Source organism: Pseudomonas fildesensis (assembly GCF_001050345.1).
GTDB lineage: Bacteria > Pseudomonadota > Gammaproteobacteria > Pseudomonadales > Pseudomonadaceae > Aquipseudomonas > Aquipseudomonas fildesensis.
This window is the reverse complement of the sequence record NZ_LFMW01000012.1, coordinates 340,469-398,139: the sequence shown is the minus strand read 5'-3', so window position 1 is coordinate 398,139 and position 57,671 is coordinate 340,469. Positions and strand designations below refer to the sequence as shown.

Below are 57,671 nucleotides of genomic sequence, written 5' to 3'. Positions count from 1 at the left end.
GGCTCATAGCTGAGTAGTTTTCAGCTTCAAGCTTCAAGCCACAAGAGGTTATTCCAGCTTTTACTTGTAGCTTGCAGCTTGATACTTGCAGCTTGATACTTGCAGCTCCGATCTTCAGATCGGACATGTCACGCCCGTGCCGCCAATCCCGCAATAGCCCTGCGGATTTTTCGCCAGGTACTGCTGGTGATACGCCTCGGCGAAGAACACCGTCGGTGCTTCTTCGATTTCCGTGGTGATAGTGCCCACACCGGCCTTGGTCAATTCTCCCTGATACGCCTCGGCACTGGCCTGCGCCGCCGCCAATTGCTCAGGCGTAGTGGCATAGATCACCGAACGGTACTGGCTGCCGATGTCGTTGCCCTGGCGCATGCCCTGGGTCGGGTTGTGCAGTTCCCAGAACATCTTCAACAGGTCTTCGTATTTGACCTTGTCCTGGTCATACACCACCAGCACCACTTCGCTGTGGCCGGTCAGGCCCGAGCAGACTTCTTCATAGGTCGGGTTCGGCGTGTAGCCGCCGGCGTAGCCGACCACGGTGCTGACTACGCCGTCGCGCTGCCAGAACTTGCGCTCTGCACCCCAGAAACAACCCAGGCCGAAGATCGCGAAGCCGACGTCGTCGACGAACGGCCCCAGCAGTGGGTTGCCGTTGACGAAGTGCGTCTCTGGCAGGCTCATCGGTGTTTCACGGCCAGGCAAAGCTTGTTCTGCAGTAGGAAGCACGTTTTTGTTCACCAGGATTTCCGAGCGCAAGACCATGATCAGTCCTCTCGTAAGGTTGAATTAACAGTAAAGAGTCAGACAGCCAGTGTGCCCGAGTGTTACAGCGCTGTCAGGCGATTGGCCCGCGAGGATAGCGTTTAAGCATCGTAAGCAGCTCTGAACCGGGGATCGGCCGGTCGAACAGGTAGCCCTGGCCGACGTCGCAGCGATGCCTGCGCAGGAACGCCAACTGCTCGGTAGTTTCAATGCCTTCGGCCACGACCTTGAGCTTGAGGTTGTGGGCCATGGCGATCACCGCCGAGGTGATTTCCATGTCGTCCTGGTTGTCCGGGATTTCGTGGATAAAGCTGCGATCGATCTTAATGATGTCGATGGGGAATTTTTTCAAGTAGCTCAGCGACGAATAACCGGTGCCGAAGTCGTCCATGGCCAGGGTCAGGCCGAAGCTTTTCAACTGGTCCAGTTGCAGGCGTGTGTCCTCGGTGGCTTCCAGCAGCAGGCCTTCGGTCAGCTCCAGCTCCAGCAGGTGGGCCGGCAGCTCTTCTTCCTTGAGGATGGCGGCAATCGAAGCCACCAGGTCCGGGTCGGAGAACTGTTTGGGCGACAAGTTGATCGCCACCTGCAAATCGCCCAGGCCGCCGGCACTCAGGCGTTTGCTCATGCGGCAGGCCTGGCGGGCGATCCATTTACCGATCGGGATGATCAGCCCGGTCTCTTCGGCCACGCTGATGAACTGGTCGGGGCGGATCATGCCCTTTTCCGGGTGGTTCCAGCGCAGCAGCGCTTCCATGCCCAGCAAGCGGCCGCTACGCAGGCACAGCTTGGGCTGGTAGAACACGTCCAGCTCGTTCTGGGTCAGGGCGCGGCGCAGGTTGTTTTCCACGAACAGCTTGTAACTGGCTTCGGCGTTGAGTGCTTCGGTAAACACTTGCACCTGGTGTTTGCCGTTAGCCTTGGCCTTGTGCAGGGCCAAGCCGGCGTTACGCATCAGGGTTTGCGGGTCGCGCCCGTGCAGCGGCGCACAGGCCAGGCCTACGGAGCCGGTGACGCTGATCAGTTGGTTGTCGACGAACATCGGCTTGTCGAGCGTCGCCAGCAACTGGCTGGCGACCTGCTGGCCGGTTTCCAGGTCGGTGTCGTCGAGCAGCACTGCAAATTCGTTGCTGGCAAAGCGCGCCAGGCTGCCGCTGGTACTGAGGCTGTTGCGCAGGCGGCGGGCCAGGCTGATCAGCAGCTTGTCGCCGGTCTGGTGGCCGAGGCTGTCGTTGATCCGCTTGAAGTTGTCGATGTCCACCAGCAGCAGGCTGATCGGGCTGTCGCTGTCGCGGGCGAAGCGTTCATCGAGGTTGCGGATAAACGCCGGACGGTTGCCCAGGTTGGTCAGGTTGTCGGTGTAGGCCAGGCGCTCGATGCGCTGCTGGGCCAGCTTGGTCTGGGTGATGTCTTCGTAGATGCCAATGTAGTGGGTTAGCTCACGGTTATCGCCGTATACCTTGGAGATCGACAACTGGCCCCAGTAGGGTTCCAGGTTTTTGCGACGGCTCTTGAACTCGCCCTGCCAGCTGTTGCTCTTGGCCAGGCTCGACGGAGCGTCGAACAGCAACTCGCTGAGGTTCTCCAGCGCTGGCAATTGCGCCAGGCGGTGGCCGTGGACTTCTTCGGTGCTGTACTGGGTGATCGCGGTAAAGCTGGGGTTGACGTACTCCACCACGCCGTCGCAATTGACCAGCAGAAAGGCGTTGGCGCTTTGCTCCACCGCGCGCTGGAACAGGTGCAGGGCGCTGGTGGCAGTGCGGCGGTTGTGATTGTTGATGACCTGGGCGAACTGGTCCGCCAGCTCGCCGGCAAAGGCGATCTCGTCGGACTGCCAGGCGCGCGGGCTGCCGCTCTGTTCCAGGCACAACACGCCGACCACCTGGCCGTCGACACGGATGCTCGCGTCGAGCATGGCGTAGACGTCCTTGGCTCGCAGAGCCTCGGCCATTTCCCGGGTGCGCGGGTCGCGCATCGCGTGGGTGGCGTCGATGGCCCGGCTGGTCTGCAGGGCTTCCAGGTAATCCGGAAAGCCGCTGGCATCAATCGGCTCGGGCAAATGGTGCTGCTGATCGGCGCGGTGGTACGCCGAGATCGGTACCAGGCGCTGGCCTTCGAGGTTCCAGAGGCTGGCGCAATCGATCTGGTAGATATCGCAGGCGCTGCGGGTGATTAGCTCAGCCGCTTCCTGCAACGAGTTATTCGTGGTGTAGCGCTGGCGGGCCAGCAGCAGGATCAGCTCTTGCTGAGCACGCACCCGCTCCAGGTGCTGCAACTGTTCCTGTTGCGCGCGCTGGTTGAGTTCCAGCGCAATCTGCAGACGGCTGTTCTGGCTTTCCAGGTCTGCCGTTGGGGCAGTGGAGGGCGCTTCGTCGAACAGGCCGTCGACCACCATCAGGTAGCCGCGCAGCAGGTGTCGATTGTGCTGCTTATAGGCTTCGCCCATTTCCAGCAGGCTCAGGGGGCCGTCGTTGGTGTGCAGGGTGTAGCGCACCAGGTAGTGGGGGCTCTGGGTCATTTGTTGCTGGATAGCGTCATGCAGTTGATAGCGCGCCTGCGGCTCCATCAGGCTGGCGTAGGGCGAACCGATCAGGGCGCACAGCTCAACTGCCGGCAGGCCGAATTGGCGCTCGCAATTGGGGTCGAGGTACAGCAGGGCCCAGCTTGCCTCATTTAGCCGCTCGAAACGCAGCATACCGAGGCGCGAAGGCACCGGTAATTGCGTCACTACCTCGGCCGCCATACGGGCGACATCGGGTTGGCTTTTCATGGGGGGAAGCTCACTTGAAAAAACGCACTCGGCGCCGGGCTCACGCCCTCTTTGCTGTTGCCTGCGGCAAGGTTGCATCATGCAGCACAGGCTGACAAGAGAGGATGAAGGCTAAGTGCTATATGTGTGTTATCGGCTGCGTGGGTGATTTCTGCAATCGGGGTGATGGAAGGTGTACAAGCCTGTTCTTGTTGTCCAAGTTCTTGTCCAAATGGCAGGCAAAAAAAGCCCCGCCAAGTGGCGGGGTTGAGGTACGAGCGTGGCGCTCGGAAATCTTTTCAACCAGGCCTCCCCGATGAGAGGGAGGCCTGTTAAGGCTTACAGCAAGATGGTACGGATGTCGTTCAGCAGTTGGCTCAGGCGCTGTGTGAAGCGTGCAGCAGCGGCGCCGTTGATCACACGGTGATCGTAGGACAACGACAGTGGCAGCATCAGCTTTGGCTGGAACGCTTTACCGTCCCACACAGGCTGGATAGTGGCCTTGGAGACACCCAGGATCGCCACTTCCGGCGCGTTGACGATTGGCGTGAAGCCAGTGCCGCCAATGTGACCGAGGCTGGAGATAGTGAAGCAGGCGCCTTGCATGTCGTCTGCGGTCAGCTTCTTGTCACGGGCCTTGGCAGCCAGCGCAGCAGCTTCGGCAGCCAGTTGCAGCAGGCTCTTCTGGTCGACGTTCTTGATGACCGGTACCAGCAGGCCGTCTGGAGTATCAACCGCAAAGCCGATGTTCACGTACTTCTTGCGAATGATCGCCTTGCCGCTTGGCGCCAGCGAACTGTTGAAGTCCGGCAGCTCCTTGAGCAAGTGCGCGCAGGCCTTGAGCAGCAGTGGCAATACGGTCAGCTTGACGCCAGCCTTCTCGGCCACGGCTTTCTGCGCTACGCGGAAAGCTTCCAGGTCGGTGATGTCGGCCTGGTCGAACTGAGTCACGTGCGGAATGTTCAGCCAGCTGCGGTGCAGGCTCGACGCGCCGATTTGCATCAGGCGAGTCATCGGCACTTCTTCGGTCTCGCCGAAGCGGCTGAAGTCCACGACCGGGATCGGCGGAATGCCGGAACCACCGGTAGCAGCGCCTGCAGCTGGGGCTTCCTTGGCTTTCTGCATCATGGATTTGACGTAAACCTGAACGTCTTCCTTCAGCACGCGGCCGTGAGGGCCGGTGGCCGATACGGCGTTCAGCTCGACGCCGAATTCACGGGCCAACTGACGCACGGCTGGGCCGGCGTGAACCTTGGCACCGCTTGGCGCAGGTACGGCAGCAGCAGGGGCCGGTGCGGCCTCGGCTTTGGCCGCCGGTGCAGGAGCGGCAGCAGCAGGTGCGGCCTCAGCCTTGGCAGCTGGAGCGGCGGCCGGTGCTGGAGCAGCAGCAGGTGCAGCGCCTTGTACTTTCAGCTTAAGGATGAAGTCACCGGTGCCGACTTCGTCTTCCAGCTTGACCGCAATGCTTTCCACGACGCCGGCAGCCGGCGACGGGATTTCCATGGAGGCCTTGTCGGACTCCAGGGTGATCAGCGACTGGTCGGCTTCGACGGTATCGCCGACCTTGACCAGCAGCTCGATGATCTTGGCCTTGCCCGACGAACCGATGTCCGGAACATGAATGTCCTGGACGGTAGCGGCAGCAGCAGCAGCAGGTGCAGGTGCAGGTGCAGCTGCCGGGGCCGCTGGGGCCTCGGCAGCAGCGGCAGGCTTTTCAGCGGCAGCAGCAGGAGCGGCTGGCGCAGGGGCCGCATCAGCGGCACCCTCGATTTCCAGTTCCAGCAGTTCGTCGCCTTCTTTCAGGCGGTCGCCCAGCTTCACTTTCAGGCTTTTGACCACGCCGGCCTTGGGAGCAGGGATTTCCATGCTCGCCTTGTCCGATTCCAGGGTCAGGATGCTCTGGTCGGCTTCGACTTTGTCGCCGACCTTCACAAACAGCTCGATTACTTCACCTTCACCGCTGCCGATGTCAGGTACGCGAATGAGTTCGCTCACAAAAAGTCTCCTCAGCAGTCCAGTGGGTTGCGTTTTTCCGGGTTGATCCCGAACTTGACGATAGCGTCAGCCACCACCTTAGGTTCGATCTCACCACGGTCAGCCAAGGCTTCCAGGGCTGCCAACACCACGAAGTGACGGTCGACTTCGAAGAAGTGACGCAGCTTCTTGCGGCTGTCACTGCGGCCGAAACCGTCGGTGCCCAAGACTTTGAATTCCTTGGACGGGACCCACTGGCGAATTTGTTCAGCAAACAGCTTCATGTAGTCGGTGGAGGCGATAACCGGACCTTTACGGCCAGCCAGGCACTCTTCGACGTAGCTCAGTGCAGGCTTCTGGCCTGGGTGCAGGCGGTTGTTGCGCTCTACGGCCAGGCCGTCGCGACGCAGTTCGTTGAAGCTGGTCACGCTCCATACGTCAGCGCCGACGTTGAACTCGTCACGCAGGATCTTCGCCGCTTCACGCACTTCACGCAGGATGGTACCGGAGCCCATCAGTTGCACGTGGTGCGCCGCTTCCTTGGTGTCTTCTTCGAGCAGGTACATGCCCTTGATGATGCCTTCCTCGACACCGGCCGGCATGGCTGGCTGCTGGTAGGACTCGTTCATCACGGTGATGTAGTAGAAAACGTCCTGCTGCTGTTCGGTCATCTTCTTCATGCCGTCCTGGATGATCACCGCCAGCTCGTAGCCGTAGGTTGGATCAAAGGTGCGGCAGTTCGGGATGGTGGCAGCCAGGATGTGGCTGTGACCGTCTTCGTGTTGCAAGCCTTCGCCGTTCAGCGTGGTCCGGCCAGCGGTGCCGCCGATCAGGAAGCCACGGGTACGGCTGTCGCCTGCTGCCCAAGCCAGGTCGCCGATACGCTGGAAACCGAACATCGAGTAGAAGATGTAGAACGGCAGCATCGGCTGGTTGTGGCTGGAGTACGAAGTACCGGCAGCGATGAAGGAGCTCATGGCGCCTGCTTCGTTGATGCCTTCTTCGAGGATCTGGCCCTTCTTGTCTTCCTTGTAGAACATCACCTGGTCTTTATCGACTGGCTCGTAGAGCTGGCCGACGGAGGAGTAGATGCCCAACTGACGGAACATGCCTTCCATACCGAAGGTACGGGCTTCGTCCGGGATGATCGGGACGATACGCGAGCCGATTTCCTTGTCCTTGACCAACTGAGCGAGGATCCGCACGAAGGCCATGGTGGTGGAGATTTCACGGTCGCCCGAGCCGTCCAGGATAGCCTTGAGGGTATCCAGTGGTGGCGTCGGGATGTCGAAGCTCTTGGCACGGCGCTGTGGCACGAAACCGCCGAGTGCAGTGCGACGCTCGCTGAGGTAGCGGGCTTCGGCGCTGTTTGGCTCCGGCTTGAAGAACGGCAGGTTTTCCAGTTCTTCGTCTTTCACTGGAATGTCGAAGCGGTCGCGGAACAACTTCAGGCTGTCGACATCGACTTTCTTGGTGTTGTGCGCAGTGTTTTTCGCTTCGCCGGCACCAGTGCCATAACCTTTAATGGTCTTGGCCAGGATGACGGTCGGTTGTTCTTTGTGGTTGACCGCTTCGTGGTACGCCGCGTAGACCTTGTACGGGTCGTGGCCGCCACGGTTGAGTTTCCAGATCTCGTCGTCGGACAGGTCTGCAACCATTGCCTTGAGTTCAGGCGTGTTGAAGAAGTGTTCACGTACGAACGCGCCGTCTTTGGCCTTGTAGTTCTGGTACTCGCCGTCGATGACTGCGTCCATGCGACGTTGCAGGATACCGTCGACGTCCTTGGCCAGCAGTGGGTCCCAGAAACGGCCCCAAATGACTTTGGTCACGTTCCACTGGGCGCCGCGGAACACGCCTTCGAGTTCCTGGATGATCTTGCCGTTGCCGCGAACCGGGCCGTCGAGGCGCTGCAGGTTGCAGTTGATGACGAAGATCAGGTTGTCGAGCTTCTCGCGGCCGGCCAGGGAGATGGCGCCCAGGGATTCCGGCTCGTCACACTCGCCGTCACCCAGGAAACACCAGACTTTTTGCTTGCCTTCCGGAATGAAGCCACGGGCTTCCAGGTACTTCATGAAGCGTGCCTGGTAGATCGCCTGGATCGGGCCCAGACCCATGGATACAGTCGGGAACTGCCAGAAATCAGGCATCAGCCAAGGGTGCGGGTAGGACGAGAGGCCGCCACCGTCGACTTCCTGGCGGAAGTTGTTCATCTGGTCTTCGGTGATGCGACCTTCCATGAACGCACGGGCGTAGACGCCTGGCGAGGTGTGGCCCTGGAAGTAGATCAGGTCGCCGCCGTGTTCTTCGGTCGGGGCCTGGAAGAAGTAGTTGAAGCCGATGTCATACAGGGTTGCGCTGGAAGCGAAGCTGGAGATGTGACCGCCCAGGTCAGAATCTTTCAAGTTCGTGCGCATTACCATCGCCATGGCGTTCCAACGTACCAGCGAGCGAATGCGGCGTTCCATGAACAGGTCGCCAGGCATGCGTGCTTCGTGGGTAACGGGGATGGTGTTGCGGTACGGCGTAGTGATGGCGTAGGGCAGTTGCGAGCCGCTGCGGGTCGCGAGTTCGCCCATACGGGTCATCAGGTAGTGAGCACGGTCTTCGCCTTCTTTGTCGAGAACCGATTCCAGGGCGTCCAGCCATTCCTGGGTTTCGACGGGATCGAGGTCTTGCATGGCTTGCTCCAGGGCGGAAAGGCTACCAGAATCGGTTGCCTGAAGTTTGCGACTGGCCTTGTGGGCAGACGACATAAATTCTTGGATGGCCGAAGGTTGCTTCGGCGTCCTGTAGTTTTACTACAAATCGTCGGCCATTTCAGCCTTTCGAATGTATATACGAGTAGTAAAACTACACAAGACTGAGCGTATGGCCCGGTCTGGCTGGTGAGCATAATCGTTATTGTTGATCTTTTGCGAACAAGAAAAGGTAGAAGTTTAATGTTCCCTGCCAAAATTAAAGAAATTTCAGCTATTTCTAACTTTTGTTCGACAGTCCTTCACCGGGCGTGGTGCCTGCGTTCACAACAACACACCCTTTACGCGCCGATCAAGGATAGACCATGAGCCTTCCAACGCTGGCCCAACTGCCAGCCATTCTGTTGCCATTTGCCCAGCGGGCCGAGCAGTCATTTCGTGACGCAGTGGCCGCGCTGGACGACGATCATGGACTGTGTGCGTGGACGCCGCAACGGTGGGCCGACTTCGCCCGCGTGTGCGCCGCCAGTGATTTCGTCATTGAACAGAGCGTTCGTGACCCTTTGATGTTGCTCGAGCTGGTGGCCTGGGGCGAGCTGGACCGTGGCTTTGCGCCGGGCGAGCTGTGCGGGCAGATTGCCGGTGCCGTGCAACAGGCCGAAACAGAAGATGAGCTGGGCCGTATGCTGCGTCGCCAGCGTACGCGCCAGCAAGTGCGCATCATCTGGCGCGACCTGACCCGCCAGGCCGACTTGGTGCAAACCTGCCGCGACCTCTCCGACATGGCTGACGCCAGCATCGACCAGGCGTACCAATGGCTGTACCAGCGTCACTGCGCGCAATTCGGCACGCCAACCGGCCGACGCAGCGGCGAGCCGCAGCACATGGTCATCCTCGGCATGGGCAAGCTCGGCGCCGTGGAGCTGAACCTGTCGTCCGACATCGACCTGATCTTCGCTTACCCCGAGGGCGGCGAAACGGTGGGCGTGAAGCGCTCCCTGGATAACCAGGAGTTTTTCATCCGTCTTGGTCAAAAATTGATCAAGGCCCTCGACCCGATGACCGTCGACGGTTTTGTCTTCCGTGTCGACATGCGCCTGCGCCCCTACGGTTCGGCCGGCGCGCTGGTGCTCAGCTTCAACGCGTTGGAGCAGTACTATCAGGACCAGGGCCGCGACTGGGAACGCTACGCCATGATCAAGGCGCGCGTGGTGGCCGGCGATCAGGTCGCCGGTGCGCAATTGCTCGATATGCTGCGCCCGTTCGTTTACCGCCGTTACCTGGACTTCTCCGCCATCGAAGCGCTGCGCACCATGAAGCAGCTGATCCAGCAGGAAGTGCGGCGCAAGGGCATGGCCGAAAACATCAAGCTCGGCTCGGGCGGCATCCGCGAAGTGGAATTTATCGCCCAGGCGTTCCAGCTGATCCACGGTGGTCGCGACCTCAGCCTGCAACAGCGGCCGCTGCTCAAGGTGCTCGGCACCCTGGAGGGCCAGGGTTACCTGCCGCCGGCGGTGATCGCCGAGTTGCGCAACGGCTACGAATTCCTGCGTTACACCGAACACGCGATCCAGGCGATCGCCGATCGCCAGACGCAAATGCTCCCGGACACCCCGGAAGACCAGGCGCGCATTGCCTTTATGCTCGGTTTCGCCGACTGGGCCGCGTTCCATGAGCGCTTGATGTACTGGCGTGGGCGTGTGGACTGGCACTTCCGCCAGGTGATCGCCGATCCGGACGAAGAAGAAGGAGAAGAAAGCGAGTTGGTCGTGGGCGGTGAGTGGTTGCCGCTGTGGGAAGAATCCCAGGACGAAGAGGCCGCCTGTCGCCAGTTGGCCGAAGGCGGCTTCAGCGACGCGCCGAAGGCCCTCAAGGCCCTGGCCGGCCTGCGTGGCAGCCCGCAATTGCGCGCCATGCAGCGCCTGGGGCGTGAGCGGCTGGATGCGTTTATCCCCCGTCTGTTGGCCCAGGCTGTCGAACACGCCAATCCCGACCTGGTACTCGAACGTGTATTGCCCTTGGTCGAAGCCGTCGCCCGCCGCTCTGCGTACCTGGTGCTGCTCACGGAAAACCCCGACGCACTGCGCCGCCTGCTGACCCTGTGCGCCGCCAGCCCGTGGATCGCCGAACAGATCACCCGCTTCCCGCTGTTGCTGGATGAACTACTCAACGAAGGCCGCCTGTTCAAGCCACCGTTGGCGCCGGAACTCGCCGCCGAGCTGCGCGAGCGCCTCACGCGCATCCCCGAGGACGACCTTGAGCAGCAGATGGAAGCCCTGCGCCACTTCAAGCTGGCCCACCGCCTGCGCGTGGCCGCCTCGGAAATCGCCGGCAGCCTGCCGTTGATGAAAGTCAGCGACTACCTGACCTGGCTCGCCGAGGCCATTCTCGAACAAGTGCTGGCCCTGGCCTGGCGCCAGACGGTCGCGCGCCACGGTTCGCCGCAACGGCTGGACGGCACCCTGTGCGACCCTGGTTTCATCATTGTCGGTTATGGGAAAGTCGGCGGGATCGAACTCGGGCATGGTTCGGACCTGGATTTGGTGTTTATCCACGATGGCGACCCGCAAGCCGAAACCGATGGCGCCAAACCGATTGACGGCGCGCAGTTCTTCACACGCCTGGGCCAGCGGATCATTCACCTGCTGACCACCCAGACCAACTCCGGGCAGTTGTATGAAGTGGATATGCGCCTGCGACCTTCCGGCGCATCCGGTTTGCTGGTGAGTTCGCTGGGGGCGTTCGCGCGTTATCAGGAAAATGAAGCCTGGACCTGGGAGCATCAGGCGCTGATACGGGCGCGGGTGCTGGTGGGCAGCCAGGACGTGGGGCCGGCCTTCGAGCAGGTGCGGGCCCGTGTGCTGGGGCGTGAGCGGGACTTGGCGAAGCTGCGCCAGGAGGTCAGCGAGATGCGCGCCAAGATGCGCGACAACCTGGGGACCAAGTCGACGGCGGCCGGTACCGGCGCGAATGCCTTCGAGGCCACGGCGGCGTTCGACCTCAAGCAGGACGCCGGAGGTATCGTCGATATTGAATTTATGGTGCAATACGCCGCTTTGGCGTGGTCTGCGCAACATCCATCGTTGCTGCGCTACACCGACAATATTCGCATTCTGGAGGGCCTGGAGCAGGTCGGGCTGATGCCCGCCGCCGATGCTCATTTGCTGCGCGAGGTGTATAAAGCCTACCGTTCCGCCGCTCACCGCCAGGCCTTGCAGAACGAGGCTGGCACGGTTGCCGGGGATCAGTTTGCCGACGAACGGCGGCAGGTGATGCGAATCTGGCAAACGCTGGGTTTAAGCTGATACTCGATTAATTGGGCGATACCAATCTAATGTGGAAACCGGCTTTATGTGGGAGCGGGCTTGCTCTCGATGCAGGCGCTGCGGTACGTCCATCGGACCGCGGTGATGCTATCGCGAGCAAGCCCGCCCCCACAAAAAGTGCGATCCACAGTAATTATCGAGGCGGGGAGGCATAAGCCTCCCCGCATCGTTTGTGGAAACTACATGAATATTCTGATCGTTGGGCCCAGTTGGGTCGGTGACATGGTGATGGCACAGACACTGTTCCAGTGCCTGAAACAGCGTCATCCCGACTGCCAGATCGACGTGCTCGCCCCTGAGTGGAGCCGGCCGATCCTCGAACGCATGCCGCAAGTGCGCAAGGCGTTGAGCTTTCCGCTCGGCCATGGCGCCCTCGAACTGGCGACCCGCCGTCGCATCGGCAAGTCCCTGGCCGGCCAGTATGAGCAGGCAATTTTGTTGCCCAACTCGCTCAAGTCGGCGCTGGTGCCGTATTTTGCCGGCATCCCCAAGCGCACCGGCTGGCGTGGCGAGTTTCGCTACGTGCTGCTCAATGATGTGCGCACGCTGGACAAGGCGCGCTACCCGCTGATGATCGAACGCTTCATGGCCCTGGCCTACGCGCCGGGTGCCGAGTTGCCCAAGCCTTACCCGCGCCCCAGCCTGCAAATTGACCCGGTGACCCGCGACGCGGCCCTGGCCAAGTTCGGCCTGATGCTTGATCGGCCGGTATTGGCACTTTGCCCTGGTGCCGAGTTTGGCGAGTCCAAGCGCTGGCCGTCGGAGCATTACGCCAAAGTGGCCGAGATGAAGATTCGCGAAGGCTGGCAGGTGTGGCTGTTCGGTTCGAAAAACGATCACGCTGTGGGCGAAGATATTCGCCAGCGCCTGATCCCCGGCCTTCGCGAAGAAGCGGTCAACCTCAGTGGCGACACCTCGTTGGCCGAGGCTATCGACCTGCTGTCTTGCGCTGACTCGGTGGTGTCCAACGACTCGGGCCTGATGCACGTCGCCGCCGCGTTGAACCGCCCACTGGTGGCGGTTTACGGCTCTACGTCGCCCGGTTTCACGCCACCGTTGGCCGATAAGGTCGAAGTGGTGCGCCTGGGCCTGGATTGCAGCCCGTGCTTTGACCGCACCTGCCGTTTCGGCCACTACAATTGCCTGCGGCAGTTGCTGCCGCAACCGGTGAGCGATGCCTTGCAGCGGTTGCAGGGCACAGTGGTTGAGGTCCGATAGTTTGCGAGTATTGGTAATCAAGACCTCATCCCTGGGCGACGTGATCCACGCCTTGCCGGCGCTGACCGACGCAGCGCGGGCGATCCCGGGCATTCAATTCGACTGGGTGGTGGAAGAAGGTTTTGCCGAAATCCCGACCTGGCACCCTGCGGTCGACAAGGTGATCCCAGTGGCGATTCGCCGCTGGCGCAAAAATATCTGGCAAACCATCAAGAGCGGCGAATGGCGGCGTTTCAAGCAGCGTATCCAGTCGACCCAATATGACCTGGTGATCGACGCCCAGGGCCTGCTGAAAAGCGCCTGGCTGACCCGCTATGTACGCGCCCCGGTGGCCGGTTTCGACAGGGACTCTGCCCGTGAGCCGATCGCGGCGCGCTTCTACTCGCGGCGCCTGGCAGTCGCCCGTGGGCAGCATGCGGTGGAACGTTTGCGCCAGTTGTTCGCGGTTGCCCTGGGCTACGACCTGCCCAAAGGCTTGGGCGACTACGGCCTGAGCGTCGACAAGTTGCTCGGCCTGCCGCCGAAAAAGCCTTTCGTGCTGCTGCTGCACGGCACCACCTGGGACACCAAGCACTGGCCTGAAGCCTACTGGCGCGAGCTGGCCGAGCGCATGGGCCGCCTGGGCGTGGACGTGAAGTTGCCGTGGGGCAACGCCGCCGAAAAAGCCCGCGCCGAGCGGCTGGCCCAAGGCCTGAAAAACGCCGAAGTACTGCCAAAATTGAACCTGGCCGGCGTAGCCCGTGTGTTGGCCGGCGCCCGCGCCTGTGTGGCGGTGGACACTGGCCTCGGTCACCTGGCCGCTGCGCTGGATGTGCCGACGATTTCCCTGTTTGGCCCCACCAACCCGGGCCTTACCGGTGCCTATGGCAAGGCGCAGATTCATCTGGCCAGTGATTGGCAATGCGCCCCGTGCCTGCAAAAACACTGTACCTATCAACCGACGGCCGACGACCTGCGTCGGTTCGACATCAAGCGCGAGTCGCCCCTGTGCTTCACGCGCTTGAACCCTGAGCGTGTGGCAAGCCGACTGAGCACGTTGTTACTGGCTGAGGAGCTGCACTGATGCAACTGGCTTTTGTTCTGTACAAGTATTTCCCCTTCGGTGGCCTGCAGCGCGACTTCATGCGCATTGCCCTGGAGTGCCAGCAGCGCGGCCACACCATTCGTGTCTACACGCTGATCTGGGAAGGTGACATCCCGCCGGGCTTCGAAGTGCTTGTGGCGCCGGTCAAGGCGTTCTTCAACCATCGGCGCAACGAGAAGCTCAGCGCCTGGATGGAAGCCGACCTGGCCAAGCGCCCGGTGGACCGCTTGATCGGTTTCAACAAAATGCCCGGCCTGGACGTGTACTACGCCGCCGATGGCTGCTTTGAAGACAAGGCGCAAAACCTGCGCCATTCGCTGTACCGCAGTTTTGGCCGCTACCGCCACTTTGCCGAATACGAGCGCGCGGTGTTCGCCAAGGACGCCAAGACCGAAGTCCTGATGATCTCCGAGGTCCAGCAACCGCTGTTCATCAAGCATTACGACACGCCGCTCGAGCGCTTCCACCTGTTGCCGCCGGGCATTGCCCAGGACCGTCGCGCACCGCCGAACGCAGCCGAGATTCGCGAAGACTTCCGCAAGGAATTCAACCTCGGTGATGACGACCTGCTGCTGGTGCAAATCGGCTCGGGCTTCAAGACCAAGGGCGTCGACCGCAGCCTCAAGGCGCTGGCCGCATTGCCCTCGGAACTGCGCAAACGCACACGCCTGTTTGTAATTGGCCAGGACGACCCCAAAGTATTCCAATTGCAGAGTGCGACACTGGGCCTTGGCGACAACGTCCAGTTCCTCAAGGGCCGCAGCGATATCCCGCGTTTCCTGTTGGGCGCCGACCTGTTGATCCACCCGGCGTACAACGAAAACACCGGTACCGTATTGCTCGAAGCCCTGGTGGCCGGGTTGCCGGTGCTGGTCTCGGCCGTGTGTGGTTATGCCCACTACATCGCCGAAGCCGACAGTGGCCTGGTGCTGGATGAGCCGTTTGAACAGACGCAGCTCAACCAGTACCTGGCGCGAATGCTGACCGACTCTGCACAGCGCGCGGCCTGGGGCCGCAACGGGTTGGCCTTTGCCGAGACGGCCGACCTCTATAGCATGCCGCAGCACGCGGCGGATGTGATTCTGGCGGAGCCAAAACCATGAAGTTGATGCTTGCCGAACCGTTCAAGACCCTCTGGGACGGGCGCGATGCGTTCGCCGAAGTCGAGCGTCTGGAAGGCGAGGTGTACCGCGAACTGGAAGCCCGCCGCACCTTGCGCACCGAGGTGGAGGGCCGTGGCTACTTTGTGAAGATCCACCGTGGCGTTGGCTGGGGTGAGATCGTCAAGAATCTGGTCACCGCCAAGCTGCCGGTACTCGGCGCGGGCCAGGAGTGGCAGGCCATCCAGCGCCTGCAGGAAATCGGCGTGCCGACCATGACCGCCGTGGCCTATGGCGAGCGCGGCAGCAACCCGGCCGACCAGCACTCGTTCATCATCACTGAAGAGCTGGCGCCCACCGTCAGCCTTGAAGATTTCAGCATCAATTGGCTCAAGCAGCCGCCCGAGCCACGCCTCAAGCGTGCGCTGATCGCCGAAGTGGCGCGCATGACCGGCATGATGCATCGCGGCGGGGTCAACCACCGCGACTGCTACATCTGCCACTTCCTGCTGCACACCGACACGCCGGTCACGCCCGATCACTTCAAGTTGTCGCTGATCGACCTGCACCGTGCCCAGACCCGCGACAAGACCAGCCATCGCTGGCGCGACAAGGACCTGGCCGCGCTGTACTTCTCGGCGCTGGATATCGGCCTGACCCGTCGCGACAAACTGCGCTTCCTCAAGGGCTACTTCCAGCAGCCGCTGCGCCAGATACTGGCCGAAGAAAACGCCCTGTTGCTGTGGCTTCAAGGCAAGGCCGACAAACTCTATGCACGTAAACAACGCTACGGGGATGCGCTCTGATGGCGGGTTGGATTCTGGAACCTGCCTATGCCGCCCTGGCGGATGATTTTGGAAGCCTTGAGGCGGTATTCGCCTTGCAGGGCGAGCGCCTGACCCGCGACCCGCTGTCGGAAGTGATCCGGGTGGAGCGCGGCGGGGTTAATTATTACGTGAAGCGCTATGTCGGTGCCGGCAAGGGCCTGCGTCGCTACTTGGGTAAGCCTCGGGTCAAATCCGAATGGCAGAACCTCAAGCGTTTCGCGAAGTGGGGCATTCCAACCGCCGACGTGGTGGCCTGGGGCCTGGAACGCAACGGCCTGGCCTACGACCGTGGGGCGATGATCACCCGCGAGCTGGCCCAGACCGAAGATTTGTCGGCGCTGGCCGAGCGCAACGACGCGCGTCTCAAGGACCCGAAATGGGTCGACGCCGTCAGCCGTCAGCTCGCCGAATATACGCGCACGATGCATGACCATCGCTTCACGCATAACGATTTGAAGTGGCGCAACCTGCTGATCGACAACCAGGCGACCCTGTACCTGATCGACTGCCCCAACGGTGATTTTTGGCGCGGTTTCTGGCTCAAGTACCGCATCACCAAGGACCTGGCCTGCCTGGACAAGGTCGCCAAGTATCACCTGTCGGCCACCCAGCGCCTGCGCTTCTACATGCAGTACCGCCAACGCACGCACCTGAGTGCGTCGGACAAACAGCGAATTCGCCATGTGGTGAAGTTTTTCGAGGGACGCGAATGAGTGACTTCCTGGCGGCCGAAGACCGCGCTTTGCTTGAGCGCAACGGCCTCGCGACTTTCGACGCCCTGTGGGCCAAGCGATTGGACGCGGTGGATGAGCCGAATACCAGCCGTGGCGGCTGGAGCAGCGTGTTCCGCCTGGAGCTCGAAGGCCGCGGTTATTACCTCAAGCGCCAGAGCAACTACCTCACGCGTACCTTGCACAGCCCGTTTGGCGAGCCGAGCTTTGCCCGTGAGTTTCGCAATATCAGCCGTTACCGCGCGCTGGGCATTCCGGCCTTGCAGGCGGCGTTTTTCGGCGAGCGCAAGGTTCAGGGCGAACGCCGCGCAATGCTGCTGACCCGTGCCCTCGACGGCTGGAATGACCTGGATTCGTTGCTGGAGCAGTGGTCGCAACTGAGCGATGCCCAGCACCGTGCCATCCTGCAAGCTTGCGGCGAGTTGGCGCGTCGGCTGCACAGCGTGGGCCAGGTGCACGGCTGTTTTTACCCCAAGCATATTTTCTTGCAGGCCATCGGCGACAGTTATGCCGCGCAGTTGATCGACCTGGAGAAAACCCGCCCGTTGTTGTTTGGCTGGCGTGATCGGGTCAAGGACCTTGAACCACTGTTGCGCCGTGCGCCGCAGTGCTCGGATGCGCAGGTGCGCCAACTGCTGGCGGCCTACCTCGCACAGCCTGAGGACAGCGCACTGGTCACCACCTGGCACCAGCGCCTGACCGCACGCCGTAGCCACAAGGAGAGCCGCTGATGCGTTTGTCCGAGCTGAAAAAGGCCGGCCGTTCCCCCAGCTTGCCGCTGACGATCGAACTGGCGGATGCCGCAGGCGCTGGGCAGTTGCAACTGCTTAGCCTGTTGCGCGTGCTGCCGGGCGAGCGCTATGTCGGGGCAGCGGTGTGGCGCGGGCGGCCGGTGTTGGCCAAGTTGTTGGTGGGCGGTAAGGCGGCGCGGCATTTTCAGCGTGAACTCACCGGTGTGCGCCTGCTCGCCGAACAGGGGCTGACCACGCCACTGCTGCTGGCCGACGGGCTGCAGGAAGGCGAGGGCGGCTGGCTGCTGTTCGACTTTGTCGAGGGCGCCGAAAGCCTGGCCGATGCCTGGCAGGCAGTCGAAGGTTTGCCACCGCTGGCGGACGAACAAACCGCCGTGCTCGCCCAAGCGCTGGGTGCGATAGGCCAGATGCACGCCAGAGGGCTATGGCAGGAAGACTTGCACCTGGACAACCTGTTGCGTCAGGGCAGCAGGCTGTACCTGATTGATGGTGCCGGGATCTGCGTCGAACAGGCGGGTAAGCCGCTGTCGCGTAACCGGGTGCTGGAAAACCTCGGGGTGTTTTTCGCCCAGTTGCCGAAAAATCTCGAGCCGTTTACCGAAGAACTGCTGGTGTATTACCTGCTGAGCAACGGCGAGCACGGGTTGCCGCTGGAGGCCCTGGAAAAACAGGTGCGCAAGGTCAGTGCCTGGCGTTTGAAAGACTTCCTCAACAAGGTCGGCCGTGAGTGCACGCTGTTCAGCGTGGTGCGTGGCGCCTTTGGCTTGCGCGCGATTCGTCGCGAGGAAGAGCCCGCGATGCTGCCGGTGCTGGAGCAGGCGGATGCGTTGCTCGACCAGGGCCATCTGTACAAGACCGGTGGTGCGGCCAGTGTGGCCAAGGTCGACGTGGCCGGCCGGCCGCTGGTGATCAAACGCTACAACATCAAGGGCTTTGCCCATTGGCTCAAGCGCTTCTGGCGCCCGAGTCGCGCCTGGCATTCCTGGCGCGAAGGCAATCGCCTGATGTTCCTGGGTATCGCCACGCCCAAGCCGCTGGCCGTGCTGGAAAAGCGCTTTTTGTGGCTGCGCAGCCGGGCTTATCTGGTCACTGAATACCTGCCGGGCCCGGACATCATCGAGCGCTTCGCGCCGTATGTTGAAAGCGGCGACGCGCCTGAAAACGAACTGCTGGCGCTGGATCATCTGTTTGCCGAGCTGATTCGCGAGCGCATCAGCCATGGCGATTTCAAGGGCCATAACCTGTTCTGGCACGCAGACTGCTGGGCGTTAATCGACCTGGATGCGATGTGTCAGCACAACTCCGCTGCCAGCTTCGCCCCGGCATTTGCCAAGGACCGCGCGCGGTTTATGCGTAATTGGCCGCAGAGCAGTGCGCTGTACCAACGGATCGATCAACGCCTGCCCAAGCAGCCAACTTGATCGCTCCCACGCTCTGCGTGGGAATGCCGCCCCGGACGCTCTGCGTCCGACCGCTGGCGAAGCAAGGCTTGAGACTTGCGCAATGGTGACGCGGAGCGTCACAGGATGCATTCCCACGTGGAGCGTGGGAACGATCAAGCGCGGTGAGCCCGAGTTGTAGGCAGCCGCTGATCAGAACTGATACTCGGCGCCCGCACCGGCGTACCACGAACGCCCTGGCGCCGCTTCGTAGTAGCGCCCGTTGCCATCGCCAACGATCACCGAACCGACATACTGGCGGTCCAGCAAGTTGTCCAGGCGCAAGGTCTGGTGGAAGGTCCAGTGCTCGACCTTCTGCTCGAACCGCGCGCGCCAGTTGAACACGCTATAGCCCGGCGCGGCGTGTTGCTGGTTGGTGTCTTCGACGTAGACCTTGCTGCGGTACAGGCCTTCGATGGCGGTGCTGACCCAGTCGCGGGGTTTCCAGTTCAGCTCGGCGAACAGCGTGGTTTGGGGGACGCCGGGGAGGTAGTTGCCTTTGTCGATGGTGTTTGTTCCGCTGGCGAAGTCGCTGTCGTAGGTGGCTTGCAGGCGGGTATAGGCGAGGTTGGTGCTCCACTGTTCGCTGAGCTGGCTTTCGATGCCCAGTTCGAAACCGCGGCGTAGGGTGCGGCCGGCGTTTTGGTAGCTGGTGCGGCCCTCATTGGATTGGCTGATCACCAGTTCATCTTCGGTAGTGATCTGGAACACGGCAGCGTTCACCCGCGTGCTGTTGTTCACCTGCGCTTTCAATCCCACTTCATATTGGGTGCTTTCCGACGGCTTCAGACCGAAGTTGAAGCCTTCGACATTACCGGGTGCGTAAGCCAATTCGCCCTGGGTAGGTGTCTCGAAGCCTTCGCCCGCACTGACGTAGCCGTGTAGTTCGGGGGTGAATGCGTACATCACGCTCATCGACGGGGTATTTTTCTGGTACGTCTTGCTGCCGCTGGCGTCGCCGTTGCTCAGGAATTGGTCGTCGACGTCCATTTCCATGGTGCTGTGTCGAATACCTGCTTGCAGGGTCCAGCGATTGATGGCCCAGTTCGCCTGAATGTAAGGGTCGAGGCTGCGCGCGGTGTCGATTTCATCGCGACGTAGCTGGCCTTTTACGCCCAGGGTGTTGCCGCTGTAGTTCTGGTAGCCGTGGCGGCTGTCTTCGCTCTGGTCGAAATCCACGCCGGTGATGATCATCAGGTCGCCCGGTGCGCTTTCGATGGGCTGCATCCAGCGAGCGCTGCCGCCGTAGAACTTGCGATCAAACTGCACCACACCACCGCCGCGTTCGTTGGGCGGTGTGCCTTTTGGGATCGACAGGTACTGAATCACACTCCGCCGCCCCGTATACGCATTTACCTGCAACGTCGCATCGCCGAAATAGCGCTCGTAATTCATGCCCAATTGCTGATGATCGATACTTTTCCGCGTGTTGTACGTCAGCGCATTGGTGCTCACCGAGCGCGGATCAGCCTTGTAGGCGTCCCAGGTTTGCCCCAGCGGGTCCTGCGTGCCGTTCTGCTCCAGGCTGCTGTAGATCAGCGCCAGTTTGCTGTCGTCATCGGGCTGGAAATTGAGCTTCGCGAAGGTCTGGTCACGGCGGGCGCTGCTGTGGTCGCGGTAGCCGTTGGTGTCCATGCGCGAGGCGTCGAGCACGAAGCCGGCACCGTTCGCCGCGCCTTCGGCGGTCAGGTGGTTCTTGTTCAGGCCGTCGCTGCCTACCAGGGTTTCGGCGCCGATATGCGGCGGGCCTTCGCCATCGCGGGAAAACATCTGGATGACCCCGCCCGCGTTGCTGCCATACAGCGTCGCCGCCGGGCCGCGCAGCACTTCGATTCGTTCGGCGGTGTCGAGGTTGAAGGTGGCCGCCTGGCCTTGGCCGTCCGGCGTGCTGGCCGGGATACCGTCGGCGATCAGCTTGATGCCGCGCACGCCAAACGCCGAACGGGCGCCAAAGCCACGCGACGAAATCTGCAGGTCCTGGGCATAGTTCTGGCGGTTCTGCACCACCAGGCCAGGCACGCGGGACAGCGCCTCGGAGGCGTTGATGCCCAGTTGGCCATCGCTGATCTGCTCACGGCTGATGCCGTCCACCGAGTACGGCAGGTCGAACGTCGGGCTGGCGCTGCGTGAGCCGGTAACTACGCTGGGGTCGAGGATCAACGGGGCGTCATCGGCCAGCGCGGTGGTGCACAGGCCCAGCAGTAACAGGGCAAGGCGGGTGGGTGCGGGTGAGCTCATGGGGATGCCGGGTCCGTGGCGCCACGCGTGGTAAGTGGCGTGGGCGCAAAAAAAACGCCAGTTTAACGGCTCCCTCTGTCTTTTACCGCATTCCTGGGTCGTCAGGCATATGGGACGTTTCCTACGCAATGTTACGTCGCCAGGTGACTGTGGAAACCCGTTTGCGGTGGTAGGTTTTTGGTCCCTTTAAATTATGGAGAGATCTATGGAGCCTAAAATTGCAGGGTTACTGGCATTGGTGGGAGTGTCTTTGATTCTGGCGGGCTGCGGCACGGTGACCACGGTGCTGCGTGAAGACAGCGTCACGATCCAGGCACTCAAAGCGAGAAAAACCTATTGCCAGTCGGTTCCACGCGTTTACAGCGGCGTGGCTTATGACGTGTGCGTGCTGCATGCACCACCGAATTCTGGAAGTGAGCTCTCCTTGAACGATGTCCCATGGCCTTTTCTCGATGTTGCTGTATCCGGGGTCCTGGACACACTCTTCTTGCCTTATACCCTCTACCGGCAAAGTGTCGACGGCAGCATTGAGCTGCGCTAGCCGCTAACCTTGCCACTTGCCGCTAACAGCTCCCCACCGCTTTTAAGCTATAATCCCGCCCTTTAGCTGTTTCTCGCCCAGGCGAGAGGCACACTTTTTTCAGGCGTAACCCGCCTGCATGCAGACTAAAAGAGGCTAGACCCCTGTGGCATTGACGATTCTTGGCCTGTCCGGCGCCCTTAGCCATGATCCTTCCGCAGCCCTGTATATCGACGGCAAGCTGATCGCGGCCGCCGAAGAAGAGCGCTTCGTACGCGACAAACATGCAAAGAACCGCATGCCCTACGAATCGGCGAAGTTCTGCCTGGAACAGGCCGGCATCAAGCCTTCCGACGTTGATGTGGTGGCGATTCCGTTCGCGCCGATCAGCCTGTTCGGCGAAGCCCGCTGGCACTACGCCAAGCGTTACTGGTACGCCCCGGACCGCGCACTCGACGCGATCCTGATGGGCAACCGTCGCTACAAGCGCTATCGCAACAAGATCGTCTGGTGCCTGGAGCAACTGGGCTTCGATCCGAAGAAAATCAAGATCGAGCCGGTTGAACACCACCTGGCCCATGCCTCCAGCGCCTACCACTGCTCCGGCTTCAAGGAGAAAACCGCGATCCTCGGGATCGACGGCAAGGGTGAGTACGCCACCACGTTCTTCGGCTACGGCGAAAACGGCAAGATCCACAAGATCAAGGAGTTCTTCGACCCGGACTCCCTCGGCGGCCTGTACGGCGCGATCACCGAGTTCCTCGGTTTCGAGATGCTCGACGGTGAGTTCAAGGTCATGGGCATGGCGCCGTATGGCGATGCCAGCAAGTACGATTTCTCGCGCCTGGCCTCCTTTGAAAACGGCGAGCTGGTGATCAACACCGACTACGCCAACGTCATCGGCCTGCGCCGCTACAAAGAGAAGGGCAAGGGTTTCTACTTCTCGCCAAAACTGATCGAGTGGCTGGGCCCGAAACGCGAAGGCGACATTGCCGACGAGCCGTACATCCACTACGCGGCCAGCATGCAAGCGCTGTTCGAGAAGCTGGCGCTGCAGATGATCGACCATTACCTGGGCGACATCCTGAAAGACACCGGCAAGCTGGCCTTTGCCGGCGGCTGTGCGCTGAACGTCAAGCTGAACCAGAAGATCATTGCCCGCGACGACGTGAAAGAGCTGTTCGTGCAGCCGGCGTCCGGCGATGCCGGCACCGCTGTCGGCGCTGCGGCCTACGTGTCCCACGCCCGTGGTGTGCCGGTGGAGAAGATGGAACACGTCTATCTCGGCCCGTCCTACAGCAACGAAGACGTGATCGCCGCCTGCGCCAAGCACGAGGCCAAACCGGTCTGGCGCAAGATCGAGAACATGCCCAAGCGCATCGCCAAGATCATGGTCGACGGCAACCCGGTGGCCTGGTTCCAGGGCCGCATGGAGTTTGGCCCGCGCGCCCTCGGCGGTCGTTCGATCATCGGTTGCCCGAGTGCTACCGGCGTGGCTGACCGCATCAACCACCAGATCAAGTTCCGCGAGCGCTGGAGGCCTTTCTGCCCGTCGATGCTCGACACCGTTGCGCCACAGATGATCAAGGTCGATCACCCGGCGCCGTTCATGACCTTCACCTTTGAAGTGTCGGAAGAGTGGAAAACCCGCGTGCCGGAAGTCGTCCATGAAGATGGCACCTCCCGCGCCCAGGTGCTCAAGCGCGAATACAACCCGCGCTACTACGACATGATGAAAGAGCTGGAAGTGCTGACCGGTAACGGCGTGTCGCTGAACACCTCGCTCAACCGTCGTGGCGAGGCGATGATCTGTTCGCCGACCGACGCGCTGAACATGTTCTTCGGCTCTGACCTTGAGTACCTGATCATGGAAGACATCCTGGTCGTCAAGGACGGCGTAGACCCTTATGACGCTGTGGTTTAAATGCTGAACCGCTTCCAGGGCTGGCGTGAACGTGGCTGGACGCCTGTCGAGGCCGAGGTTTACGCCCAGGCCTGGCAGCGGTTTGGCGGCAGCGTGGCGACCCATCCGCTGATCGTCGAGCGGTTGGCCGGCCTGGCGCAGATTCCGGTGCGTTACCTGGGCTGGGAACAGGACGGCGAACTCAAGGGCGCGATTGCCACCTGGGGGCGCGACCTCGCCCTGTCCAAAGACGTGCTCAAGCGCAGCGGCAAGAAAGGCCTGTTTGACCTGGGCAATGCCGAGATCATCCTGCCGATTGCCGCCGACGCGCAGTTGCCGGTGCGCCATCGCGGGCGCTACCTGTCGGCGCTGAACGAAGGGCGCGTCAGCACCCTCAAGCCCCAGGCCGAGCAGTTGGCCATGGCGCGCACCCCCGAAGACCTGTCAAAGAAGTTTCGCTACAACCAGCGCCGCGAATTGCGTTTGCTGGAAGAGGCGGGCGGCGTGGTGCGGGCGGTAAACGAGTTTTCCAGCGCTGAATTGGCGGCGATCTACTGCGATTTGTTTCTACGACGCTGGGGCTTTCCGGCCACCGGCGCCGAGCGTCTGGCCGAGGTGCTGGAGTTGCTCAAGGAATTTTTGATCGGCTCGGTGCTGTTTCTCAACGATGCACCGATTGCGGTGCAGTTGGTGTACCGCGTCGAGGCGCCCGAGTGGGTCAGCATCGAGTACGTCAACGGTGGTGTCGACCCTGAAACTCGTGCATTCAGCCCCGGCAGCGTACTGAGTTTCCTCAATACGCAAAGCGCCTGGGAACAGGCGCGTGCGCAGGATTTACCGCTGCGGTTTTCCTTCGGGCGTGCCGACCGTGAATACAAGGAGCGCTGGTGCAATCCGGTGCCGGTGTTCAGCGTATGAGCCGCAAACAGCAACTGCTCAAGCGTCACCGGCGCAACAAGCGTATTGCGTTGCTGATCGGGGTGCTGGTGTTGATCGCGGCCGGCGTGCTGGTGGCCTGGTGGCTGCCGCTGATCCTCGCGGTGCTGCTGTGGGTGGCCCATGAAGCCTGGTTTGCCGACCACCTGTTCTACTCGCCCAAGGATGACTACCAGTACCGCTTTGCGCCGGGTAGCCAGCGGACCAGCCTGCGCCTGGACGCCGGGCGACTGGTGGCGGATGCGCCGCTGAACCTTTCGGGCGATGAAACGCTGATCGTCGAAGTGCAGCTTAAAAGCAGCTGGCTTGGCCGTTTTCTCGATCCTGCGGTTGAGCTGTCGGGAGGCGAGTCGCCTGACCGTCAGGCGTTTGAGCGCGGCGTCGCAGGCAAGCGCTACTTGAATCTAACGGGTTCGGCGTCGGCGTTGGCCGGCGGTGAGCTGCGCTTGCGCGGTCGTTTTTGCCGCGTGATCGGTCAGCCCGCTTTGTGGGTTTTCCGTCAGCCGGACTTGGCTCGCCAAACGGTGATGGTGATCGCGCCCCATGCCGATGATGCCGAACTGGCTGCGTTTGGCCTGTATGGCCAGGCGAATGAAAGCTGGATCGTGACCCTCACCGCCGGCGAGATCGAGGCCGAGCATTATCAGCAGATGGGTCTGCCCAAGGCTGATGCTGCGCGGATCAAAGGACGCTTGCGCGCCTGGGATAGCATTGCCGTGCCGCGTTGGGCTGGCGTTCCCGAGGCGCAGTGCGTGCAGTTGGGTTACTTCTGCCTGCAACTGCCGGCCATGCAGGCCGCTCCGGATCAACCCCAGGTGTCCCGCGAAGCGCAATTGGAAGATACGCGGCTGTTTCGCCAGTTCAATGCCCTGGCGCTACCTAGCGATGCGGACGGTGCGCCGACCTGGCACAACCTGATCGCCGACCTGCGCGCGGTGCTGCTCACTGCGCGCCCCGAGGTGATTGTGCTGCCGACGCCGGTGCTCGACCCGCACCCGGATCACATCTGCGCCCACGCCGCCGTGGTTGAGGCGCTGCAAGGGCTTGACTGGCAACCGAGCACATTGCTCGGCTATGCCAATCACTTGCATGATAACGACCGCTGGCCCATGGGCGATTCGGGCGCGGGCGTGGCGTTGCCGCCGCAGTTTGCTGCCGCTCAGGTGCTTGAGCCTTATTGCCGCGTGCTGAGCTTGAGCCAGCAGCGGGACAAGGCTATGGCGCTGGGCATGATGCATGACCTGCAGCCCCGCGCGCCGTTCAAGCGGAGGGTGCGTCGCCTGTTGCAGCAACTGCTGGCTGGCCGTGGTCCATCGCCTTACGGCGAGAACGAATTTTTCCGCAAGGCCGTGCGCCGTCACGAGCTGCTTTGGGTGCTGAAGCGGGACTGAGATTGACTTTTTCGTTGGGCTGCCCGCTCGTAGCGGCCCGATTGCCTCATGGAGTGATATGAAGCCTCGTTTCAAGGTTTTGCAGTTGCAGCCGGATTACAACGTCAAGGTCAATGATTTCGCCGACCTCGGCGAGCAGATCGTCAAGTCGTTGCCGGTTGAACGGTTCGAGGTCACGTCGGCCTTCCTCAGTGGCCGCCCGCAACCGGGCCAGCCATTGAGCGTGGCCGATCATTCCAAGTATTTCGAATTTCCCGAGAAGGCCCTTAAAGGCATTCGCCTGGGCGCCATGTGGGCCATCTACCAATATTGCCGCGAGCAGAAGTTCGATGTGGTCATCTGTAACCGCTTCAAGTCGGTGAACATGATGCTGTCGCTCAACCGTTGGTTGAAGATCCCGTTGTGCATCGGCATCTCCCACGGTTTTGGCGAATACGAGCGGGCCTATCGCCGACGCCAGACGCGTAAGCTGGTCAGCCCCGCCTGGCGGTTTGTTGGCGTGTCGGCGGCGGTCCGGGATTACCTGGTCGGTCTCAATTGCGGCTTTACCCGTGAGAACACCACCTTCGTCACCAACGCCATCGATATTCCCCAGGCCGAAGCCCTGCAGCTGCCGCGCGAGCAAGCGCGGCAATCACTGGGATTGCCACTCGATGCGCGGATCATTGGGGCGTTGGGGCGGCTGGTGCCGATCAAGGGCCACACGCACCTGCTGCAGGCTTTTGCCCGCCTCAAGGACAAATACCCGCATGCCCAGCTCGGTATCATCGGCGCTGGCCGTGCCGAAGCCGACTTGCGCGCGGACATCGAGCGCCTCGGCCTCACCGGTCGTGCGCACCTACTGGGTTTTCGTGAGGATGGCCTGCAATACGTACGTGCCTTCGATATCTGGACCATGCCCTCGTTGCTGGAAGGCCTCGGCCTGGCGTTGCTGGAAGGCATGAGCGGGCGCTTGCCGGTGATTGCCTCCAACGGCCCGGCCATGTTGCCGCTGGTGGAAGGGGCGGGCGGCTTGTCCCACGAGCCCGGCAATGTCGAGCAACTGACAGCTGCGCTGGACACTTACCTGGCGATGAGCGACGAACAACTGCGCGCCAAGGGCGAGCAGGTATTCCGCTACCTCGAAGAAAACCACGCCCTGGCCGAATTCCAGCAGAAGTACCTGGACCTGATCGAAACCGGTTTAAAAGAAGTAGGTAGAGCATGACTGCGCAACAACCCCTGGTCTCGGTGATTATCGCGTCCTACAACCACGGCCGATACATCGAAGAAAGCATCCTCAGCGTGCTCGGCCAAACGTACCCCAATATCGAACTGCTGGTGGTGGATGACGGCTCCAAGGACGACAGCGTCGAGCGCATCCTGCGCCTGCAGGCCGAACACGGGTTTGACTTCCAGGTGCAACAGAACCAGGGCCTGACCGCCACCCTCAACGGCGCGGTCGCCCGCGCGAAGGGCAGCCTGATTGCACCATTCGGTTCCGACGACATCATGCTGCCTGACCGCATTGCGACCCAGGTGGCGTACATGGCCGACAAGCCGAAGGTGGGGATTTGCGCCGGCAACATCGAACTGATCGATGGCGACGGCAACCTGCATCCGGAGAAAAAGCAGCGCCGCGACGTGCCGTTCCGTAGCCTGGATTTCGACGATATGTTCATGGACCGCAAGCCCTTCCCGCCGGCGCCGACCATGCTGATTCGCCGGGAGGCGCTGGAGGAAGTCGGTGGCTTCGACCCGCTGATTCCCCTGGAAGATCTGCTGATCCAACTGAAGATCACCGCCGCGGGCTACACCATCGACGCCCTCGGCGTGGTGATGGCGCGCTATCGCCAGCATGCGAGCAACACCTACAAAAACCACCGCTACATGATCCAGAACATCCTCAAGACCTATGCCAAGTTCAGCGAACATCCGGCCTATGACGCGGTTCGCTACAACTTCCTGAACTCGATGTTCCTCAAGACCGCCGACCGTGACCGGCCGCTGGCGCGGGAGATCCTCAAGCAGATCCCGTTGAAGTTCTGGGGGCGCAAGACCTTGCGTGGGCTGGTGCGGTTGTATCTGGCGCCCCTCAGAAGCTGAGGCGGCAGGGGATGTGAAAAAGGCGACTATCAGCAGTGATAGTCGCCTTTTTTGTCAGGCTGCCGGGCGGGCCAGGGTCAGGACTTGCTCGCGGATCTTCGCCGTGGCTGCCTGGCTGGCGACCGAGGCGTAGCCTTTGGCCAAGTGCTCGAAGTGAGTCTCGAACAGCCAGTTGCGGTCCTGCGGGTAGCGTTGCATGTGGCGCAGGTTGCGCTGGCGCAAGGCGTTACGCAGCGGCGATGGGAAGATGCGCAGGTCGGCGATATCGATCAGGCCGAACTCGCCGTCCTCCATCAGCAGCACGTTGCCCAGGTGCAGCGAGCGGAAGTACACACCGCGCTGGTGAAGCTGGGCCATGAACTGGCCGAAGCGTTCGATCAGCGACTCGCGCAGGCTGCTGTCCAGGCTTTGCAGGGCTTGGCGCAGGGTCAGGCCGGGCAGTGGCGAGTAGGTCACGGCGCTGCTGGCGTCGCGCAGGCGATAGAGGGCCAGAATCTCTGGCGTGGGAATGCCCAGGGTGCGTAATCGCTCGGCGTTGCTGGCAAACCGCTCGGAGTACGGGTTGAAGCTGCCCGAGGTGTACCAGCGGCGCGCGCGGAATACCTTGAGGAAGCGGCCGTCTTCCAGGCGCAGGACTTTCGGGCCCAGGCCATCGGCTTCAATCACCTGAGCATTGCTGCACAGCTGATCAAAGGCCTCGGTCTTGAGGGTTTGTACCGGCATGCGCAGCACACTGCGGCGGCGCTGGGCAATGCTCAGGCCGGCGATGATTGCCAGGGGAATCCACAGCAGAAACCAGTGCTCCTTGGGTCGCGACAGAATGCCACCGCCTTCGGTCAGGCCGGCGCCGATGCCGTAGGCCAGCAGGGAAGAAGCGAGGATGAACAGCGGCTGCGCGCGCTCCTTCAGGCTCTTGTACAAGCCCCAGCCCAGCATGAAGATCCACGGGATAAAACCGATGATGCCGACGTAATAGAGCACGCCCAAAGCAAAGCTGTGGGGTTCGCGAAGCTGATAGCCGTCGGCCAGGGTCAAATAAAGCTCGGAATCGTAGCTGTGGCCGATCCATGGGTGTTCGGCGATGCGTTGCAGCGACATGCCCCAGAGTTCGAAACGGAACGAGCTACCACGGTTGGTGAGCAGTTCCGGGTAGAACAGCACGAGCCCTGCGGCGCCGACGACCATGCCCGCGATCAGCAACGCCGAGCGGCGGTTGCGGCTGACAAAACTCATCCACAGGATGGCGAGCGTCAGGGCTACCAATGGCGTTCGAGAACCGGTGGCCAGCACTGCGGCAGTCATGATTGCCAGGGCCGGTATGCTGAACCACAGCACTTGCAGGCGATGGGTAGTCATGCAGACGTACAGCCAGTAGACGCAGAAAAAGCCGAATATGTGCGAACTGAGCAGCGGGTTGTCGAGGGCGCCACGGCCGCCGATCATGCGGTTTTCCATGCCGGGTTCAAAGCCCTTGGCAAACGCCACTAGGTCGAACAGGCACGCCACCAGCGCAATCACCGCCGCACTGAAGAAAATCGGTTTGAACAATTCATTGCGGTAATGCAGCAATAGACCGCAACCGCCAAACAGCATGAACGTATGCAGCGGGCGTTTGAACAGGTCGGTGTCGGGATGATGCTCAGGGCTCCAGAACAGACTGGCCAGGGCCCAGGCGGAAAACACCAGGAACGCGATCGCCAGGGGCTCACGCAACAGTTCTTTGATTTCCCTGGGCCGCAGACACAGCAGCAACAGGGTCGGCGCACTGAACAGGCCGTAGTAGAACTTGTGCAGCACATTGCGATTGGTGACGAAGAACAGCGAACTCAGTAGCAACAACAAGCCAATGGGCAAGACCCAGAGCACCAGGAAGTCGAAAACGCGGTTTGAGCCATAAATAAGGCGCTTGGACTGCATAAAAAAAGCCATTCCAGAAGAAGAAAGCCGACCATCTTAAAGTAGTGGCTATTTAATGTCTCCGGTTGGATCCAACCGGGCTGCGGCTTATGCCGGGTGCAAGTACAACAGAGAAGCTGTGCTAAAGTCAGCCTCCTTTTTCAAAACGCCGCGTGATATGACCGACTCCAGTCCGAGCGCAAGCCCTTCGAGCTTGAAAATATACTTCCGTCTGCTCAGCTACGTCAGGCCCTACGCGGGCTTGTTTGCATTGAGTATCCTCGGATTTCTGATTTTCGCGTCGACCCAGCCGATGCTGGGTTACATCCTCAAGTATTTCGTCGACGGCCTTTCCAATCCGCAAGCCGTGCTGTTCCCAAGCGTGCCCGTCCTGCGGGACTTGCAATTGCTGCAAGCCGTGCCGCTGCTGATCATCTTGATCGCGGCCTGGCAAGGCCTGGGTTCGTTCCTGGGTAACTACCTGCTGGCCAAGGTGTCCCTGGGGCTGGTCCACGACCTTCGCGTGCAGTTGTTCAACAATTTGCTGACCCTGCCCAACCGCTACTTCGACAATCACAACTCCGGGCACCTGATTTCCCGCATCACCTTCAACGTGACCATGGTCACGGGGGCGGCGACCGATGCAATCAAGGTGGTGATCCGTGAAGGCATGACGGTGATCTTCCTGTTCGCCTCGCTGCTGTACATGAACTGGCGCCTGACGCTGGTGATGATCGCTATCCTGCCGCTGATCGCGGTGATGGTCAGCACGGCCAGCAAGAAATTCCGCAAGCAGAGCAAGAAGATCCAGGTGGCCATGGGCGACGTGACTCACGTGGCCTCGGAAACCATCCAGGGCTACCGCGTGGTGCGCAGCTTTGGCGGCGAGGTCTACGAGGAAAAACGTTTCCTCAAGGCCAGCCAGAGCAACACCAACAAGCAATTGCGCATGACCCGCACCGGGGCGATCTACACGCCGGCGCTGCAACTGGTGATCTACACCGCCATGGCGGTGCTGATGTTCCTGGTTCTTTATCTTCGCGGCGATGCATCGGCCGGTGACATGGTGGCCTACATCACCCTGGCCGGCCTGCTGCCCAAGCCGATCCGCCAACTGTCGGAAGTCAGCTCGACCATCCAGAAGGGTGTGGCCGGTGCCGAAAGCATTTTCGAGCAGTTGGACGAAGAGGTCGAGATCGACCACGGCACGATCGAGCGCGACAAGGTCAGCGGTCGCCTGGAAGTGCGCAACCTGAACTTCACCTATCCCGGCACTGAACGCCATGTGCTCAAGGACATCAGCTTCACCGCCGAGCCTGGGCAGATGATCGCGCTGGTGGGGCGCTCGGGCAGCGGCAAGTCGACCCTGGCCAGCCTGATCCCGCGTTTCTATCACCACGAAAGTGGCGAGATTCTGCTCGATGGCGTAGAGATCGAAGACTACAAATTGCTCAACCTGCGCAAGCACATTGCCCAGGTAACCCAGCATGTGACCCTGTTCAGCGACACCGTGACCAACAACATTGCCTATGGCGACCTGTCCGGCGCGCCACGGGCGGACGTTGAAGCGGCGGCGGCGGATGCCAATGCCAAGGACTTCATCGACCAACTGCCCAAGGGCTTCGACACTCCGGTCGGTGAGAACGGTGTGCTGCTGTCCGGTGGTCAACGCCAGCGTTTGGCAATTGCCCGAGCCTTGCTCAAGAACGCGCCGCTGCTGATTCTCGACGAGGCCACCTCGGCCCTCGACACCGAGTCCGAGCGGCACATTCAGGCTGCACTGGACACTGTGATGCAAGGCCGCACCACCCTGGTGATCGCGCACCGTTTGTCCACCATCGAGAAGGCTGACTTGATCCTCGTTATGGATGACGGTCGGATCGTCGAGCGTGGCACCCACAGTGAATTGCTGGCACAGAAAGGCTATTACGCCCGCCTGCATTCCATGGGGCTGGACACGCCGGTTACTGCCGACATCACCTGACCCTCCTTATAGCTTGCCTGTGGCGAGGAGCTTGTCGGATCGCCGCGCCGTCCCGCTGGGCTGCGCAGCGGCCCCAAACATGGGACTGCTACGCAGCCCAACGGGAGCAAGCTCCCTCGCCACAACAAGCCGGCTCCAATGCAAAACCCTCCCGCAAACCTCCTGTAACCCTGTGCTAATATCGCGCCCCTGTTCATTTTGTATGTGGGTTGCTCCATGAAGTTGTCCATGCCGCGATTCGATCAAGCCCCTGTCTTGGTGGTCGGCGATGTCATGCTCGACCGTTACTGGCATGGCGGTACCTCACGGATTTCCCCTGAGGCACCGGTACCGGTAGTTAAGGTCGAGCAAATCGAAGACCGTCCAGGTGGCGCTGCCAACGTTGCCCTCAATATTGCCGCCCTTGGCGCCCCGGCCTCCCTGGTGGGTGTGACCGGCGACGACGAAGCCGCCGACAGCCTGGCCAACAGCCTGCGCGGTGCCGGCGTGCGCGCGCTGTTCCAGCGCATCGCCCATCAGCCGACCATCGTCAAGCTGCGGGTGATGAGCCGTCACCAGCAATTGCTGCGTATCGATTTCGAAGAACCCTTCGCCACCGACGCCTTGGCCCTCAGTGGCCAGGTCGACGAGCTGCTCGAAGGCATCAAAGTGCTGGTGTTGTCCGACTACGGCAAAGGCGCCTTGAAGAACCACCAGGTGCTGATCCAGGCCGCCAAGGCCCGCAACATCCCGGTACTGGCCGATCCCAAAGGCAAGGACTTCTCGATTTATCGCGGAGCCAGCCTGATCACGCCGAACCTCAGCGAGTTCGAAGCCATCGTCGGCGGTTGCGCCGATGAGCACGAATTGGTCAGCAAGGGCGCGACCCTGATGGCTGACCTCGACCTGGGCGCCCTGCTGGTAACCCGTGGCGAGCACGGCATGACCCTGCTGCGCCCCGGCCACCCGGCGATGCACCTGCCGGCGCGGGCCCGTGAAGTGTTCGACGTGACTGGCGCCGGTGACACGGTGATTTCTACCCTGGCCGCCTCCATCGCGGCCGGTGAAGAACTGCCCCACGCCGTGGCCCTGGCCAACCTGGCGGCGGGCATCGTGGTCGGCAAGTTGGGTACGGCGGCTATCAGCGCACCTGAATTGCGCCGGGCGATCCAGCGTTCCGAAGGCTCGGAGCGCGGCGTGCTGACCATCGAGCAATTGCTGCTGGCGATTGACGACGCGCGTGCCCACAACGAAAGCATTGTGTTCACTAACGGCTGCTTCGACATCCTGCACGCCGGCCACGTGACGTACCTGGAGCAGGCGCGTGCCCAAGGCGATCGCCTGATCGTCGCGGTCAACGACGATGCGTCGGTCAGCCGCTTGAAAGGCCCGGGCCGTCCGATCAATAGCGTCGACCGTCGCATGGCCGTACTGGCCGGGTTGGGCGCGGTGGACTGGGTGATCAGCTTCCCTGAGGCCACCCCGGAAAACCTGCTGGCCCAGGTCAAGCCGGACGTACTGGTCAAGGGCGGCGACTACTCCGTCGACCAGGTGGTAGGGGCCGACATCGTCAGCGCCTACGGCGGCAAGGTCAAAGTACTGGGCCTGGTTGAGAACAGCTCGACCACTGCCATTGTCGAGAAGATCCGCAACAATGAGTAATGCTGATAAGTGGGTTCTGATCACCGGAGGTGCCGGCTTTATTGGCTCGCACCTCGTTGATGCGCTGCTCGCCAAGGGCTACGGGGTGCGGGTGTTGGATAACCTGTCCACCGGCAAGCGCAGCAACCTGCCACTGGACAATCCGCGTGTGCAACTGATCGAAGGCGATGTCGCCGATGCCGCGCAAGTGGCGCAGGCCGCTGTCGGTGTGACGGCGGTGGTGCACTTGGCCGCTGTGGCCTCGGTACAGGCGTCTGTGGATGATCCGGTCAGCACTCACCAGAGCAATTTTGTAGGCACCCTGAATGTCTGCGAAGCCATGCGCCGGGCCGGCGTGAAGCGCGTGGTGTTTGCCTCCAGTGCCGCGGTGTATGGCAACAACGGCGAGGGCGATTCGATTGACGAAACGACCACCAAAGCGCCGCTGACGCCCTATGCCTCGGACAAGTTGGCCGGTGAACACTACTTCGACTTTTACCGTCGCCAGCACGGCCTGGAGCCGGTTATTTTCCGCTTCTTCAATATCTTCGGGCCGCGTCAGGATCCGTCATCGCCGTATTCCGGCGTGATCAGTATCTTCAGCGAGCGCGTGCAACAGGGCGTGCCGATTGCCGTGTTTGGTGATGGCGAGCAAACCCGCGACTTCATGTACGTGGAAGACCTGGTGGACGTGTTGGTGCAAGCCATCGAAGCGCCGGGCGCGCCGCTGGGTGCGATCAACGTCGGCTGGAACCGCACCACCACGCTTAAGCAGGTGTTGCAGGCGCTGGAAGAGGTGGTGGGCTCGTTGCCGACGATCACTTACGGGCCGGCACGTTCTGGGGATATTCGGCATTCGCGGGCCAACAACCAGCGGCTGTTGGCGAGCTTCACGCTGCCGCAGCCCACCCCGTTGAAGGTCGGCCTCGCACGTCTGCTCAACGGCTGACGCAATCAAATGTGGGAGCTGTCGAGCTTTAGTGAGGCTGCGATGCAGGCGCTGCGGTCTGGCAGGTACGGCGCGGTGATCCTGTCGCAGCCTCGCTAAAACTCGACAGCCCCCCACATTCGACCTGCTGTGTTTCGAAGTAAGCGTTCCCTGCGTTCTAGCGGCTGGCTTTTTTCTTCGGCACGATCTTACGCAACATCTGCCGCGCCTTGCCGGTCAGACGCTTCAATTTCGACTCTTTCTCGGGCTCTGCCAGGCCTTGCTGCCTGAGCCAATCCTTCCAGCGAATCCGCTCGTCCCGCACCACCCACCCCTCCTGCTGGGCGAAGCTTTCGGCCAGGTACAAACCCCGCGTGCTCGCCGGGTACAGCTGGTCTTTCTTCACGGTGTACAGCTCGGCGAGCGGCTGGCCGTCCTTCAACGGCATCAGGTACAAATCCGGGCGCTGGCGGTCGAGGCGGGCGACCAGTTGATCGCCTTCCAGTCGCTCATCCACATGGAACAGGCTCAGGGATTTGGCTTCCTTGGGCACTTCCAGACGCAAGTCATAAATCAATTGCAGTGACGCCGTGGGCAGGTGCACGTAGGCCCGTGGGCGCTCGATCAGTTGGGTTGTCGCGCAGCGCACCGGGCGTGCCGCGCCGGACAGTGGGCTGAGGCGAAACGGCAGCGCTTCGCGGTAGTGCAGGGCAGCGGAGTAGGGCGCCGGTAGCCAGGTGTCGTTGAAGCGCCCGCCGAGCCAGCCTTCGGGCGTCTCAAGCAGGCATTCTTCGGCAATTTCCTGGATGGCGGTGTGCAGCGGCAGGTTCAGTTCGTGGGCCGGTACGTAGCCGGAGATCAGCTTGAGCACCACGTCACCCCGATCCTGGCGACGCTGGCGCACCAGCACCCAGTAATCCTTGTTCTGCCAATGCAGGGTCAGGCGCACCGACACGCCCAGGTTGGCCAGCTCCAGGGCGAAACGCTCGGGGTCCGCCACCTCCACCGGCTTGCGCCGTTGCAGGGTCTGGGCAAAGTTGAGCGGCATGCCGACGCTCTGGTAACTCAGGCCTTCGGGGGTGGCTTCGACGTGCAGCGGGAGTGTCTTGAAGTTGCTGGGGTTTTTTCTTATGAGCGTTCGCGGCATGTCGGCTCCTTTTTGCGACGGGGGCGGCCGCGTCGGCGGCATCAGAGTTGACGAATAACCTGGGCAGCGGTCGCCACGTTATGGGCCAAGTGCAGCGGATTAATGGTCCCGACAATAGCACTGGCAACGCCCGTTTGCGCAAACAACAACATGAAACTGGCTCTAATTGGATCCATTCCAGGTTCCAGGCACACATGACCGCTGGCCAGGGCTTTTTTCACCAGGATGCCTTTGCCATGAGCGGCCGCATAATCAATGACGGCTTTCTCGCATCGTGAGTTCAAATTGTAAGTGACCATCGCGCAATCACCCTGTTCCAGAGCCTTCACGCCGCCTTCGACGGTCTTGCCGGAGAAGCCGAAACCGCGAATTTTACCCTCGCGTTTCAAGTCGGCCAGGGCCTGGTAGACCTCACAGTCGTTGAGGATGTGCAGGTCGTTGCCGTCGGAGTGCACCAGCACCAGGTCGATAAAATCCGTTTCCAGTCGTTTCAGGCTACGCTCGATCGACATCCGTGTATGGGCAGCGCTGAAGTCATGGCGCGACACGCCATCGTCAAACTCTTCGCCGACCTTGCTGACGATCACCCAGTCCTGGCGTTGGCCACGCAACAGTGGCCCCAGGCGTTCTTCGCTGCAGCCGTAGGCGGGAGCGGTGTCGATCAGGTTGATGCCCAGTTGGCGGGCCTGGCGCAGTAACATCCGCGCCTCGTCGTCATCGGGGATCTTGAAACCGCTGGGGTATTTCACCCCTTGGTCGCGACCCAGCTTGACGGTGCCCAGGCCCAGCGGCGACACCAGCAGGCCGGTGCTGCCCAGAGGGCGATGCAGGTCATGCAAGGTTGGCAAGGTCATGGCAACAGTTGCTCCCAGGCCGGTTGCCCAATGGCCGGTTTTGGCAGGTCGGGCAGGGGCTCGCTCGCGCTTGGGCGGATGCCGTCGCGTTCCAGGGCGCTGAGCACGCGGTCGGCGAAGTCCGGGGCCAGTGCCAGTTTGGTCGGCCAGCCCACCAGCAGGCGGCCCTGATCGGCGAGGAAGGCGTTGTCGGGGCGGGACAGGCCGGATTGCAGCGGCTCGGCACGGTCGACGCGCAAGGTGGCCCATTGGGTCTGGCTCATGTCGATCCACGGCAGCAGCTGCGCCAGCTCTTTTTGCGCCGTGGCGATTTGTTCCTGCGGGGTGCGCGCCACGCCATCTGCCTCGGCGATGTCGCCGCCCATGTACCACACCCAATTGCCATCTTTTGCCGGATGGGTGGTGACGGTGATGCGCGGCTTGGTGCCGCCGCCCAGGCAATGGGCATACAGCGGCTTCAGGCCTGGGCCTTTGGCAATAATCATGTGCAGCGGGCGTGTTTGCATGGCTGGCTGGCTCAGGCCCAGGGCCGTCAGTACATCAGCGGTGCCGCCGCCGGCACTCAACACGATGCGCTGTGCGCGGATCTCGCGGCCGTCGACCTTCAGGCCCACTAGCGTGTCGCCTTCCAGCAGCGGTTCGATGTGCTGCCCAGCGAGCAAACCATCACCGGCGAGTTGCGCCAGGCGTTCGATCAGGCTGGGGACATCGATGACCAGCTCCGCCAGGCGATACACCTTGCCCTTGAAGCGACGGTCTTGCAGGGCGGGGGGCAGGTCATCGCCCTTGACCTGATCGACGCGGCCGCGCACGGCCTTGCTGGCGAAGAAGCTGGTGAGGTTGCCGGCGATAGTGCCCGGGGACCAGAGGTAATGAGCTTCGGAGAGCAGGCGCACGCCGGACAGGTCCAGCTCGCCATTACCGTCCAGGGCTTCACGCCAGCGGCGAGGCATATCGGCAATCGCTTCGGAGGCGCCGGTGAGGGCGCCGTGCAGGGCGTATTTCGCACCGCCGTGAATGATCCCCTGGGACTTCACGCTTTGCCCGCCACCCAGGGTGGCGCTCTCCACCACCACCGTGGAAAACCCCTGGCGGCGCAGGCGCGCATTGAGCCAGAGGCCGGCAACCCCGGCGCCGACAATAAGGACGTCGGTGGAAATAACGGATGGCATGGGCAACCTCAATGTTCAAATCAAGGTGCCAAGTATACAGACTCAACGGGTCGATCTTTGCCCAGGATCAACATTGCACGAGTTGTCAGTGCCCAGCAGTTTTCGAAAACAACTGAATCACCACTACGCCCAACACAATCAATCCCATCCCCAGCATTGCCGGGATATCCAGCTTCTGCCCGTAGATAAACAGCGCCGCAATGCTGACCATTACAATCCCCATCCCGGCCCACACGGCATACGCCACGCCCACCGGCACGGTGCGCACCACCAGGGTCAGCATCCAGAAGGCCACGCTATAGCCGACGATCACCAGCAGCAACGGAATCGGCGTGCTGAAGCCCTTGATGGCTTTCATGGACACGGTCGCGATCACTTCCGAGCAGATGGCAATGGCCAGGTAGTAGTAAGCGGCATTCATGGGTCAATCCTCGGTGTGGAGCGCTTTGATAAGGTCGGCATTTTAGCGGCTCTCCAGATGGGGTAAAGTCATTACCTATCTGAATTAAGGATGGGTTGAGCCATGAGCGTGCAGTGGAATCTGGAGCAGATGCGCCTGTTTGTCAGCGTCGCCGAGCAGCGTTCGTTCTCGGCGGTGGCGCGGGAACAGCGCAAGGCGCAATCGGCGGTGAGCAATGGCATTGCCCTGCTCGAAGCGGATTTGGGCGTCAGCCTGTTTGAGCGCAGCAGTGGCCGCCAGCCGCGTTTGACTGAAGCCGGCACTGCTTTACTCGAAGAAGCCAAAGAAGTGCTGCGCCAGTGCGAGCGCCTCAATGGCCGGGCCCTGTCACTGATGCGCGGCGAAGAGGCGCGCCTGCGATTGGCCCAGGATGAGGCGATGTTGTATCAGCCGGTGCTCGACAGCCTCGATGCCTTGGCGGGGAAATTTCCCAACCTGGAAGTGCAGCTTTCCAGTGCAGCCCAGGGCGACGTCGCCCGCAAGCTGGTGGAACGCCAGGCTGACCTGGGGATGTTGTTTTATCACGATCAAATCCCCGAGGCGTTGGAGCGACGGGTAGTGGGCAGCGTCGAAATGGTCACGGTATGCGGGCGCAATCACCCGCTGGCGGCGCAGAAAACCGTGGACTGCCAACGCCTGGCGCAATTTCGCCAGTTGCTGATGTCGACCCAGACCAGCGTCTACCCCGGCAGCGAGGCCGCCAGCCCCCAGGTGTGGCGCGCCGACAGCTTCTACGTGCTGGCCGAATGGCTGATCCGTGGCCTGGGTTGGGCCTGGTTGCCCCGCCATGTGGTGCAGTACCCCGCCTATCAGAACAGCATGGTCGAACTCGATAGCGAATGGACCCCGCCGGCGTTGGTGGTGGAGTTGGTCTGGCGCCGTGACGAGCCTCTCGGTCCGGCCGCACGCTTTTTGGCCGAACGTTTTACCGAGTGCCTGCAGGCGATCGACTGAAAAAGCCGATAAACTCCGCCGCCATGAATAGAACTCTCTACAGTTGTCTGTTTTATCTGGCGCTGCCGTTGGTGGCCTTACGTCTGTGGCTGCGCGCGCGCAAGGCGCCCGCCTATGCCAAACGTGTCAGCGAGCGGTTTTCCTATGGCTTGCCGGCGATGCAGCCCGGCGGGATCTGGGTGCATGCCGTGTCGGTGGGCGAAAGTATTGCCGCCGCTCCGATGATTCGCGGACTGTTGGAGCGTTATCCACAGCTGCCGATTACCGTCACCTGCATGACGCCCACCGGTTCCGAGCGCATCCAGGCGTTGTTCGCCAACGAGCCGCGCATCCAGCACTGCTACTTGCCGTACGACGTGCCTTGCGCCGCCAAGCGTTTTCTTGATCGGGTGCAGCCGAAACTGGCGGTGATCATGGAAACCGAACTGTGGCCCAACCATATCCACGCCTGCGCCCAGCGCAGTATTCCAGTGGCGCTGGCCAATGCGCGGTTGTCGGCGCGTTCCGCCAAGGGCTACGCACGTTTCACCAAGCTTACGGCGCCGATGCTGTCTGAAGTGAGCCTGTTCGCCGTCCAAACCGAAACCGAAGCCCAGCGTTTTCTAAGTCTCGGCGCGCGTCCGGAAACCGTGGAAGTGACCGGCTCGATCAAGTTCGACCTGACCATCGATCCCCAGTTGCCGGTACGTGCCGCAGCCTTGCGCGAGCAATGGGGTGCGAGCGAACGCCCGGTGTGGATCGCCGCCAGTACCCACGAAGGCGAAGACGAAGTGGTGCTCGCTGCCCATCGCCAATTGCTCGCCAGCTATCCCAATGCCTTGCTGATTCTGGTGCCGCGTCATCAGGAGCGCTTCGGGCCGATGTTCGAGTTGTGCACGCAACAGGGGTTCGCCACGGTGCGCCGTTCCAGCGGCGAGCCTGTCACAACGCAAACCTCAGTGCTGCTCGGCGATACCATGGGCGAGTTGCTGTTTCTCTACGCATTGGCCGACAGCGCATTTGTCGGCGGCAGCCTGGTACCGACCGGCGGGCATAACCCGTTGGAGCCGGCGGCGCTGGCGAAGCCTGTGATCATGGGGCCGCATGTGTTCAACTTCCTCGAAATCACCGCGATGATGCGCGAAGCCGGCGCGTTGCGAGAAGTGGATGACGCAGAAGGGTTGGCCGAAGCGGTGCGACAGCTGTTCGAACTGCCGCAGGATGCGCGCAAGATGGCGCAGGCGGGGCTTAAGGTGATGCAGGCCAACCAGGGCGCGTTGAAGCGCTTGCTGGATGGGCTTGATCGACTGGTTCAGCGTTGACCGCAATCCCTCTGTAGGAGCGAGCGCGCTCGCGAAAATCGCTAACGCTGACGCGGGTATTCTGGATGACTGCGGCGTCCTCAGGTTCTTCGCGAGCAAGCTCGCTCCTACAGAAGATTTTTAATAGCCCGGGCGGGCCTTCAACTGCTCAGCGGCGGCTTTGGCCAGGTCCGGTGGCAGGAAGTCCTTGTCCGGGTTGTAGTCAGCCTTGAGGTAGCGCGCCAGGTCCTGCAAATCTCCCGGGTTCAGCGTGCCCGCTGCCTGCTTCAAGCGCAGGTTGTCGAGGATGTAGTCGTAGCGGCTGTTGTTGTAGTTGCGTACCGACGCGTAGAGCTGGCGCTGTGAATCGAGCACGTCGACGATATTGCGCGTGCCCACCTGATACCCGATTTCCGTGGCTTCCACCGCACTCTGGTTCGAGATGATCGACTGGCGGCGCGCCTGCACCTGTTCCACATCGGTGTTCACCGCGCGGTGCAGGTTGCGCGTGTTTTCCACTACCTGGCGGCGCAGGCCTTCGCGTTGCTGCTCGGTCTGGCCAAGGCGCGAATACGATTCGCGCACTTGCGAGCTGGTGAGGCCGCCGCTGTACAGCGGGATATTCAAGCGCAGGCCGATGGTGCGTTGCTCGACATCGCCACGGTACGGCGTGCCGAAGGCATTCGGGTTGCTGAAGCCGAGGGCGTCGTTGTCACCCTTTTCGTACTGCGCCACGGCATCGAGGGTCGGCGCATGGCCGGCCTTGCGTTGCTTGAGGGTTTCTTCGGCAGCGCTGACCGCATAGTTGCTGGCGAGCAGGTTCAGGTTCTGCCGGCCTGCAGTCTCGACCCAGGCCTTGGCATCGTTCGGCAGCGGCGGCAACACCGGCAGCGTATGCACAATGCCCTGGATCGAGTTGTACTGGCGGTTGGTCAGGGTGATCAGTGCTTCGAAGGCATCGTCTACCTGGCGCTGGGCCAGAATCCGGTTGGCCCGTGCAGTGTCATAGCTGGCCTGGGATTGCAGCACGTCGGTCTTGTCCGACAGGCCTACATCGAAGCGCTCGTTGGACTGGTCCAGCTGGCGCTTGAAGGCGTTTTCTTCGGCCTTGGTCGAGGCCAGGTTGTCCTGGGCGCGCAGCACGGCGAAGTAGTTTTCGGCGCTTTGCAGGATCAGGTTCTGTTCGGTGGCCGAGAGTTGCAGCGCCGCCTGTTCGTTGGTGGCTTCGGCAGCCTGCAGTTGGAACCAGCGGTCGGCGCGGAACAGCGGCTGGCTCAAGGTCGCGCGCCAGGAGTGGGCATCGCGGTTGGCAGTGGCTGAGGGCGTGTCGATCTGGGTGCGCACGTTATTGATATCGGCACCGGCCGACAGGTTGGGCAGCAACCCGGCGCGTGCCTGGGGCACCACTTCTTTCTGCGCGCCATATTGGGCGCGGGCGGCGGCCAGGTCGGCGTTGTTGTCCACCGCTTCCTGGTAGACGCTGACCAGATCGGTTCTGGCGGACAAGGGCGCTTCAGCTGCCCAGACCATTCCGTTGGTCGCACAAGACACGGCAACAGCCAGTGAAAGTTTGCGCAGCATGAGGCGATCCCTAGTGTGAATATTACGGCGATAATTTAGCGCCCAAGGCTAAGGCTGGCCATTCCTGGCGTCAAGCATTGTGGCGGGGATCGAGTGTAATGGCGCGGCAGCGGCGCAACAATCCCGTAATTACGCCATTCATCACGCTGAATGCACGGCTATTGGCAATTTGCCCACGGCATGGTCTAGACTTGCGGCGTTCTTGTCGGGGTGCCTTGTTGGAAGGCTGAGATCGGTAAATACCGGATCCCGTTGAACCTGATCAGGTTAACGCCTGCGTAGGGAACAAGATTTCTCGTCACCCGGCGAGTCCTCTTGTGCTTCGTCCGGGATGTTGTTCGACAATCGAACAGCTCTTGTGCGCCAAGCACAGCACTGGTTTCAGTGCGTCCATCCGTCACAGGTTCGCTCCGACAAAAATCCACCGCCTGGATAGTTGGAGAGCCCGTGATGAGCACAGAACTAAAAAGTACAAAACTGAAAAACACCGTGCACTTGAGTGAGTCGGCCAAGGTCGATTCCGGTTCCGTGCAGCCGTTTACCCGCTCGCAGAAAATTTATGTCCAGGGCAGCCGTCCGGACATCCGCGTGCCGATGCGCGAAATCAGTCTCGACGTGACTCCTACCGATTTCGGCGGTGAAATCAACGCACCTGTGGTTGTTTACGATACCTCCGGCCCGTACACCGACCCCAGCGTCATCATCGATGTGCGCAAGGGGCTGGCGGATGTGCGTTCGCCGTGGATTGAAGACCGGGGCGATACCGAGCGGCTCGCTTGCCTGAGCTCAAGCTACGGCCAGGAACGTCTCGATAACCCGGACCTGGCTTACCTGCGCTTTGCTCACCTGCAAAACCCGCGTCGCGCCAAGGCCGGCGCCAACGTCACCCAGATGCATTACGCGCGTAAAGGCATCATCACTGCCGAGATGGAATACGTCGCCATCCGCGAGAACATGAAGCTCGAGGAAGCCCGCGCCAGCGGCCTGCTCGACCAGCAACACGCCGGCCACAGCTTCGGCGCCAGCGTGCCGAAAATCATCACGCCTGAATTCGTGCGCGAAGAAATCGCCCGTGGTCGCGCAATCATCCCGGCCAACATCAACCACACCGAGCTGGAACCGATGATCATCGGCCGTAACTTCCTGGTGAAGATCAACGGCAATATCGGCAACAGCGCCCTCGGTTCTTCGATTGAAGAAGAAGTGGCGAAGATGACCTGGGGAATTCGCTGGGGGTCGGACAACATCATGGACCTGTCCACCGGTAAGCACATCCACGAAACCCGCGAATGGATCATCCGCAACTCGCCGGTGCCGATCGGTACCGTGCCGATCTACCAGGCCCTGGAAAAAGTTGGCGGCGCCGCTGAAGACCTGACCTGGGAGCTGTTCCGCGACACCTTGATCGAACAGGCCGAGCAGGGCGTCGACTACTTCACCATCCACGCCGGCGTGCTGCTGCGCTACGTGCCGCTGACCGCCAAGCGCGTCACCGGCATTGTGTCCCGTGGCGGCTCGATCATGGCCAAGTGGTGCCTGGCGCATCACAAAGAGAACTTCACCTACACGCATTTCGACGAAATCTGCGAAATCATGAAGGCCTATGACGTCAGCTTCTCCCTCGGCGACGGCCTGCGCCCAGGCTCTATTGCCGACGCCAACGACGCCGCGCAATTCGGCGAGCTGGAAACCCTCGGCGAGTTGACCAAGATCGCCTGGAAACACGACGTGCAAACCATGATCGAAGGCCCTGGCCACGTGCCGATGCAGTTGATCAAGGAGAACATGGACAAGCAGCTCGAGTGCTGCGACGAGGCGCCGTTCTACACCCTCGGCCCGCTGACCACCGACATTGCACCGGGCTACGACCACATCACCTCCGGCATTGGTGCGGCGATGATCGGCTGGTTCGGCTGCGCCATGCTTTGCTACGTCACGCCCAAGGAGCACTTGGGCTTGCCGAACAAGGATGACGTGAAGACCGGGATCATCACCTACAAGATCGCCGCCCACGCGGCGGACCTCGCCAAAGGCCATCCGGGCGCGCAGATCCGCGATAACGCCTTGAGCAAGGCACGGTTCGAGTTCCGTTGGGAAGACCAGTTCAACCTCGGCCTGGACCCGGACACCGCGCGTTCGTACCACGATGAAACCCTGCCGAAGGACTCGGCCAAGGTCGCGCATTTCTGCTCGATGTGCGGGCCGAAGTTCTGCTCGATGAAAATCACCCAGGAAGTGCGTGAGTACGCGGCCAACCAGCGCATTGAAGCGGTGGATGTGGATGTGGCCAAGGGCTTGGCCGAGCAGGCGGAGCGGTTCAAGCAGGAAGGCAGCCAGCTCTACAAGAAGGTCTGACACCGATGATCGTTCCCGCGCTCTGCGTGGGAATGCATCCCGTGACGCTCTGCGTCACAAAGGCGGACGCAGAGCGTCCAAAGCGGCATTCCCACGCGGAGCGTGGGAACGATCATGTTCTTCAGAGATAACACCCTTGAACATTCAACCCAGCACGTACTCGCCTGATATAGCCGTGCCGAGTGACAAACGCGTCTTCGGCGCCCGCGACCTGTTCTCCCTGTGGTTCTCCCTCGGCATCGGCCTGATGGTCCTGCAGACCGGCGCACTGCTCGCGCCCGGCCTGGGATTGTCCGGCTCATTACTGGCGATTTTCCTCGGCACCCTGGTGGGTGTGCTGTTGCTGGCCGCCGTCGGCGTGATCGGCAGCGACACTGGCCTGTCCGCCATGGCCGCCCTCAAGCTCAGCCTCGGCACCCAAGGCGCGAGCCTGCCGGCATTGCTCAACCTGCTGCAGCTGATCGGTTGGGGCTCGTTCGAAATCATCGTGATGCGCGACGCCGCCAGCCTGTTGGGCACGCGGGCGTTCAGCGACGGCAGCCTGCTGGCCAGCCCCTTGCTGTGGACGCTGTTCTTCGGTGGCCTGGCGACCCTGCTGGCGGTCAGTGGCCCGCTAACGTTCGTACGGCAGATCCTGCGCAAATGGGGCATCTGGCTGCTGCTCGCCGCCTGCCTGTGGCTGACCTGGAACCTGTTCGCCAAGGCCGACCTCGCCGCGCTATGGGCTCAGGCCGGTGACGGTTCGATGCCGTTCGCCGTGGGCTTCGATATCGCCATCGCCATGCCGCTGTCCTGGCTGCCGCTGATTGCCGATTACTCACGCTTCGGCAAGCGCGCTAAAAGCGTGTTCGGCGGTACGGCGCTGGGTTTCTTTATCGGTAACTTTTGGCTGATGAGCCTGGGCGTGGCCTACACCCTGGCGTTCGCGCCGAGCGGTGAAGTGAATGCGTTGTTGCTGGCATTGGCCGGAGCTGGCCTGGGGATTCCGCTGTTGCTGATCTTGCTGGACGAATCGGAAAACGCCTTCGCCGATATTCACTCGGCGGCGGTGTCCAGCGGGATTCTATTGCGCTTGAAAGTCGAGCATCTGGCCTTGGCCATCGGTGTGCTCTGCACCCTGATCGCCTGCTTTGCGCCGTTGGCGCAGTACCAGAACTTCCTGCTGCTGATCGGCTCTGTGTTTGCGCCGCTGTTCGGCGTGGTGCTGGTGGATCACTTTATCCTGCGCCGCCGTGGCCAGGGCACGCTCGCCAATCTGCGCTGGCCGGCGCTGCTGGCCTGGCTGGGTGGTATCGGCACTTACCACCTGCTGGCCAACCTGTATCCGGATGTCGGCGCAACCCTGCCGGCACTGGTGCTGGCAGGGCTGTTGCAGTTCATTCTGGGCCGGGCTTTCAGCGGCGCGCGGGCACGAGTTCAGGCTTGAGGATGCCTTCTAGGCGTGAGTAGGGAATCTGCAACTCGACGTGGCCTAGGGCGTACGGCGCGATGGTGGTAGTGGGGTATTTGAGGATCACGCCACCATAGGTCAGCGCCACGTTCGGGGTTTTCTGGAACGGGTAGCTTTTTACGAAGTCCGCTTCCAGGCTCAGGCGTGTGCTGATCAGCCAGCTGTTGTGGGCGACCTGGGCCGCTTTCCAGAAGGCGTCTTCCTTGCCGGGCAGCAGCATGTCGGTCAGCGAAAGGGCTTTTTGCTGCTGGCGTGAATAGTTGATGAACGCGCGGCCCGGCTCACCATGGGTTGCACCCTGGTCCAGGTAGCTGGACAACTCGATGATCACCAAGCCGTCATGCTGCTCGCGTACCTTGGCCTGCAAGTACATGCTGTTTCGCGGGGCTGCGGTGCTCAGGAATTGCTCGCGGTAAGTCGCAAGGCTCGACGGCAGCGGGCTGCTCGGCGTGGTGCGGGTCATTTCCAGCAGGCGCTGTTCGATCAAGGCGTCCAGCTTGGGCTCTTTGGCAAAGTGCACCGTGTCGATATTCACCAGTGGGCAATCGGCGCTGGCGCAGCCCGGCTTGCTTTGCTCGGAGGCGTCGCGGGTGGCTTCCAGCGGGGCGCGGTAGCTGGGCTGGAACAGGCTCTGGCAAGCGCCGAGGGTCAATGCGATACACGCCACGGAGGCGATTTTTAAAAGCGACATGTATGTTCTTCGTCCATCGATAAGAGCGAAATTTGTGGAGCTTCGACTACCGGCAGGGCAGTCAGTTCGCCACTAAGCTGAATAGGGGTCCATTCTCAATTAGTTTCCCCTGCGCGGTGGGGAAGCTAATGGAGAACGCCCCCTGCGAGTTTGACGCCCGCCGTCTATCCCGGCAACCGGAAAGGGGCTGCATCAACGGGCAGGAGCGCGTTAGGATGGCGCCAACTGCACGGCCATTACGAGGAAGAATATGACGGACATTGCGAAATCGACGCCGAGCATCATCGAAATTGTTCAGCGTGACAATGCCTACAAGGGCTTCTACAAGCTCGATCGCGTGCAACTGCGCCACGAGAAATTCGACGGCGGCATGAGCCGTGTGATCAATCGCGAAGTGTTCGTGCGTCACGACGCCGTGTGCGTGCTGCCCTACGACCCACAGCGCGATGAAGTGGTGCTGATCGAACAGTTTCGCGTTGGCGCCATGGGCCGCACCGACAACCCATGGTTGATAGAGATGGTCGCCGGGCTTATCGACAAGGATGAAGAACCGGAGGAGGTTGCACACCGCGAAGCCGAGGAGGAAGCTGGGCTGACGTTCTCTGCGCTGTGGCCGATCACTCAATATTTCCCGTCTCCCGGTGGCAGTACCGAATTTGTGCACTTGTTCCTCGGCCGTTGCGACAGCTCGGGAGCCGGTGGCGTCCATGGACTGGAAGAAGAGGCAGAAGATATCCGCGTCACCGTATGGTCATTCGAAGATGCCCTGCAAGCGGTGCGCGACGGTAAAATTTCCAACGCAGCCAGCATCATCGCCCTGCAATGGCTTGCGCTTAATCGCGCGGAAGTGAGGGGGTTATGGCAGTAAAGGCACGGGAACGTTATCGAGTCGACCTGATCGGGCTGCAGGCAGCGTGCGAGGCCAACTATGCGCGGCTGATGCGCCTGCTCCCGGACATGCGCTACACCCCCGAGGCGCGGCGCATCGGCGTGACCCATGGCGACCAGATGCTCGGCGTGCTGGCCCTGGAAGTCATCGTCAACTGCCCGTACACCACCACCCTGCGCGTGCGCCAGGAACACAGCCTGCCGTGGCTGCCGGTGCCGCAGCTGGAAGTGCAGGTGTACCACGATGCGCGAATGGCCGAAGTGATCAGCGCCGAACATGCACGACGCTTTCGCAGCATCTATCCTTACCCGAATGTGTTCATGCACCAGCCCGATGAGAAAGCACAGCTCAATGTGTTCCTCGGTGAATGGTTGAGTCACTGCCTGGCCCTGGGCCATGAGTTTGAAGTCGTGCGGTAGATGTGAACTGCGTCTGCTTCCTCAGGTTTCCTCTTTGCGTCCTGTCCCAGCATAATCGCGCCAAACGTCCATTTCCTGTGATTGCCTTGGGAGAGCGCCTTGCCGAGCGTATCCACCTTGAACCCTGATGCGCCGGTGATGCTGGTGCAACTGTCCGACAGCCACCTGTTCGCCGAGGCCGACGGTACGCTGCTGGGCATGAACACCCGCGAAAGCTTGCAGCGCGTGATCGAACTGGTGCGCGCGCAGCAGCCGCGGATCGATTTACTGCTGGCCACGGGGGATTTGTCCCAGGACGGCACGCTGGAGTCCTACGAGCAGTTTCGCCATATGACCGGGAAAATTCCGGCCCCGGCGCGCTGGATTCCCGGCAATCACGACGAACCGCAGGTCATGGCTCACGCAGCTGTGCACAGCGACTTGCTGGAACCGGTGGTCGATGTCGGCAACTGGCGGGTCACCCTGCTGGATTCTGCCGTACCGGGCTCGGTGCCGGGGTATCTGCAAGACAAACAACTGCAGGTGCTGGCCCAGGCCTTGAGCGAAGCGCCGCATCGCCATCATCTGGTGTGCTTTCACCATCACCCGGTGTCCATTGGTTGTGCGTGGATGGAGCCCATTGGCCTGCGTAATCCGGAGGCGTTGTTTGCTGTGCTTGACCGCTTCCCGCAGGTCCGTGCGGTGCTCTGGGGTCATGTGCACCAGGAGATCGACCGCGAGCGCAACGGCGTGCGGCTGTTGGCATCGCCGTCCACCTGCATCCAGTTCGCGCCGGGCAGCGAGGATTTCAAGGTCAGCGAGCAGGCGCCGGGCTATCGCTGGCTGCACCTGCATGCCGACGGGCGGTTGGAAACCGGGGTAGAGCGGGTCACTGGCTTTGCCTTTACCGTGGATTACGGTAGCAACGGCTATTAAAGGCTGTAAACACAGGCCAAACGGTAGGAGCTGGCAGGCCCCCCTCCCACATTCGATCCGCTTTGTCTGGTAAACCACGTTCGGCGGTAACCCTGCTCACATCGCTCTTATTCCCTGTAAACTGCGCCCTTTTGGCGCAAGCATGGAGAGTCGGCATGTCCGCTTCGATCCTGTATATCCACGGTTTCAACAGCGCGCCCGCGTCAAACAAGGCCTCCCTGCTGATCAACGTGATGAACACCCTCGGCCTGGCCGACCAACTGCGCGTGCCGGCCCTGCATCACCACCCCCGCCAGGCGATCCCGCAGTTGGAGGCGGCCATCAGCGAACTGGGGCGGCCACTGCTGGTAGGCAGCTCACTCGGCGGCTACTATGCAACCCATCTTGCCGAACGCCATGGCCTCAAGGCGCTGCTGGTCAACCCGGCGGTCAGCCCACATCGGATGTTCGACGGTTACCTGGGCACCCAGAAGAACCTCTACACCGATGAAACCTGGGAATTGACCCACGACCACGTCACGGCGCTGGCCGAGCTGGAAGTACCGGCTCCCCAGGAAGCCGCGCGTTATCAGGTGTGGTTGCAGACCGGGGACGAAACCCTGGACTATCGCCTCGCCCAGCAGTATTACCGGGCCTGTGCCTTGCGCATCCAGGCCGGTGGCGACCATGGTTACCAGGGATTCGCCCGGCAATTGCCAGCGCTGCTCGGCTTTGCCGGCATTGGCGCAGATCAGTATCAATCCTTCGATTTCGCGGCACTGTAATTGCCTTGGAAACCGCAGGTTACTTTTTAATCGAACGACTCACGACGAGACCCCATGGCCACTCCCAGCGCTAGCTCTTATAACGCCGACGCCATCGAAGTCCTCTCGGGCCTCGACCCGGTGCGCAAACGCCCCGGCATGTACACCGACACCAGTCGGCCGAACCACCTCGCCCAGGAAGTTATCGACAACAGCGTCGACGAAGCCTTGGCCGGGCACGCCAAGTCGGTGCATGTCATTCTTCACGCTGACCACTCCCTTGAAGTGTCCGACGATGGTCGCGGCATGCCGGTGGACATTCACCCGGAAGAGGGCGTGTCGGGCGTCGAGTTGATCCTCACCAAGCTGCACGCCGGTGGCAAGTTCTCCAACAAGAACTACCAGTTCTCCGGTGGCTTGCACGGTGTGGGTATTTCGGTCGTTAACGCCCTGTCGACCCTGGTGCGGGTCAAGGTCAAGCGCGACGGCAACGAGTACGAGATGACTTTCGCCGATGGCTACAAAGCCACCGACCTGGCAGTGATCGGTACCGTTGGCAAACGCAACACCGGCACCAGCGTGTACTTCGCCCCGGACCCGAAATACTTCGATTCGCCGAAATTCTCCATCAGTCGCCTCAAGCACGTGCTCAAGGCCAAGGCTGTGCTGTGCCCGGGCCTGCTCGTCACCTTTGAAGACAAAGGCACCGGCGAGAAGGTCGAGTGGCATTACGAAGACGGTCTGCGCTCCTACCTGGAAGACTCCGTCAGCGACTTCGAACGACTGCCCAACGAGCCGTTCTGCGGCAGCCTGGCCGGTAATAAAGAAGCCATCGACTGGGCGCTGCTGTGGTTGCCCGAAGGCGGCGACAGCGTGCAGGAAAGCTACGTCAACCTGATCCCCACCGCTCAGGGCGGCACCCACGTCAACGGGCTGCGCCAAGGCCTGCTGGATGCCATGCGCGAATTCTGCGAATACCGCAGCCTGCTGCCGCGCGGCGTGAAGCTGGCGCCGGAAGACGTGTGGGAGCGCATCGCGTTCGTACTGTCGATGAAGATGCAGGAGCCGCAATTCTCCGGCCAGACCAAAGAGCGCCTGTCGTCCCGCGAGGCGGCGGCGTTTGTCTCTGGCGTGGTCAAGGATGCCTTCAGCCTGTGGCTCAACGAGCACCCGGAACTGGGCCTTGCCCTGGCCGAACTGGCGATCAACAACGCCGGTCGTCGTTTGAAGGCCAGCAAGAAGGTCGAACGCAAGCGCATCACGGCGGGCCCTGCACTGCCGGGCAAGCTGGCCGACTGCGCCGGGCAGGATCCAATGCGTTCCGAACTGTTCCTGGTGGAAGGTGATTCCGCCGGCGGTTCCGCCAAACAAGCGCGGGACAAGGAGTTCCAGGCGATCCTGCCGTTGCGCGGCAAGATCCTCAACACTTGGGAAGTCGATGGCAGCGAAGTCCTGGCCAGCCAGGAAGTGCACAACATTGCCGTGGCCATCGGCGTCGACCCGGGCGCGGCGGACATTAGCCAATTGCGCTACGGCAAGATCTGCATCCTCGCCGACGCCGACTCCGACGGCCTGCACATCGCGACCCTGCTGTGCGCGCTGTTTGTGCAGCACTTCCGCCCGTTGGTGGATGCCGGCCACGTCTACGTCGCCATGCCACCGCTGTACCGAATCGACCTGGGCAAGGAGATTTTCTACGCGCTGGACGAAGCCGAGCGCGATGGCATCCTTGACCGCCTGGTGGCCGAGAAGAAACGCGGCAAGCCACAGGTCACGCGATTCAAGGGCCTGGGTGAGATGAACCCGCCGCAACTGCGCGAAACCACCATGGACCCGAACACTCGGCGCCTCGTGCAGTTGACCCTGGACGATTTTGCCGCCACGTCGGAAATGATGGACATGCTGCTGGCGAAAAAGCGTGCCCCGGACCGCAAGTCCTGGCTGGAATCCAAAGGCAACCTCGCCGAGGTGTTGGGCTGATGCGCACAGGTTTCGCCCTGGCGATCCTGATGTTGAGCGGGTTGGCAGCCACCCCAGTGGTCGCCGCGCCCGTGGCTGAGCTCAAGCTTGTGTCCGAGCACCCGGTGGACGGGATGCGCGGCGGCAATTTGTCGGGCCTGGCCCTGTGTGGCAAGGAGCTGTGGACGGTTTCTGATCGCGATGACGACCAGATCTACCGTCTGGATATCAGCGCTCCGACCTGGAAGGCCGAAACGGTGAAGATCGACGTGCCGCCCGTGCCTGAGTCTGGTTTGCCCTGGGGCTTACGGTCGCGCACCAAGGCCGCTTCGTTCGTTCGTGGTGGCGACCTGGATTTTGAAGGCATCAGCTGCGATGCCGCCGGTAATCGCTACATTGTCAGCGAAGCTCATGCCGCAGTACTGCAAGTGCCGGCGACCGGCGCACCTGAATGGTTGAAGATCGCTCCCGGCATGGTCCGTGAAGCCCGCGCCAGCGGAATGCTGCTGCACTTCAATGCCTTGTTTGAAGGCTTGGCGGTGAATCCCGAGGGCAATCAAATCTGGCTGGCGGCGGAGCGAGAGCGACGCGGGCTGATTTCCATCAAGCGCCCGCAAACCCTGTGGGATTGCGATGGCCCTTGCGTGTTGCTGAGCGAGGCCGGCCAGGAAGTGCAGCCCGCCCAGTTCACCAACGGCAAGGCCGTGTCCAAGGATTTTGCCGACCTGGCCCTGTTCAACGGCAAGCTGTTTACCCTGGAGCGCAATGCGTTCCAGATTTGCCGGCGCGATGCGGTGACGGCCAAGATTGAGCTGTGCTGGTCGTTTGCCGACGAAACCCTCACGCCGAACCGCCGTTATGCCCAGCTGTACGGCCTGGCCGAGGCACTGGTAATAGACGCTGACGGAGCGTGGCTGGGCCTCGACAATAATTTCGGCCCGCGCGCCGACGGTGAAAAACGCCCGATGGTCTATCGTTTCGCCGCCCCGGCCAGTGGCTGGAGTGCCCAGCCATGAGCTTTCCAACTTTTGAATTGAATCAGCGCAGCGGCATTTCCGCTGCGCCTCACCCAACATTGATGAGGCCCGCATGAGTGACATCCTCGCAGACAGCTTAGATGGCGTAGAACGCCGGTCGCTGGCTGACTTCACCGAAAGTGCCTACCTCAACTACTCCATGTACGTGATCATGGACCGTGCCTTGCCGCATATTGGCGACGGCCTGAAGCCTGTGCAGCGGCGCATTATCTACGCCATGAGTGAGTTGGGGCTGGACGCCGATTCCAAGCACAAGAAGTCGGCGCGTACCGTCGGTGACGTGCTCGGTAAGTTCCACCCCCACGGCGACTCGGCGTGCTACGAAGCCATGGTGCTGATGGCCCAGCCGTTCAGCTACCGCTACACGCTGGTGGACGGCCAGGGTAACTGGGGCGCGCCGGATGATCCCAAGTCCTTCGCCGCCATGCGTTACACCGAGGCGCGCCTGTCGCGTTATTCCGAAGTGCTGCTCAGCGAGCTGGGCCAGGGCACCGCGAACTGGGGCCCGAACTTCGACGGCACCCTCGACGAACCTTTGGTGTTGCCGGCACGTTTGCCGAACATCCTGCTCAATGGCACCACCGGTATTGCGGTCGGCATGGCCACTGACGTGCCGCCGCACAACCTGCGGGAAGTCGCCTCGGCCTGTGTGCGCTTGCTGGATGAGCCCAAAGCCACGGTCGAGCAGCTCTGCGAGCACATCCAGGGTCCGGATTACCCGACCGAAGCGGAAATCATCACGCCGCGCGCCGACCTGCTGAAGATGTACGAGACCGGCAAGGGCTCGGTGCGCATGCGCGCCGTTTACCAGATTGAAGATGGCGACATTATTGTCACCGCGCTGCCGCACCAGGTGTCTGGCGCCAAGGTGTTGGAGCAGATTGCCGCGATGATGCAGGCAAAGCCGTCGAAACTGCCGCAAGTTGCCGACCTGCGTGATGAGTCCGACCACGAAAACCCATGCCGCATCGTGATCATCCCGACCAATAGCCGGGTCGATCACGAGGTGTTGATGCAGCATCTGTTTGCCAGCACCGACCTTGAGTCCAGCTACCGGGTCAACGTCAACATCATTGGCCTGGACGGCAAGCCGCAGCTGAAAAACCTGCGCAACCTGCTGGTGGAGTGGCTGGAGTTCCGGGTACAGACCGTGCGTCGCCGCCTGCAATTCCGCCTCGATAAGGTCGAGCGCCGCCTGCACCTGTTGGACGGTTTGCTGATTGCCTACCTCAACCTGGATGAGGTGATCCACATCATCCGTACCGCCGAGCACCCGAAAGCCGAGCTGATCGCGCGTTTCGAGCTGAGCGAGATCCAGGCTGACTACATCCTCGACACCCGATTGCGCCAGTTGGCGCGACTGGAAGAAATGAAGCTGCGCGACGAACAGGACGCGTTGCTCAAGGAGCAAGCCAAGCTGCAAGCGCTGCTGGGCAGCGAAACCAAGCTCAAGAAGCTGGTGCGCACAGAGTTGATCAAAGACGCGGAAACCTATGGCGACGACCGCCGCTCGCCTATCGTCGAGCGCACCGAAGCCAAGGCCCTGACAGAAACCGAGCTGCTGCCAAACGAGAAAATTACTGTCGTTCTGTCGGAAAAGGGTTGGGTTCGTTCTGCCAAGGGGCATGATATTGATGCCACAGGTCTGTCGTACAAGGCCGGTGACGGTTTCAAAACCTCTGCGGCCGGGCGTTCCAACCAGTTTGCGGTGTTTATCGACTCCACGGGGCGCAGTTACTCGGTGCCGGCCCACACCTTGCCGTCCGCACGGGGCCAGGGCGAGCCGTTGACCGGGCGCCTGACGCCGCCACCGGGCGCGAATTTTGAATGCGTGCTGCTGCCGGACGACGACTCGCTGTACGTGATCGCTTCCGACGCCGGTTACGGTTTTGTGGTCAAGGGTGAAGACCTGCTGGCCAAGAACAAGGCGGGCAAGGCGCTGTTGAGCCTGCCGAACAACGCCAAGGTGATCCTGCCGCGAACAGTCGAAAACCGCGAAAGCAATTGGCTGGCGTCGGTGACTACCGAAGGGCGCTTGTTGGTGTTCAAGATCAGCGATTTGCCGCAGTTGGGCAAAGGCAAGGGTAACAAGATCATTGGCATTCCCGGCGAGCGGGTGGCCAGTCGCGAAGAGTACGTGACCGACATCGCCGTGGTCCCGGAAGGCTCTACGCTGGTGCTCCAGGCCGGTAAGCGCACGTTGTCATTACGCCCTGATGACCTTGAACACTACAAGGGCGAGCGTGGTCGACGTGGTAATAAACTGCCTCGCGGATTCCAGCGGGTGGACGCTTTGTTGGTGGAAACGCCGGTTTAAGGCGGATTAGAGCCCTCGATCTACGATTTAGCGCGTAGATCGACGCTTTGGCGCTGGAGTCATGGCGCATATTCACGGATGATATGGCCTTTCCAGCGCCGGCGTGGCCGAGCGTGTTTAGGTTATTTTTAAGTATTACATTGTGGTTCGCCTTGTGGCAGCCACCTGGATGGGATGATGACTGCTCCACGCCTTCCTTTATTTTTCATGCTCGCTGGCCTTCTGGGGCTGGCGGGTTGCAGCACACACAAGCCTGTGTCGCTGTACCAGCTGGACAGCGGAAGTCCGGTTCAACCAGCACAAGCCGCAGGTATGTCGGTTTTATTGGGGCCGGTGGTCGTGGCTGATTACCTGCAACGCGAAACCCTGCTGCAACGTCAGAACGACGGTAGCCTGCAAGGTTCCCTTGATGGTCGTTGGGCCGGCAGTTTGTCGTCCGATATCAATCAGTTGATGTTGCGTCAGGTCGCCGGGCAGCTGGACAGCCAGCGTGTGGTCCTGGCGCCCGCGCCAACCGGCTTCACCCCGGATGTGCAGGTGTTGCTGACGATTACCCGGCTTGATTCCGGCAAGTCGCAACCGGCGATCCTCGATGCGCAGTGGCGCTTGATCGATCGTCGCGGCCAGGTGCGCGATAACCGCATCGTGCACCTGCAGGAAGAGCACACCGGCACCACCGCGTCCCAGGTCCAGGCCCAGGGTGTGCTGTTGCAGCACTTGGCGCAGCAGTTGTCGGTGGCCCTCAAACCATTGGCCAACCAGCCGCCAATCGCCGAGGCACCGCGCAAGCAAGCCCCGGTACAAGCCAAGCCGGTAACCCCGGAAAAACCGAAGATGCCGATGGCGGCGCCGATTCGTACAGATATGGAAGTGTTCAGGTTCTGATCTGAATCGCCGAAACAAAAAAGGCCCGCTGAGTAAGCGGGCCTTTTTGTTGGGTTGAGATATGAGTCGCACCACAGGTCAAATGTGGGAGGGGGCTTGCTCCCGATAACTGTGCGTCAGTCAATGCATGTGCTGACTGATACCCCGCTATCGGGAGCAAGCCCCCCTCCCACATTGTCCGCGGTCGTTCTTTAGGGCTTCACACGGGTCTCGTGCATCCGCGCCAACTGTCGCTCCAGCATCGACGGGTAAGGTTCCATCAACCGCTCCACACAGCTGGCCCCCTCCGGGCTGGCAATCGGGCGGATGCGTGCGCGTTGGCGGATCAGCGTGTCTTCGCTGATCTTGCGCTCCACCAGCAGCAGGTTGCGGCTGTGTTGGGACAAGGCCAGGGCGTCCTGGGCGATCTCGGTCAGCAGCAGGTCGATCTGGCTCATGCCGAACAGATCGTCACCCACCGTCAGGCCCAGTTGCAGTTGCAGCGTAATGCCGCTGTCGGCTACTTCTATCTGCAACTCATGGCCCAGGGCCCGCAGCAGTTCGCCGCAGCAAATGGCGTTGGTCAGGTAGTCTTCGCCGCTGTCTTCGCTGTGGAACAGCATCAGCGTGCTGCCGTCGTTCAGGGTGTGCAGCTCGCTCTGGTAGAGCGAGGCGGCCTGGTCGAGGCAATCGCGGTAGCGTTCCAGCAATTCCGTCAGGCGGGCACGGGGCAGGCGGCGCAGTTGGTCCTGGGCGCCCAGTTGCACGGCCAGTACGGCGCTGTGCTGGGGTTCGGTGTTCTTCGCGGGGACAGGCTTTGGCGCGACGGCCGGGCTGGCCGAGGTATCGCGCAGGTCGGCGAACGGGTCTTCGTCGTCCAAATCGTCTTCTTCGGCCTGGATTACGTGGCGCGGCGCGGGCTTCAGGCCAGCCACCGGCGGACTTTCGTCAAAACCTGGGTCGCGCAGGTTGCGGACTTCAAATTCGGGTTCGTCGTCGTAATCGGTGTCGTCGTACTCGGGCTCGGGTTCAACCTCGGGCACGACCGGTTCAGGGGCGAAGCTGGCGTGGAGCTGGCGCGCGAGGTCGCCGATTTCATCCTGGCGGTCGGTGGCCGGGGTGTGTTCGTCGATATCCCGAAGCCAGATGCGCAGTTGCATCAAGGGCGTGGAGATATGCCGCCCCAGGCGCAGGCTCAAGGCCAGGGCCAATGCCAGCAGGATCGCGCTGAGGATGCCCATGCTCTGCAGGCTGATAGTCATCGGCTGCTGAAATTGCTGCATATCGAGGCTGATGCGCAGTTGGCCTGCCTTCACATCCTGAAACGTGATATTGCTCTGATACAGACCTTCTGCCTCACCGAGCAGGCCGTTTTTCGGGCGCTGCCCGGCTTCGGCCATGATTCGGTTATCCACGCTATAGATAGCGGCGTGAGCCACCAGCGGGTTCTTGGTCAGGTTATTGAGCAGCACGTTGAGGCTGAGGATGTCGTTGGACACCAACAGCTCAGTCGCCGAGGTGGCGGTCTGGGTGGTCAGGCTCTCGCCCAGGGCGTCGGCTTGCTCGTGCATGGCCTGCTTGAACTGCAAACCCATCACGCAGGCGTAGATCACCAGGGCCAGAGCGACCAGGATCACGTTATGGCTGGCGATGCGTAATGCGATCGGTACACGGCGGTGGCGCAGTGCCCGGAAGATCAGCAGGAAGAAGTTATCGGTTTTTACTGGCGTAGGCCGGTTCACTTGAGCTCGGCTCTTTAGTCCGTGAAGTTGACGCGCAGTATAGCGACAGGCCCAAGACCGGCAAAGCGCTGGCTGTGCCCGATGGTCACTGAAAGTGGGTAGAATGCGGTTTTTTTCCAGCCTGGGGGTGCGCTTTGCGCGAAATTGTCCTGATTAACATCACTGGGGAAGACCGCCCAGGTCTCACCGCAGCCATTACCGGTGTTCTGGCCCAGGGTGGCGTGAACATTCTCGACATCGGCCAGGCGGTGATCCACGACACCCTGTCGTTCGGGATCCTGGTGGAAATCCCGAGTACCGAACAAGCTTCGTCGGTGCTCAAGGACATCCTGTTTACTGCCTACAAGCTGGATCAGCAGGTGCGTTTCACCCCGGTGTCCGAAGAGGACTACCAGCATTGGGTCGACGGCCAGGGCAAAAAGCGCCATATCGTCACGCTGTTGACCCGCAAGGTCACAGCTGAGCAGTTGCAGCGCGTCAGCTCGATTACCGCGCAATACGGTTTGAATATCGACCATATCGACCGCCTGTCGGGGCGCATGCCTTTGGACACGCCGGCCGACAAGGGCAAGGGTTGCATCGAGTTCTCTGTGCGCGGCGAACCGGCTGACCCGCAAGCCTTGCGCGCCGAATTCCTCAGCGTGGCCCAGGAGCTGAATGTCGATATCGCCTTTCAGGAAGATTCG

The 57,671-nt window shown here is 61.6% G+C and carries 44 protein-coding genes and 1 riboswitch (2 of these 45 running past the window's edge); of the genes, 31 read left to right on the top strand and 13 right to left on the bottom strand.

Annotated features, from left to right (window positions below):
- A protein-coding gene (locus ACR52_RS18905) for a 23S rRNA (adenine(2030)-N(6))-methyltransferase RlmJ (RefSeq protein ID WP_017138523.1) crosses the window boundary here: on the top strand, positions 1-17 show its 3' end. 820 nt of this gene lie to the left of the window's left edge; only the last 17 of its 837 coding nucleotides appear in the window; the start codon falls outside the window, past its left edge; its stop codon occupies positions 15-17.
- 97 nt (positions 18-114) lie between these two features.
- Here ACR52_RS18905 and msrA read toward each other — a convergent pair whose 3' ends face one another.
- The 4 genes from msrA to aceE form a co-directional block, all read right to left on the bottom strand.
- Positions 115-762: a peptide-methionine (S)-S-oxide reductase MsrA gene (gene msrA, locus ACR52_RS18900; protein WP_048727716.1), complete on the bottom strand. Its 648-nt coding sequence runs from the start codon at positions 760-762 to the stop codon at positions 115-117.
- 73 nt (positions 763-835) lie between these two features.
- Positions 836-3,529 (bottom strand): putative bifunctional diguanylate cyclase/phosphodiesterase, encoded by a 2,694-nt coding sequence (locus ACR52_RS18895; protein WP_048727714.1) that lies wholly within the window; start codon positions 3,527-3,529, stop codon positions 836-838.
- 318 nt (positions 3,530-3,847) lie between these two features.
- Positions 3,848-5,503: a dihydrolipoyllysine-residue acetyltransferase gene (gene aceF / locus ACR52_RS18890; protein WP_048727710.1), complete on the bottom strand. Its 1,656-nt coding sequence runs from the start codon at positions 5,501-5,503 to the stop codon at positions 3,848-3,850.
- Between the two features lie 11 nt (positions 5,504-5,514).
- Positions 5,515-8,160, bottom strand: coding sequence for a pyruvate dehydrogenase (acetyl-transferring), homodimeric type (aceE, locus tag ACR52_RS18885; protein WP_048727708.1), 2,646 nt, complete (start codon positions 8,158-8,160; stop codon positions 5,515-5,517).
- Between the two features lie 383 nt (positions 8,161-8,543).
- Between aceE and glnE the strand changes: the two genes are divergently transcribed.
- From glnE to ACR52_RS18845, 8 genes are all read left to right on the top strand, one after another.
- Entirely contained in the window at positions 8,544-11,483 is a 2,940-nt protein-coding gene (gene glnE, locus ACR52_RS18880) for a bifunctional [glutamate--ammonia ligase]-adenylyl-L-tyrosine phosphorylase/[glutamate--ammonia-ligase] adenylyltransferase (protein ID WP_048727704.1), read from the top strand.
- 204 nt (positions 11,484-11,687) lie between these two features.
- Positions 11,688-12,722: a lipopolysaccharide heptosyltransferase II gene (waaF, locus tag ACR52_RS18875; protein WP_048727701.1), complete on the top strand. Its 1,035-nt coding sequence runs from the start codon at positions 11,688-11,690 to the stop codon at positions 12,720-12,722.
- A 1-nt stretch (position 12,723) separates the two neighbouring features.
- Positions 12,724-13,785 carry a lipopolysaccharide heptosyltransferase I gene (waaC, locus tag ACR52_RS18870; RefSeq protein WP_048727696.1) on the top strand — a complete coding sequence of 354 codons (1,062 nt, stop codon included), beginning with the start codon at positions 12,724-12,726 and terminating at the stop codon, positions 13,783-13,785.
- Complete coding sequence (locus ACR52_RS18865) at positions 13,785-14,909, top strand: glycosyltransferase family 4 protein (RefSeq protein ID WP_048727692.1); 1,125 nt, start codon at positions 13,785-13,787, stop codon at positions 14,907-14,909. Before waaC ends, ACR52_RS18865 begins: the two co-directional genes overlap by 1 nt.
- Complete coding sequence (gene rfaP / locus ACR52_RS18860) at positions 14,906-15,712, top strand: lipopolysaccharide core heptose(I) kinase RfaP (protein ID WP_048727689.1); 807 nt, start codon at positions 14,906-14,908, stop codon at positions 15,710-15,712. The genes ACR52_RS18865 and rfaP overlap by 4 nt, the downstream gene beginning before the upstream one ends.
- Positions 15,712-16,446 carry a lipopolysaccharide kinase InaA family protein gene (locus tag ACR52_RS18855; RefSeq protein ID WP_048727684.1) on the top strand — a complete coding sequence of 245 codons (735 nt, stop codon included), beginning with the start codon at positions 15,712-15,714 and terminating at the stop codon, positions 16,444-16,446. Before rfaP ends, ACR52_RS18855 begins: the two co-directional genes overlap by 1 nt.
- Positions 16,443-17,195, top strand: a complete 753-nt coding sequence (locus tag ACR52_RS18850) for a lipopolysaccharide kinase InaA family protein (protein WP_048727680.1) — start codon at positions 16,443-16,445, stop codon at positions 17,193-17,195. Before ACR52_RS18855 ends, ACR52_RS18850 begins: the two co-directional genes overlap by 4 nt.
- Positions 17,195-18,637: a lipopolysaccharide kinase InaA family protein gene (locus tag ACR52_RS18845; protein WP_048727676.1), complete on the top strand. Its 1,443-nt coding sequence runs from the start codon at positions 17,195-17,197 to the stop codon at positions 18,635-18,637. The genes ACR52_RS18850 and ACR52_RS18845 overlap by 1 nt, the downstream gene beginning before the upstream one ends.
- Before the next feature lie 171 nt (positions 18,638-18,808).
- Here the strand turns inward: ACR52_RS18845 and ACR52_RS18840 are convergent, their stop codons facing one another.
- The gene (locus ACR52_RS18840) at positions 18,809-20,893 is read right to left on the bottom strand and encodes a TonB-dependent receptor family protein (protein WP_048727673.1); all 2,085 of its coding nucleotides are present in this window, start codon (positions 20,891-20,893) and stop codon (positions 18,809-18,811) included.
- Between the two features lie 205 nt (positions 20,894-21,098).
- Here ACR52_RS18840 and ACR52_RS18835 point away from each other — a divergent pair, with 205 nt between their 5' ends.
- The 6 genes from ACR52_RS18835 to ACR52_RS18810 all read left to right on the top strand — a co-directional run bounded on the left by ACR52_RS18835 (position 21,099) and on the right by ACR52_RS18810 (position 27,728).
- Positions 21,099-21,434 (top strand): YceK/YidQ family lipoprotein, encoded by a 336-nt coding sequence (locus ACR52_RS18835; protein WP_048727671.1) that lies wholly within the window; start codon positions 21,099-21,101, stop codon positions 21,432-21,434.
- 145 nt (positions 21,435-21,579) lie between these two features.
- The gene (locus ACR52_RS18830; RefSeq protein ID WP_048727668.1) at positions 21,580-23,337 is read left to right on the top strand and encodes a carbamoyltransferase family protein; all 1,758 of its coding nucleotides are present in this window, start codon (positions 21,580-21,582) and stop codon (positions 23,335-23,337) included.
- Positions 23,338-24,234 (top strand): antimicrobial resistance protein Mig-14, encoded by an 897-nt coding sequence (locus ACR52_RS18825; protein WP_048727666.1) that lies wholly within the window; start codon positions 23,338-23,340, stop codon positions 24,232-24,234. It abuts the gene before it with no gap.
- Positions 24,231-25,643: a PIG-L deacetylase family protein gene (locus ACR52_RS18820; RefSeq protein WP_048727664.1), complete on the top strand. Its 1,413-nt coding sequence runs from the start codon at positions 24,231-24,233 to the stop codon at positions 25,641-25,643. The genes ACR52_RS18825 and ACR52_RS18820 overlap by 4 nt, the downstream gene beginning before the upstream one ends.
- Positions 25,644-25,701: 58 nt before the next feature.
- Positions 25,702-26,850 carry a glycosyltransferase gene (locus ACR52_RS18815; protein ID WP_048727661.1) on the top strand — a complete coding sequence of 383 codons (1,149 nt, stop codon included), beginning with the start codon at positions 25,702-25,704 and terminating at the stop codon, positions 26,848-26,850.
- Positions 26,847-27,728 carry a glycosyltransferase gene (locus tag ACR52_RS18810; protein WP_048727659.1) on the top strand — a complete coding sequence of 294 codons (882 nt, stop codon included), beginning with the start codon at positions 26,847-26,849 and terminating at the stop codon, positions 27,726-27,728. The genes ACR52_RS18815 and ACR52_RS18810 overlap by 4 nt, the downstream gene beginning before the upstream one ends.
- A 54-nt stretch (positions 27,729-27,782) precedes the next feature.
- Here the strand turns inward: ACR52_RS18810 and ACR52_RS18805 are convergent, their stop codons facing one another.
- Complete coding sequence (locus ACR52_RS18805) at positions 27,783-29,645, bottom strand: O-antigen ligase family protein (RefSeq protein WP_048727656.1); 1,863 nt, start codon at positions 29,643-29,645, stop codon at positions 27,783-27,785.
- A 157-nt stretch (positions 29,646-29,802) separates the two neighbouring features.
- On the opposite strand from ACR52_RS18805, the gene msbA reads away from it, so the two are divergent.
- From msbA to ACR52_RS18790, 3 genes are all read left to right on the top strand, one after another.
- Positions 29,803-31,608 (top strand): lipid A export permease/ATP-binding protein MsbA, encoded by a 1,806-nt coding sequence (msbA, locus tag ACR52_RS18800; RefSeq protein ID WP_048727655.1) that lies wholly within the window; start codon positions 29,803-29,805, stop codon positions 31,606-31,608.
- Positions 31,609-31,824: 216 nt separating this feature from the next.
- Positions 31,825-33,249, top strand: coding sequence for a bifunctional D-glycero-beta-D-manno-heptose-7-phosphate kinase/D-glycero-beta-D-manno-heptose 1-phosphate adenylyltransferase HldE (gene hldE / locus ACR52_RS18795; protein ID WP_048727652.1), 1,425 nt, complete (start codon positions 31,825-31,827; stop codon positions 33,247-33,249).
- On the top strand, positions 33,242-34,177 hold the full coding sequence (locus ACR52_RS18790; RefSeq protein WP_048727649.1) for an NAD-dependent epimerase/dehydratase family protein: 936 nt from the start codon (positions 33,242-33,244) through the stop codon (positions 34,175-34,177). Before hldE ends, ACR52_RS18790 begins: the two co-directional genes overlap by 8 nt.
- Before the next feature lie 157 nt (positions 34,178-34,334).
- Here the strand turns inward: ACR52_RS18790 and ACR52_RS18785 are convergent, their stop codons facing one another.
- The 4 genes from ACR52_RS18785 to ACR52_RS18770 form a co-directional block, all read right to left on the bottom strand.
- Complete coding sequence (locus ACR52_RS18785; protein ID WP_048727646.1) at positions 34,335-35,303, bottom strand: hypothetical protein; 969 nt, start codon at positions 35,301-35,303, stop codon at positions 34,335-34,337.
- A 41-nt stretch (positions 35,304-35,344) separates the two neighbouring features.
- Positions 35,345-36,157, bottom strand: a complete 813-nt coding sequence (locus ACR52_RS18780) for an aldo/keto reductase (RefSeq protein WP_048727643.1) — start codon at positions 36,155-36,157, stop codon at positions 35,345-35,347.
- Positions 36,154-37,329 (bottom strand): NAD(P)/FAD-dependent oxidoreductase, encoded by a 1,176-nt coding sequence (locus ACR52_RS18775; protein WP_048727640.1) that lies wholly within the window; start codon positions 37,327-37,329, stop codon positions 36,154-36,156. The genes ACR52_RS18780 and ACR52_RS18775 overlap by 4 nt, the downstream gene beginning before the upstream one ends.
- A gap of 85 nt (positions 37,330-37,414) precedes the next feature.
- Positions 37,415-37,750 carry a DMT family transporter gene (locus ACR52_RS18770; RefSeq protein WP_048727637.1) on the bottom strand — a complete coding sequence of 112 codons (336 nt, stop codon included), beginning with the start codon at positions 37,748-37,750 and terminating at the stop codon, positions 37,415-37,417.
- Between the two features lie 102 nt (positions 37,751-37,852).
- Between ACR52_RS18770 and ACR52_RS18765 the strand changes: the two genes are divergently transcribed.
- Positions 37,853-38,743, top strand: coding sequence for a LysR family transcriptional regulator (locus ACR52_RS18765; RefSeq protein ID WP_048727636.1), 891 nt, complete (start codon positions 37,853-37,855; stop codon positions 38,741-38,743).
- Positions 38,744-38,766: 23 nt separating this feature from the next.
- Positions 38,767-40,044, top strand: coding sequence for a lipid IV(A) 3-deoxy-D-manno-octulosonic acid transferase (gene waaA, locus ACR52_RS18760; protein WP_048727632.1), 1,278 nt, complete (start codon positions 38,767-38,769; stop codon positions 40,042-40,044).
- Between the two features lie 120 nt (positions 40,045-40,164).
- On the opposite strand, the gene ACR52_RS18755 is transcribed toward waaA, so the two are convergent.
- Entirely contained in the window at positions 40,165-41,604 is a 1,440-nt protein-coding gene (locus ACR52_RS18755) for a TolC family outer membrane protein (RefSeq protein ID WP_048727629.1), read from the bottom strand.
- Positions 41,605-41,800: 196 nt separating this feature from the next.
- Positions 41,801-41,906, top strand: a riboswitch (TPP riboswitch).
- 148 nt (positions 41,907-42,054) lie between these two features.
- On the opposite strand from ACR52_RS18755, the gene thiC reads away from it, so the two are divergent.
- Both thiC and cytX read left to right on the top strand, forming a co-directional pair.
- Entirely contained in the window at positions 42,055-43,959 is a 1,905-nt protein-coding gene (thiC, locus tag ACR52_RS18750; RefSeq protein ID WP_048727626.1) for a phosphomethylpyrimidine synthase ThiC, read from the top strand.
- 136 nt (positions 43,960-44,095) lie between these two features.
- A complete protein-coding gene (cytX, locus tag ACR52_RS18745) occupies positions 44,096-45,385 on the top strand; it encodes a putative hydroxymethylpyrimidine transporter CytX (RefSeq protein WP_048727624.1) in 1,290 nt (429 codons plus the stop codon).
- On the opposite strand, the gene ACR52_RS18740 is transcribed toward cytX, so the two are convergent.
- Positions 45,354-46,100 (bottom strand): RsiV family protein, encoded by a 747-nt coding sequence (locus tag ACR52_RS18740; RefSeq protein ID WP_048727622.1) that lies wholly within the window; start codon positions 46,098-46,100, stop codon positions 45,354-45,356. The genes cytX and ACR52_RS18740 overlap by 32 nt on opposite strands.
- Positions 46,101-46,350: 250 nt before the next feature.
- On the opposite strand from ACR52_RS18740, the gene ACR52_RS18735 reads away from it, so the two are divergent.
- The 8 genes from ACR52_RS18735 (at position 46,351) to ACR52_RS18700 (ending at position 55,264) form a co-directional block, all read left to right on the top strand.
- Positions 46,351-46,968 (top strand): NUDIX domain-containing protein, encoded by a 618-nt coding sequence (locus ACR52_RS18735; protein ID WP_048727620.1) that lies wholly within the window; start codon positions 46,351-46,353, stop codon positions 46,966-46,968.
- The gene (locus ACR52_RS18730) at positions 46,959-47,408 is read left to right on the top strand and encodes a DUF1249 domain-containing protein (protein WP_048727616.1); all 450 of its coding nucleotides are present in this window, start codon (positions 46,959-46,961) and stop codon (positions 47,406-47,408) included. The genes ACR52_RS18735 and ACR52_RS18730 overlap by 10 nt, the downstream gene beginning before the upstream one ends.
- A 99-nt stretch (positions 47,409-47,507) precedes the next feature.
- Entirely contained in the window at positions 47,508-48,323 is an 816-nt protein-coding gene (gene cpdA, locus ACR52_RS18725; protein WP_048727613.1) for a 3',5'-cyclic-AMP phosphodiesterase, read from the top strand.
- Between the two features lie 155 nt (positions 48,324-48,478).
- Positions 48,479-49,087, top strand: a complete 609-nt coding sequence (locus ACR52_RS18720) for a YqiA/YcfP family alpha/beta fold hydrolase (RefSeq protein ID WP_048727612.1) — start codon at positions 48,479-48,481, stop codon at positions 49,085-49,087.
- Between the two features lie 54 nt (positions 49,088-49,141).
- A complete protein-coding gene (parE, locus tag ACR52_RS18715; RefSeq protein WP_048727609.1) occupies positions 49,142-51,046 on the top strand; it encodes a DNA topoisomerase IV subunit B in 1,905 nt (634 codons plus the stop codon).
- Complete coding sequence (locus ACR52_RS18710) at positions 51,046-52,041, top strand: esterase-like activity of phytase family protein (RefSeq protein ID WP_048727606.1); 996 nt, start codon at positions 51,046-51,048, stop codon at positions 52,039-52,041. The genes parE and ACR52_RS18710 overlap by 1 nt, the downstream gene beginning before the upstream one ends.
- A 73-nt stretch (positions 52,042-52,114) precedes the next feature.
- Complete coding sequence (parC, locus tag ACR52_RS18705; RefSeq protein ID WP_048727603.1) at positions 52,115-54,379, top strand: DNA topoisomerase IV subunit A; 2,265 nt, start codon at positions 52,115-52,117, stop codon at positions 54,377-54,379.
- Positions 54,380-54,553: 174 nt separating this feature from the next.
- Complete coding sequence (locus tag ACR52_RS18700; protein ID WP_048727600.1) at positions 54,554-55,264, top strand: PqiC family protein; 711 nt, start codon at positions 54,554-54,556, stop codon at positions 55,262-55,264.
- Positions 55,265-55,455: 191 nt separating this feature from the next.
- Here ACR52_RS18700 and ACR52_RS18695 read toward each other — a convergent pair whose 3' ends face one another.
- A complete protein-coding gene (locus tag ACR52_RS18695) occupies positions 55,456-56,985 on the bottom strand; it encodes an AhpA/YtjB family protein (protein WP_048727598.1) in 1,530 nt (509 codons plus the stop codon).
- Positions 56,986-57,119: 134 nt separating this feature from the next.
- Between ACR52_RS18695 and serB the strand changes: the two genes are divergently transcribed.
- On the top strand, positions 57,120-57,671 hold the 5' end (the start) of the coding sequence (gene serB, locus ACR52_RS18690; RefSeq protein WP_048727596.1) for a phosphoserine phosphatase SerB. The gene runs 663 nt beyond the window's last position; 552 of the gene's 1,215 nt are visible here — the first part of the coding sequence; its start codon is at positions 57,120-57,122; its stop codon lies beyond the right edge, outside the window.

Bases quoted from the DNA above. Each gene is read 5' to 3' on its own strand.
- ACR52_RS18815 (WP_048727661.1), top strand. From the start codon at position 25,702: ATGAAGCCTCGTTTCAAGGTTTTGCAGTTGCAGCCGGATTACAACGTC.
- ACR52_RS18850 (WP_048727680.1), top strand. From the start codon at position 16,443: ATGAGTGACTTCCTGGCGGCCGAAGACCGCGCTTTGCTTGAGCGCAAC.
- msrA (WP_048727716.1), bottom strand. From the start codon at position 762: ATGGTCTTGCGCTCGGAAATCCTGGTGAACAAAAACGTGCTTCCTACT.
- hldE (WP_048727652.1), top strand. From the start codon at position 31,825: ATGAAGTTGTCCATGCCGCGATTCGATCAAGCCCCTGTCTTGGTGGTC.
- rfaP (WP_048727689.1), top strand. From the start codon at position 14,906: ATGAAGTTGATGCTTGCCGAACCGTTCAAGACCCTCTGGGACGGGCGC.
- ACR52_RS18820 (WP_048727664.1), top strand. From the start codon at position 24,231: ATGAGCCGCAAACAGCAACTGCTCAAGCGTCACCGGCGCAACAAGCGT.
- ACR52_RS18755 (WP_048727629.1), bottom strand. From the start codon at position 41,604: ATGCTGCGCAAACTTTCACTGGCTGTTGCCGTGTCTTGTGCGACCAAC.
- thiC (WP_048727626.1), top strand. From the start codon at position 42,055: ATGAGCACAGAACTAAAAAGTACAAAACTGAAAAACACCGTGCACTTG.
- ACR52_RS18720 (WP_048727612.1), top strand. From the start codon at position 48,479: ATGTCCGCTTCGATCCTGTATATCCACGGTTTCAACAGCGCGCCCGCG.
- ACR52_RS18840 (WP_048727673.1), bottom strand. From the start codon at position 20,893: ATGAGCTCACCCGCACCCACCCGCCTTGCCCTGTTACTGCTGGGCCTG.
- ACR52_RS18845 (WP_048727676.1), top strand. From the start codon at position 17,195: ATGCGTTTGTCCGAGCTGAAAAAGGCCGGCCGTTCCCCCAGCTTGCCG.
- ACR52_RS18785 (WP_048727646.1), bottom strand. From the start codon at position 35,303: ATGCCGCGAACGCTCATAAGAAAAAACCCCAGCAACTTCAAGACACTC.
- ACR52_RS18740 (WP_048727622.1), bottom strand. From the start codon at position 46,100: ATGTCGCTTTTAAAAATCGCCTCCGTGGCGTGTATCGCATTGACCCTC.
- waaA (WP_048727632.1), top strand. From the start codon at position 38,767: ATGAATAGAACTCTCTACAGTTGTCTGTTTTATCTGGCGCTGCCGTTG.
- msbA (WP_048727655.1), top strand. From the start codon at position 29,803: ATGACCGACTCCAGTCCGAGCGCAAGCCCTTCGAGCTTGAAAATATAC.
- ACR52_RS18775 (WP_048727640.1), bottom strand. From the start codon at position 37,329: ATGCCATCCGTTATTTCCACCGACGTCCTTATTGTCGGCGCCGGGGTT.
- ACR52_RS18810 (WP_048727659.1), top strand. From the start codon at position 26,847: ATGACTGCGCAACAACCCCTGGTCTCGGTGATTATCGCGTCCTACAAC.
- ACR52_RS18805 (WP_048727656.1), bottom strand. From the start codon at position 29,645: ATGCAGTCCAAGCGCCTTATTTATGGCTCAAACCGCGTTTTCGACTTC.
- waaF (WP_048727701.1), top strand. From the start codon at position 11,688: ATGAATATTCTGATCGTTGGGCCCAGTTGGGTCGGTGACATGGTGATG.
- ACR52_RS18825 (WP_048727666.1), top strand. From the start codon at position 23,338: ATGCTGAACCGCTTCCAGGGCTGGCGTGAACGTGGCTGGACGCCTGTC.
- ACR52_RS18770 (WP_048727637.1), bottom strand. From the start codon at position 37,750: ATGAATGCCGCTTACTACTACCTGGCCATTGCCATCTGCTCGGAAGTG.
- ACR52_RS18835 (WP_048727671.1), top strand. From the start codon at position 21,099: ATGGAGCCTAAAATTGCAGGGTTACTGGCATTGGTGGGAGTGTCTTTG.
- ACR52_RS18765 (WP_048727636.1), top strand. From the start codon at position 37,853: ATGAGCGTGCAGTGGAATCTGGAGCAGATGCGCCTGTTTGTCAGCGTC.
- parE (WP_048727609.1), top strand. From the start codon at position 49,142: ATGGCCACTCCCAGCGCTAGCTCTTATAACGCCGACGCCATCGAAGTC.
- ACR52_RS18730 (WP_048727616.1), top strand. From the start codon at position 46,959: ATGGCAGTAAAGGCACGGGAACGTTATCGAGTCGACCTGATCGGGCTG.
- ACR52_RS18735 (WP_048727620.1), top strand. From the start codon at position 46,351: ATGACGGACATTGCGAAATCGACGCCGAGCATCATCGAAATTGTTCAG.
- glnE (WP_048727704.1), top strand. From the start codon at position 8,544: ATGAGCCTTCCAACGCTGGCCCAACTGCCAGCCATTCTGTTGCCATTT.
- ACR52_RS18710 (WP_048727606.1), top strand. From the start codon at position 51,046: ATGCGCACAGGTTTCGCCCTGGCGATCCTGATGTTGAGCGGGTTGGCA.
- ACR52_RS18790 (WP_048727649.1), top strand. From the start codon at position 33,242: ATGAGTAATGCTGATAAGTGGGTTCTGATCACCGGAGGTGCCGGCTTT.
- ACR52_RS18855 (WP_048727684.1), top strand. From the start codon at position 15,712: ATGGCGGGTTGGATTCTGGAACCTGCCTATGCCGCCCTGGCGGATGAT.
- ACR52_RS18780 (WP_048727643.1), bottom strand. From the start codon at position 36,157: ATGACCTTGCCAACCTTGCATGACCTGCATCGCCCTCTGGGCAGCACC.
- ACR52_RS18700 (WP_048727600.1), top strand. From the start codon at position 54,554: ATGATGACTGCTCCACGCCTTCCTTTATTTTTCATGCTCGCTGGCCTT.
- aceE (WP_048727708.1), bottom strand. From the start codon at position 8,160: ATGCAAGACCTCGATCCCGTCGAAACCCAGGAATGGCTGGACGCCCTG.
- ACR52_RS18865 (WP_048727692.1), top strand. From the start codon at position 13,785: ATGCAACTGGCTTTTGTTCTGTACAAGTATTTCCCCTTCGGTGGCCTG.
- ACR52_RS18895 (WP_048727714.1), bottom strand. From the start codon at position 3,529: ATGAAAAGCCAACCCGATGTCGCCCGTATGGCGGCCGAGGTAGTGACG.
- parC (WP_048727603.1), top strand. From the start codon at position 52,115: ATGAGTGACATCCTCGCAGACAGCTTAGATGGCGTAGAACGCCGGTCG.